The following is a 57186-nucleotide window of genomic DNA, read 5'->3' on the forward strand; positions in this document are numbered from 1 at the left end:
CCGTCCGGCACTGTTTTGCCCCTCTTTATCCCGCCGGGATCAATAAAACCGTCTCTTTTTCCTCTACCGTACTACCCTACAGACAGATATCAGTGCGCGTAAATACACATATCTTTCTGATACCCGTCATGTATGTACCCGTATTGCTGTACAGGGACAGTTACACTTGTTTTTATAGATCTCTACAGCTGCTTATCATGTTGTACGGTAACTGTATCGGCAAAATTTGCGCGTTAGTTGCGCTGGTTGAAGGGGGAAGCATGGCGTGTTGATGACGGATAAATATCAGGGATATGCTGAAAAGCAAAAACCCAGCCATAGGCTGGGTTCTTTAAATAGTGGTGCCCGGACTCGGAATCGAACCAAGGACACGGGGATTTTCAATCCCCTGCTCTACCGACTGAGCTATCCGGGCAACGGGGCGCATTAAACCGTATTCACGTCTGCCAGTCAATCAAATTTCAGGAAAAGCTGTTCAACCGCTTAATATTACGGCAATCTGTGCGTTTTTGCCTGAAGTTTGCACAAATCCACCGGTCTGATGCGATTTAAACCGTGTCTGCACTTTTTTCCCAATGCGCAATACCCGTTTATTTCATCGTGGACAGGAATGCACGCTTAAGTCAGCGCACCACCCTGGCGGCATTGGGCGAAGCGCAGGATATCTTCAGCCAGGCGGTGTGCCGTTTCCACGTCCGCATGGCTACGATTGACCAGCATGCGGCTGAGACAGCCTTCCAGCACCAGCTCCATCTGCCTGGCAACCATCGCCGGGTCGTCAACTTCCAGCATAGTCAGCAGTTCGTGGGTAAAGTCATGTGCCGCTTTTTTTTGCTGTCCAGCTAACTTATGGATAGGATGCTCTGGGTCGGGGTAAAACGTACAGGCAGCAATGAACAGGCAGCCTGGATAGCGATTGTTGCTCACGCATTCGGCAAGGGCGTTGTAGCGTGCCAGGAGTTTCTGCTCAGCACTCAGGGTATCATCCAGCAGAAGCTGACGTCGCCAGATATCCACTCGTTGACTGAGGTAACGTAGCGCGTCATACAAAATGGCTTCTTTATCGGGCCAAAAACGCTGTAGCTCATCAAGGGGATAATCAATGTGTTCAGCCACCATTTCCAGCGTGGTATTGGCTATACCTTGAACCTCAAGTAATTTCAGGGCTTCTCCCAGGACATCTTCACGTTGCACGGTATTCTCCTCCGTTTTCCTTTTGCAAGTGTTGCTCACGGTTGGTGATTGTGCAAATGCGCACTGAAGGTTGCGGCATCCATAAAGCCGGTAACGCGGGCGTCCGGATGTTCTTTACCCTGCGCATCAAAAAACAAGATCGTTGGCAATCCTAATACCTGTAGATGTTTTAGCAGAGCGATATCCTGCGCACTGTTTGCTGTGACATCTGCTTGCAACAGTACCGTATCGCCTAAGGCTTGTTGAACCTGCGGATTACTGAAGGTGTACTTCTCAAATTCTTTACAGGCAACGCACCAGTCTGCGTACAGATCCAACATGACCGGGCGACCTTTAGCTTGCTCCAGAGCCTGATTTAATTCTTCCACCGATGCTACTTTAGTGAAGTTCAAATGTGTCTGAGTTTGCGCATGTGGAGCACCAAACGTCCAGTCCTGTAACGGACGCACGCTCACCAGAGCGCCAGCTAACAGAATGATTTGGACGATACGCATCCACGTACGCTTCGCCTGTAGACTGGTGATAAATGCCCAGCCAAAGAATGCGACGCCCAGCAGTGACCACAAGCGTATTCCCCACTCGTCGCCGGTAATGCGTTCAAGCAGAAATATGGGGAGCGCAAGGATGACAAACCCAAAAGCTGTTTTAACATGTTCCATCCATGGGCCGCTTTTGGGCAGAAGTCGGTTACCAAATACGGTAATTAGCATTAGGGGTAACCCCATCCCTAGTGCATACAGGTACAACGTGCCGCCTCCCAGCCACATGTTTCCGCTCTGGGCGATGTAAAGCAAAATTGCGCTCAGTGGTGCGGTGGTGCAAGGAGAACAGATCAGCCCTGCAATCGCTCCCATCGCAAGCACGCTTCCGGGAGAGCCGCCTTGCTGGCGATTGCTCATCAGCGTGAGCCGCGTTTGCAGTGAAGAAGGTAGCTGCAGCGTGAACAGACCAAACATCGACAGAGCCAGCAGTGTAAAGATGACGGCAAGGCCAATCAGTACATAAGGATGCTGTAGTGCAGCCTGGAACTGTAGGCCTGCCGCTGCAACGACCAGACCCAGCGCGGTGTAGGTGAGCGCCATTCCCTGCACGTAGATGAAGGTCAGCAGCAGCGCTCTCCCGGTTGATAAGCGTTGCTTCCCACCCAGTACTATGCCGGATATCAGCGGATACATCGGTAGTACGCAAGGCGTAAAGGCGATGCCAATTCCGATCAACAATGCCCACAGGGCGGAAAAGGGAAGCTCGGTCTCTGGCTCTGGCTGTGATTTTTCTTCCGGCAATACCGTGACTGGTGTTGTATCTGTAAGAGCGACAACTTCGCTTAACGGTATGGTTTTGGTCTCCGGCGGATAGCAAAATCCGGCGTCGGCACAACCCTGATAAGTGACCGTGATTGTAGCGCCAGATGTGGCCTGATTTACCGTAACCGGAATGTTCAACTGCTGGCGGTAAATTTCACTCTTGCCGTAAAACTCATCTTCATGCCAAATACCTGGCGGTAGTTTTACTTCGGCAATACTGGCCTGAGATGGCGTAATGCTTACCTGTTTACGATAGAGATAGTAGCCGTCCTTGACCTGCCAGGAGAGGTTCAGGTCGTGTTGGTTTTGCTGGAAATCAAAAACAAATGCCCGATCGGCAGGGACGAACTGCGAGCGGCCAGGCGAGTCGAATAATCCGGCAAAGGTGGATGTGCTGCACAGCAGCAGGATCAGCGTAAGGATGCGTTGAGCCATGAGCGGTAATCAAAGTCTCCATGAGTGACGGGTAAAACCAGAAGCTCAGGGGTTTGGTACGGGTGATGAGACTTCAGGCAATCGAGAAGGGCTTGCTGATGCGTTACTGCGGTTTTTAAAATCATCTGGACTTCATATTCCTGCTCAAGCTTGCCTTCCCAATAATAGAGGGAGGTCGCGCCAGGCAGAAGTGTTACGCAGGCGGCCAGTTTTTCAGCCAGCACTTTAGCGGCCAGATCCTGGGCTGTTGCTTCGTCCGGGGCGGTGCAGAGCACCACAACGGTATCGGGGATGGGGATATCCTGACTCTTTACATCAAGCATAAACACCTTGAAAGAACAGAGTAACCAGCAAGAGAAGGGTCACTATACAACGGACGAGGGAAGGATGTTAGTTAAAGCGAGGTGAGGGGAAAGAACTGCAGGGCGCTTGCACGCCCTGCAGGTAAAACTTAAAGCATGAAGCTGCCCAGCAAGAAGCCGAAGCAAACCGCCAGAACCACACCCAGAGTACCAGGGATGAAGAACGGATGGTTAAAGACGAATTTACCGATGCGGGTTGTACCGGTGTCATCCATCTGAACCGCAGCAACCAGCGTTGGGTAAGTTGGCAGAATGAACAGGCCAGAAACGGCGGCGAAAGATGCTACAGCCGTCAGCGGAGAAACGTTCAGTGCCAGAGCCATCGGCATCAGTGCTTTAGCCGTTGCTGCCTGAGAGTACAGCAGTGCAGAAGCAAAGAAGAAGATGACGGCCAGCAGCCACGGATGACCCTGAATCACGCTACCTGCAGTATCTTTGATCCAGTCGATGTTGTGAGATACGAAGGTATCACCCAGCCATGCCACACCCAGGATACAAATACAGGCGCTCATACCGGCTTTGAAGGTACTGGAGTTCAGGATAGCGTCAGTTTCAACGCGGCAGATAATCGTGGTCAGCGTCGCGACGCTCAGCATGATGATCAGAATTGCGTTAGTGGTGTTCATCAGCGGTTTAGCGACCAGGCCGAGGCTTGGGCTGTTGACGATGGCATAAACGACTACACAAACTACACCCAGCAGGAACAACCATACGGAGGTCTTCGCACCTGCTTTGATTTCAACTTGTCTTTCGCCGCGCAGTTCGACCAAACCTTCTTCCAGACGTTTACGGTAAACCGGGTCGTCAGACAGTTTGGAGTTGAACAGTGCGGTGATCAGGAAAGACATCACCAGAACCGCCAGCAGGGTGGATGGAATGACCACAGACAGCAGGTGGATGTAGCTGATTCCATGACCTTCCATTACGGAAGACATATAAACCACGGCTGCGGAGATCGGTGATGCGGTAATCGCAATCTGTGCAGAAACCACCGCAGTAGACAGAGGACGGCAAGGTTTGATCCCTTGTTCCTTCGCCACTTCAGCGATAACCGGCAGCGTTGCCAGAGAGATGTTGCCTGTACCAGCAAAGATAGTCAGGAAATAGGTCACGATAGGAGCAAGGATCGTGATGTATTTCGGGTTTTTGCGCAGCAGTTTTTCAGTCTGATGAACCAGATAGTCCAGACCACCGGCAATCTGCATGGCTGAAATGGCTGCGATAACCGCCATGATAATGGAAATAACGTCGAACGGAATTGTACCCGGTTTTACGCCGATAGCGGCGAGAACCAGAACACCCAGCCCACCTGCGAATCCAATACCGATACCCCCAAGTCTGGCACCCAAAAAGATTGCCAGCAAAACGATGATAAGTTCTAAAACTATCATATTAGCCTTCCTTGTTGTTTAACAAGTTGATATTAAATTGTTGTTTTTAAGTAACTTCGAGTAAGAAAAAAGGCACGTCATCATGACGTGCCTTCTCTGGTACTACCCTACACGATTACTGTTCGCTTTCATCAGTATAACGTTTTGCTTTATAAGCAGGGTGCATCAGGTTTTGTGCAGAGAAGATATCGTCCAGTTCTGCTTCGGTCAACAGGCCGCGCTCCAGGACAACTTCACGTACGCTCTTACCTGTTTCGGCACAAATTTTACCGACGATGTCGCCGTTGTGGTGACCGATGAACGGGTTGAGGTAGGTGACGATACCGATGGAGTTGTATACGAATGCTTCACACACTTCTTTGTTAGCGGTGATGCCGCTAACGCATTTTTCCAGCAGGTTGTAGCAAGCGTTGCTCAGAATATGGATAGATTCGAACATTGCCTGGCCGATTACCGGTTCCATTACGTTCAGCTGCAGCTGACCTGCTTCAGACGCCATGGTGACGGTGACATCGTTACCGATGACTTTAAAGCATACCTGGTTTACGACTTCCGGAACAACCGGGTTCACTTTTGCCGGCATGATGGAAGAGCCAGCCTGCAATTCCGGCAGGTTGATCTCGTTCAGACCAGCACGTGGGCCAGAGGAGAGCAAACGCAGGTCGTTACAGATTTTGGACATCTTCACAGCCAGACGTTTCAGTGCACTATGCACCATAACGTATGCGCCGCAGTCGGAGGTTGCTTCAATCAGGTCTTCAGCCGGAACGCAGGCAAAACCAGTAACTTCAGCCAGTTTTTGCACTGCCAGCGGAGAGTACTCTTTCGGTGTGTTCAGACCAGTACCGATTGCTGTTGCGCCGAGGTTAACTTCCAGCAGCAGCTCTGCGGTACGACCAATGTTTTTCACTTCTTCTTTCAGCAGTACGCTGAAAGCACGGAATTCCTGACCGAGGGTCATCGGTACAGCATCCTGCAACTGGGTACGGCCCATTTTCAGGATGTCCTGGAATTCAACGGCTTTTTGTTCGAAGCCTTCGCGCAACTGGTTCAGAGCATCAATCAGTTTGATGATAGATGCGTAAACAGCGATACGGAAACCGGTCGGATAAGCGTCGTTGGTGGACTGACATTTGTTCACGTGGTCGTTCGGGTTCAGGTACTGATATTCACCTTTCTGGTGACCCATCAGTTCCAGACCGATATTGGCCAGCACTTCGTTGGTATTCATGTTGACGGAGGTACCCGCACCGCCCTGGTAAACGTCTACCGGGAACTGATCCATGCATTTTCCGTTATTCAGGACTTCATCACACGCCGCGATAATGGCATTTGCCACACTCTTAGGAATGGTTTGCAGCTCTTTGTTGGCCAGGGCCGCTGCCTTTTTAACCATTACCATACCGCGAACAAATTCAGGAATATCACTGATTTTGTTATTGCTAATGTAGAAGTTTTCAATCGCTCTCAGAGTATGAACACCGTAGTAGGCGTCCGCTGGAACTTCCCTGGTACCCAACAAATCTTCTTCGATACGAATGTTGTTTAACATGTGAACCTTCTTTTTCAAGCTGCCAATGATTTTACTAAACACACAGGATATATGTGATTTCGATTGTTTCTCGACCGACGATTATCCCCTGCATCGGTCTGATACCCGAGATCATATGCTGCTTCAGGATTTCTACCGTAATCTGGATCACTTAAAGTGTGGAATTTACCCCTTATTTATTATTATGTGAAATAGATCACCCCTTTAGGATTAATACCAAATATAAGTGTACAAACAGCTTGAAATTTTGCTAACGACCTCAACATCTGACTAATGCGAGTCGCACAACCATTCAGACAGGCGTTGCGAAAACGGCTGTTATTTACAGGAGAGTCCTTTGCGCTGGATACCATTACTTGCCATCTTTCTTTATGTTTACATTGAGATTTCTATCTTTATCCAGGTCGCCCATGTGTTAGGCGTTCTGATGACCCTGCTCCTGGTTATCTTCACTTCGGTCATCGGGATGTCGCTGGTACGCAACCAAGGGTTCAAGAATTTTCTGCTGATGCAGCAAAAGATGGCGGCAGGTGAAAGCCCCGCAGCAGAAATGATTAAAAGCGTGTCGCTGATTATTGCTGGCTTGCTGCTGGTGCTTCCTGGCTTCTTCACCGACTTCCTTGGTCTTCTTCTTTTATTACCCCCAGTACAGAAGCATCTGACCATGAAGCTCCTGCCGCACCTGCGTTTTTCTCGTATGCCTGGTGGCGGTTTTGGCGCCGGAACCGGCGGTGGTGAGACGTTTGACGGGGAATTTCAACGCAAAGACGACGATCGCAACCGCCTTGACCATAAAGACGATGATCGTCGGGATTAACTCTCTGAAATGATCGCCCGGTAGCGCTAAGCTTACCGGGCCTCAGCCTGCTTCCGCTTGGGTAAAAACAGCCACAGTGCTGCCAGCATAATCAACGCATACATACTCTTCCAACCGACCATAGCCAGCAACAGCAGGCACAGCAGACAACCAATAACCGCTAAAGCGCGATAGTGTCCTTTCAGTAATCGACATCCTGCCAGCATGCACAGTAGATAGATCATAATAAAGATGCCGTTAGCGTAGACGATTAATGCGTCGAGATTGATTTGCAGCACATAAATGCACAATGTACTGACCACGCAGCAGCCCAACACTGCGTTCAGCGCATTGCGCGGAAGATGACGAGGGGACAGGCGAGCCAGATAGTGGTCCGGTTTATATTGTGCTTGTGACCACACCAGTCTGGCGAAACTCTGAATATAAATATTCAGGCTGGCAAAACAGGCCAGATAACCAATGACACAGGCTACCCACAGCGCTTGCACGCCAAACAGCTGCACGACAATTTCGGGCAGTGAAGCCGCCGCAGCCATCTGCTCACCGTAAGCACCGAAATGGAGTACTACCACCGTACACGCCCAGTAAACGGTACCGGCCAGCAGCAGGCCTGTCATCAGCGCGCGCGGGAAATCTCTCTCGGGGTTTTTGAATTCGGACGCCAGGTGTGCAAACGCTTCAAGGCCGACAAAACACCAGAACATTACCGACAGCGCCGCGAACAATCCGGGAAGTTCAATATTACTGACAGAAGGGAAGGGGATTTCGCCCGGCCTTAGCTCTCCAGCCCACCAGATAGCGACAATAAGAGCAACAATCAGCCCGGCAATCACCGTTTGCAGGTTAGCGCTGGAGCTGGCACCGCGTGAACCGATGTACCACACCAGGACCAACGTACCGAGTTCTGCCAGCAACAGTTGCCAACCATGCCAGCCAAACATCGCCTGACCGAATCCGGCAGCAATATGGAGTGCAGCAGGGAGGCCAACGGGAATAACCGATAAAAATAGCCAGCCGGTGACGCGTTCCAGACGTGGGCCAAAAGCCATTCCGACGAAATGCGCCACACCACCCGCGCTGGGGAAATGGCGACCGAGTACGGCAAAGACAATGGCGATGGGAAAGACTAAAACGATGAGAACTGGCCATGCCCACAGGCTGTTATTGCCAGCGACTAACGCTGCCAGTGCGGGGACGGCAAATACGCCCGTACCGAGTAATGATGTCGATAACAAGCCGATACCCTGAGCCAGCCCCAGTTCTTGTTTCAGTCCACTCATAATTAGTTATTGTCCGGTTATGCCTGAAAGTCAGGCAACTACGCAGTTTTTCGATGTTATCACAATCGGATTTGCTTATGACGAGATGGCAGAAATCGTTATGAAATGTGAGGTGCGTCGGTGTTTTGACGGGATTTTATCCTGATATAAATTTTTTTTCGCTTGCCCCCTTGAAGGCACAAATTCTCATCCCCATCTCTCTGGGCACTAGCCGGGAAACCGTTTACGGGCCGGCGTCACCCATAACTGATAAAGACTTTCTCAAAGGAGAGCTATCAATGAGTATTCGTCCGTTACATGATCGTGTGATCGTCAAACGTAAAGAAGTTGAATCCAAATCTGCTGGCGGCATCGTACTGACCGGTTCTGCAGCGGGTAAATCAACTCGTGGCGAAATCATCGCTGTCGGTAAGGGTCGCATCCTGGACAACGGTACTGTACAGCCGCTGGACGTAAAAGTCGGCGATATCGTAATTTTCAACGATGGCTACGGTGTTAAATCTGAGAAGATCGACAATGAAGAAGTGTTGATCATGTCTGAAAGCGACATTCTGGCGATTGTTGAAGCTTAATCCGCGAACGACACTGAACATACGAATTTAAGGGAAAGAGAAAATGGCAGCTAAAGACGTAAAATTCGGTAACGACGCTCGTGTGAAAATGCTGCGCGGCGTAAACGTACTGGCAGACGCAGTGAAAGTTACCCTCGGCCCGAAAGGTCGTAACGTAGTTCTGGATAAATCTTTCGGTGCACCAACCATTACTAAAGATGGTGTTTCTGTAGCACGTGAAATCGAGCTGGAAGACAAGTTCGAAAACATGGGCGCACAGATGGTGAAAGAAGTTGCCTCTAAAGCGAACGACGCTGCAGGCGACGGTACCACCACCGCGACCGTTCTGGCTCAGTCTATCATCACTGAAGGCCTGAAAGCTGTTGCTGCGGGTATGAACCCGATGGATCTGAAACGTGGTATCGACAAAGCTGTTGCTGCTGCGGTTGAAGAGCTGAAAGCACTGTCCGTACCGTGCTCCGACTCTAAAGCTATTGCTCAGGTTGGTACTATTTCCGCTAACTCCGACGAAACCGTAGGTAAGCTGATCGCAGAAGCGATGGATAAAGTCGGTAAAGAAGGCGTGATCACCGTTGAAGACGGTACCGGTCTGCAGGACGAACTGGACGTGGTTGAAGGTATGCAGTTTGACCGCGGCTACCTGTCCCCTTACTTCATCAACAAGCCGGAAACAGGTGCTGTAGAGCTGGAAAGCCCGTTCATCCTGCTGGCTGATAAGAAAATCTCCAACATCCGCGAAATGCTGCCGGTTCTGGAAGCCGTTGCTAAAGCTGGCAAACCGCTGCTGATCATCGCTGAAGATGTTGAAGGCGAAGCACTGGCTACGCTGGTTGTGAACACCATGCGTGGTATCGTGAAAGTGGCTGCAGTTAAAGCTCCTGGCTTCGGCGATCGCCGTAAAGCGATGCTGCAGGATATCGCTACTCTGACTGGTGGTACCGTTATCTCTGAAGAGATCGGTATGGAACTGGAAAAAGCGACCCTGGAAGACCTGGGCCAGGCAAAACGCGTTGTGATCAACAAAGACACCACCACCATCATTGATGGCGTGGGTGAAGAAGCGGCAATCCAGGGGCGTGTGACTCAGATTCGCCAGCAGATCGAAGAAGCAACTTCCGACTACGACCGTGAAAAACTGCAGGAGCGCGTAGCGAAACTGGCAGGCGGTGTTGCAGTTATCAAAGTAGGTGCTGCTACCGAAGTTGAAATGAAAGAGAAGAAAGCACGCGTTGAAGATGCCCTGCACGCTACCCGTGCTGCGGTAGAAGAAGGTGTTGTTGCTGGTGGTGGTGTAGCGCTGATTCGCGTAGCGTCCAAACTGAGCGAACTGCGTGGCCAGAACGAAGACCAGAACGTGGGTATCAAAGTTGCGCTGCGCGCAATGGAAGCTCCGCTGCGTCAGATCGTTCTGAACTGCGGTGAAGAGCCGTCTGTTGTGGCTAACACTGTGAAAGCAGGCGACGGTAACTACGGTTACAACGCTGCAACTGAAGAATACGGCAACATGATCGACATGGGTATTCTGGATCCGACCAAAGTAACCCGTTCTGCTCTGCAGTACGCGGCTTCTGTTGCGGGTCTGATGATCACCACCGAGTGCATGGTTACCGACCTGCCGAAAGGCGATGCGCCTGACTTAGGTGCTGCTGGTGGAATGGGCGGCATGGGTGGAATGGGCGGCATGATGTAATTGCCCACACCCTGCATCCTTCAGGTTGCAGATGTGTTGGCTGCGTTTGCTAACCCCTGTTGCTTACTCTAGTAAGCTCCCGGGGATAAACAAACTTGCCGCCTTGCTGCAACCAGAATGATTTGGGTGTTCATCTCCCATAAATGAAAAACCCCCAGACAGAAATGTCCGGGGGTTTTTCTTTTGGTCATCTTTTTAGTATATGATTCAGCTACGGACAAAAGGTCCAGCTCATTGATTATGGGGAATAACATGCACGTGAAATATTTAGCAGGGATCGTTGGTGCCGCGCTACTGATGGCGGGTTGTAGCTCCAGCAACGAACTGAGTTCAGCCGGACAAAGCGTACGCTTTGTCGAAGAGAAGCCAGGCGCAGAGTGTCAACTGGTTGGTACTGCGACCGGTAAACAAAGCAACTGGCTTTCTGGTCAGCATGGCGAAGAAGGTGGCTCTATGCGCGGTGCGGCAAATGACCTGCGTAACCAGGCTGCGGCAATGGGCGGTAACGTGATTTATGGTGTCAGCAGCCCATCGCAAGGGATGCTATCCAGTTTTGTCCCGACTGCCAGTGAGATGATTGGTCAGGTTTATAAGTGCCCTAACTGATAAACGCTGGCGTTGCCGGATGGCGACGCTAAAGCGTCTTATCAGGCCTACAGGTGCAAGTGACCGTAGGCCTGATAAGCGTAGCCTCGACGGGTATTATCAGTTTTGTCTTAATTGCAAATCCAGCGGTGTCTTGCTTGGCTCCCCGCCAATTTCGCGTGCCAGTTTGGGCACCATATAACCTGACACCAGCGTCAACAGTTCGCGCATGATTTGCCGCGCTTCATCGTCACTGACTATAAAGTGGGCAGCTCCCTGTACCTTATCCAGTACGTGCAGGTAATAAGGCATCACTCCCGCATCAAACAGTGCATTGCTGAGATCGGCCAGCGTTTGCGCGTTATCATTTACACCACGCAACAATACGCTTTGGTTGAGCAGCGTGACGTTCGCTTTGCGCAATCGGGTCATCGCCTGACGAAATTCTTCATCGATTTCGTTAGCGTGGTTAATATGATTTACCAGCAGAACTTGCAGACGTGATTGTTCGAACCGGGTTGCCAGCTTTTCCGTGATACGTGCCGGGATAACAATCGGCAGACGGCTGTGAATACGCAGACGTTTTATATGCGAAATGGCTTCCAGTTGCGTTAGCAACCAGTCCAGTTCATGATCCTTGGCCATTAGCGGATCGCCACCAGAAAAGATAATTTCATCGAGTTCCGGGTGGGTGGCGATGTAATCTAATGCGACCTGCCAGTTACGCTTATTCCCTTGATTATCGGCATAAGGGAAATGGCGACGGAAACAGTAACGGCAGTTTACCGCGCAGCCGCCTTTTACCAGCAGTAACGCCCGATTGCGGTATTTATGCAGCAATCCTGGCACGACGCTGTGCTGTTCATCCAGCGGGTCAGTAGAGAATCCAGGTGCGGCGACGAATTCATCCTGTGAGGTGAGTACCTGACGCAGCAGGGGATCGTTGGGGTTACCTTTCTCCATACGAGCGATAAACGATCGCGGTACGCGTAGAGCAAAAAGACGTTTTGCCTCGCGACCTGCGAGCAAGTTTTCATCAGCGTCTATATTCAAAAGACGTAATAGTTCATCCGGATCGGTGAGAACATCGGCAAGTTGTACTAACCAATCTTCTCTGGATGGGGTGTTTAGGGTTACAATATGCGCCATTTTGTGGCTTAGCTACCAGTTAACAATTTTCAGAGGGCCTTATGGCGACTTACTATAGCAACGATTTTCGTGCCGGTCTTAAAATCATGATGGACGGCGAACCTTATGCGGTTGAAGCCAGTGAATTCGTTAAACCGGGTAAAGGCCAGGCTTTCGCGCGCGTTAAGCTGCGCCGTCTGCTGACCGGTACTCGTGTAGAGAAAACTTTCAAATCTACTGACTCCGCTGAAGGCGCAGACGTTGTAGATATGAACCTGACTTACCTGTACAACGATGGTGAATTCTACCATTTCATGAACAACTCTACTTTCGAACAGCTTGCAGCTGACGCGAAAGCGGTAGGTGACAGCGCTAAATGGTTGCTGGATCAGGCTGAGTGCATCGTGACCCTGTGGAATGGTCAGCCTATCTCTGTGACCCCGCCGAACTTCGTTGAGCTGGAAATCATCGAAACTGATCCAGGTCTGAAAGGCGACACCGCAGGTACTGGTGGCAAACCGGCTACTCTGTCCACTGGTGCTGTAGTTAAAGTTCCGCTGTTCGTACAGATCGGCGAAGTGATCAAAGTGGATACGCGTTCAGGCGAATACGTTTCCCGCGTTAAGTAATACATCCTATTTGATCTATGGCGCAGATTGCTGCGCCATACTTTTTCCAGGGCAGGAATGATGAAACGTCTTCTCGGTCTTGTAATGTTCATCCTTTTCACCAGCACTCTCCTGACGGGCTGTAACACTGCGCGTGGCTTCGGTGAAGATATCAAACACCTTGGTAATTCAATCTCTCACGCCGCTAGCTGATCTTCTCATATTGTCTTAAAAACGCCCGTTTATCCGTCAACCTTTCGGATCTTGTCTATCATTAAGTAGCTATACACAAACAATATTGGCTAGAAAAGGAAGACGTTATGGTTAAAAAGACAATTGCTGCGATCTTTTCTGTGTTGGTACTTTCTTCTGTATTAACCGCGTGTAATACCACGCGAGGCGTAGGGCAGGATATTTCTGAAGGTGGTAGTGCCATTTCTGGTGCAGCGACCAAAGCCCAGCAATAACCATGAACGGTACGACGTTGTGTCGTACCGTTAATTCATTTTCTCCGGCAGTGACAGAAACGGTGAGAAACGGTTTCCCAAATGCAGTTTCATTCGGATATTGCGTTTATAGGTGTAGACCGTCTTGCCATGAATACAAAGTGCTGCTGCTATCTCATTGTTACCCACGCCATCCATCCACATCGACAATACTTTTTCCTCCTGCGGCGTAAGCAATGGTGTAACGTTTTTTGCTGTCTCTAACGTGGGGCGAACATGTAATGCATCCTGAATGTTGTCTGACAATTCGGCCAGCGTGGCGCGTTTGGATAATACCGAGTGGACTGAATATTGAGGGTTGTGGGCGGGTATGTGCTCTCGATCTCCTGGTCGCAGCAGGATCAGGGGGATCATGCCACAACTCATAAAAAAAGGTGCTATCGGCGGACTGGAATGAGCATCGCTGAGAAAACTGTATAAATCGGCGATCACCAGATGTGGCTTCCACTGCAAAATATGCTCTTTTGCCAGCAGGAGATTATTAATTCCTGACACCAGAAATGAAGAGTTGAACATCCCAGAATGATTGAGCAAGGCCTCTAACCCTGTGCGGGTGTAGTGGCATCGGTCAATCACTAAAATTTTAAGCATAAACTTTTCGCATTCAGAAGAGGGGCACACGGCTTCCTGAATTCAGAAAGCCCTTCATCATAGATAAATCCAATGTGAGCCAAATGCGGGAACTACGCTGCTAATTGTGCTTAATTCTTGCTTTAAGTAGGCAGTTAATAAAAAGGTTGAAATTCATTTTCTCTCGGGCAAAAATGCCTTTTCATACTTCTGCTTTGCAGGACGGCCTGCAAACGCTTCTTTCACCGGGGACGGCCCCATTGTTCTGGAGCCTTATATGTCCTGGATCATTTTACTCATTGCTGGACTGCTCGAAGTTGTATGGGCGATTGGCTTGAAGTATACCCATAGTTTTACCCGCCTGACGCCGAGCATCATTACCGTGGTGGCAATGATCGTCAGTATCGCCATGCTTTCGTGGGCGATGAGAACACTGCCGGTTGGGACGGCCTATGCCGTCTGGACCGGTATTGGTGCGGTGGGGGCTGCTATTACCGGTATTCTGTTACTCGGTGAATCCGCCAGCCCGGCGCGTTTGTTGAGTCTTGGGTTGATTGTTGCCGGAATTGTTGGTCTGAAGCTCAGCACCCATTAAGCGCCAGGCTGTTTTACCCAAATCAGTTTATTCACATCGAACCCTTCTCGGGTTGCGATTGCCAGCATCTGCTGTTTCATCTCATCTGAAATAGTAGGGGTACGCGAAAGGATCCACAGGTAGTCGCGATCCGGACCACAGACCAGCGCATGCCGATACTCTCTGTCGAGAGCAATTACGTTATACCCTCCGTAAAACGGGCCGAAGAATGAGACTTTGAGTGCGGCACGTGAAGGTTCCCCGGTAAAATAAGCTTTACCTTCCGTTTTTTGCCACATACCCCGGTCTGCGTTGTAGCCTTTGTTGATCACGTTGATACCACCATCATCACGCAAACTGTAGGTCGCGGTGACTTTATCCAGCCCTCGCTCAAAACGATGGTCGAAGCGCGCGATTTCATACCAGGTTCCGAGATAACGTTTGGCATCAAAGTTGTTCACAACGGTAACGCCTTTTGGCGGAGTGGGGGTACTGCAAGCAACAACCAGAAATGCAGCCGCGACTGCAGCAACGACAGGCAGAATGCGCATGGGATTTTCCTTGCTGTATTTTTTGTTAAGTGTAGATGACGGCAGGAAAAGTAGAGGAAGAAAGGAGGCCCGAAGATTCGGACCTCAAACTCAGTTATTGCAGTTTTTCGAGGATGCGCCAGGCCGCATCTACGCGGGCAGGGTTAGGATAACTTTTGTTTGCCAGCATCACGATGCCAAGATTTTTTTCCGGGATGAAGGCAACATAGCTACCAAATCCGCCAGTCGAACCCGTTTTATGTACCCACGAGGCTTTTACTACAGGTGCGGGTGGGTTTACCTCAACGGCCGGAAGCGCAGCCAAAGCGATTTTGCTGTCGCTGCCGTTGATAACTATGTCGGCTTTCACTGGCCAGTTCAGCATCTCCCAGCCTAACCCCTGGTACATCTCGCCAATACGCCAGTAACGTGACTGCGCAAGCTCGATGCCCTGTTGGAGGGTTTTCTCCTGCACGTGGCTGGCGTCCATATTGACCTGAACCCAGCGAGCCATATCCATAATACTGGATTTTACACCATACGCTTCGGCATCAAGTTGACCCGGAGAAACATGCACGGGCTTGCCTTCGCGATAGCCCCATGCGTAATCCTTTTGCTCACTCTGAGGAACAGTAATCCAGGTATGCTTTAGTTTTAATGGTTGTAGGATGCGGTTGGTCATCGCCTCTTCATAACCCATTCCCGAAGGTTTTACAGCCAGTGCACCAAACAGGCCAATACTGGAGTTGGCGTAGAGACGCTTAGCTCCCGGAGCCCATTGTGGCTGCCAGTTTTGATAGAAGTGCAGCAATGCGGCTTTATCAGTCACTTCGTCGGGTATTTGAAGCGGCAGGCCACCTGCTGTGTAAGTGGCCAGGTGCAGCAAGCTGATACCCTGCCACTGTTTGCCTGTCAGTTCGGGCCAGTATCGGGTGACTGGATCGTTAAGTTTGATTTCACCGCGAGCGATAGCGTCGCCACCCAGCACACCATTGAAGGTTTTACTGACCGATCCGAGTTCAAACAGCGTTTGCTGTGTAACAGGGCGATTATTGGCAATATCAGCTTTACCCCAGGTAAAATAATACGGTTTTCCCTGGTAGATGATTGCCACGGCCATACCCGGAATCGCTTGTTCTTTCATCAGTGGTGTGATGGTGCGATTAACGATATCGGTAATCTGTTGTTCTGTTTTCGAGGCGGCAAGCGTTGAGAAAGATGCTGTCAGTAGCAGCACACAGCATAACGATTTTTTCATCATGAAATTATTTCCGTAATAAAAAGCGAAAGGGTGTCCGGGCCCATCAGACGCGCTCAGTTTGTTTGATTTGTACTGTGTTGACAAACGGTTAAATTTAGCAGCAGATATAAGTTTTTCTAACGGGAACAATGACCATGCGTAGCTATATCCCACTTAATTCGCTGCGGGCTTTTGAAGCGGCCGCCAGACATCTCAGTTTTACCCGCGCAGCGATTGAGCTGAATGTTACGCATTCCGCCATCAGCCAGCATGTGAAAGCGCTGGAGAAACAACTAAATTGTCAGCTTTTTGTTCGAGTTTCACGGGGGTTGATGCTGACAACAGAAGGTGAAAGTCTGTTACCTGTACTTAATGACTCTTTTGATCGTATTGCGGGGACGCTGGACCGTTTTGCCCGCAATCAGATCCAGGAAAAGCTTAAGATTGGTGTGGTGGGTACCTTTGCGGTTGGTTGCCTTTTTCCTTTACTGGCCGATTTTAAGCGGAGTTGCCCGCATATTGATTTGCATCTTTCCACCCACAATAATCGCGTGGATCCTGCCGCTGAGGGACTGGATTACACTATTCGCTACGGTGGTGGTGCCTGGCACGATACTGATGCGCAATACTTATGTAGTGCTCCGATGTCTCCGCTTTGCTCACCTGCATTGGCATCTCAGATTCAGGTCCCTACGGATGTCCTGAAATTTCCGCTATTACGATCTTACCGCCGTGATGAATGGGCCCTTTGGATGCAGGCTGCGGGGGAACTTCCCCCTTCACCAACGCATAACGTGATAGTGTTTGATTCGTCTGTCACGATGCTGGAAGCGGCGCAGGCAGGGATGGGCGTTGCTATTGCCCCCGTAAGAATGTTCACTCATTTGCTGAACAGTGAACGTATAGTACAGCCGTTTTCAACGCAGATTGATCTGGGGAGTTACTGGATAACGCGTTTACAATCCCGCCCGGAGACGCCTGCCATGTGCGAGTTTTCCCGTTGGTTAACCGGTGTTGTGCACAAATAAAAAGGCCCGCCAGTGGCGGGCCTGATAAGTCACGCATGTGATTAGATAGTCAGAATACCGATCGCTGTTACTACCGTCAGGATTGCAGCCAGACCGTAGAATACCCACTTGCCAGCTGGCACGTGGATTTTCAGGTCATGCATGGCATGGTGCATACGGTGTAAACCGCACCACAGCGGCAGAACGATCATCAGGAACAGAAATGCCCGTCCGATGAAGCTCTGGGCAAATGCCAGCACGCGCTCATAGCTCAGCGCATCGCCCGGGAAAAGCCCCAGCGGCAGCATAATGCCAACCAGCAGAACCACTACCGGCGCAATGATTGCGCCCCACATACCACCTGCACCGAACAGGCCCCAAAATACGGGTTCGTCAGAGCGTTTTGGATTTGGATTAATCATCCCGGACTCCTTACCAGTACAGGGCAACATACAGAATGACTACGGTCGCAACCGCAGTAACTACCCAGAGACCTTTGATGATCGGCTCTGGCCCCATTTTTTCGTCTTTTACGATGATGTTGGCAGCTTTCGGTGCCAGTTCAAACCAGGTTTTGGTATGCAACAGCGCTGCTGCCAGAACAACCAGATTGAGGATCACCACTACCGGGTTTTGCAAAAAGCCGACAAAGCCCATCCAGGATTCAGCACCATGCTTGAGAGCAAACAGACCGAAAATCAGTTCAATACTGAACCAGACTGCCGGAACCGCTGTACCTTCGCGCAGCATGTAAAAGCGATAAAATGGCAGCTTTTTCCACCAGGTGGACGTCATTGGCCGCACATAGGGTTTGCGTTTAGTCGTCATCTTGCACTCCTTAGCGTGGTTTCAGGGTTGCGATAAGAAAGTCTTTTGAACTTTCTACTTTACCCTGCTGAATGGCCGCAGCCGGATCGACGTGTTTCGGGCAGACTTCGGAGCAATAGCCCACGAAAGTACAGGTCCAAACACCGTTCGGGCTGTTCAACTGAGCCATACGCTCCTTCTTACCATGGTCGCGGCTATCTTCGTTATAACGATGTGCCAGCGTAATCGCGGCCGGTCCAATGAACTCAGGGTTCAGGCCGAACTGCGGGCACGCTGCGTAGCACAGACCACAGTTGATGCAACCGGAGAACTGATGATACTTCGCCATCTGCGCCGGAGTCTGGGTGTTTGGACCCTGATCCGGTGTACGCGGGTTACCAATGATGTACGGCTTGATAGCTTCCAGACTTTCGATAAAGTGCGTCATATCGACGACCAGATCGCGTTCAATCGGGAAGTTAGCCAGCGCTTCAATCTTCATGCCGTTGGTGTATTCACGCAGGAAGGTTTTGCACGCCAGTTTAGGCACGTTGTTGACCATCATGCCGCAGGAGCCGCAGATAGCCATACGGCAAGACCAGCGATAGCTCAGGTCCGGTGCCAGGTTATCTTTGATGTAGTTCAACGCATCCAGCAGTGACGTTGTTTCATCATAAGGAACTTCATAGAAAGCACTGTGCGGTGCGGTGTCCACTTCCGGGTTATAGCGCACCACCTCAACTTTCAGGTTTTTCATCTCAGCCATTCGCCTTCTCCTTCTTATCGGCTGCTTCCGCTTCGCCACCGTACATACGTTTAGCTGGCGGCAGAGTGGTGATTTTCACGTCGCTGTATTCCAGGCGAGTTGTGCCATCAGCATCGCGGAAGGCGAGGGTATGTTTAAGGAAGTTGACGTCGTCACGCTCGGTGCAGCCTTCATCCAGACGCTGATGCGCGCCGCGTGATTCTTTACGCGCCAGAGCAGAGTGCGCCATACATTCAGCAACGTTCAGACCGTGACCCAGTTCGATGGTGTACAGCAGGTCAGTGTTGAAGACGCTGGAAGTGTCGGTGATACGTACGCGTTTGAAGCGTTCCTGCAGTTCAGCCAGCTTATCAACGGTTTTCTGCATGAGTTCTGGTGTACGGTAGATACCGCAACCTTCTTCCATGGAGATGCCCATTTCGTCGCGGATCTTCGACCAGTTCTCGTTACCTTCCTGGTTAACCAGATCTTTCAGACGTTGTTCAACGGAGGCAACCTGCGCATTTAGTGCTGCATCGTTAGCGGTGCTCGCTGTAGACGCACGTTCCATCGCTTGTTCACCGGCCAGACGACCAAAGACCACCAGTTCAGCCAGGGAGTTAGAGCCCAGACGGTTAGCACCATGCAGACCTACAGATGAACATTCACCGACAGCGAACAGACCTTTAATGCGAGTTTCGCAGTTCTGATCGGTTTCGATACCGCCCATGGTGTAGTGTGCGGTCGGACGTACCGGGATCGGTTCTTTAACCGGATCGACACCCACGTAGGCTTTCGCCAGTTCGCAGATAAACGGTAAGCGTTCGAGCAGTTTTTTCTCGCCGAGGTGACGCAGGTCGAGGTGAACGACATCGCCACGCGGAGTGGAGATGGTGTTGCCTTTGCGCCATTCATGCCAGAAAGCCTGAGAAACTTTGTCGCGCGGACCCAGTTCCATATATTTGTTCTTCGGCTCACCCAGCGGAGTTTCCGGGCCCATGCCGTAGTCCTGCAGATAACGGTAGCCATCTTTGTTGACCAGAATACCGCCTTCACCACGGCAGCCTTCGGTCATCAGGATACCGGATCCTGGCAGACCAGTCGGGTGATACTGAACGAACTCCATATCGCGCAGCGGAACGCCGTGGTTCAGCGCCATACCCATACCGTCACCAGTTACGATGCCGCCGTTGGTGTTGTAACGGTATACACGGCCTGCGCCGCCCGTTGCCATCACCACTGCGTTAGCACGGATTTGTACCAGAGTGCCTTCCATCATGTTCATGGCAACCAGGCCGCGAACATGACCGTCATCAACCAGGATATCCAGAACGAAATGTTCGTCAAAACGCTGAATTTGAGGGAACTGCAAAGAAGTTTGGAACAGAGTATGCAGCATATGGAAGCCGGTTTTATCCGCGGCAAACCAGGTACGCTCAATTTTCATGCCGCCGAAGCGACGTACGTTGACGCTACCGTCTTCACGGCGGCTCCATGGGCAACCCCATTGTTCCAGTTGCGTCATTTCAGTTGGGCAGTGGTGGACAAAGTAATCCACGACATCCTGCTCACACAGCCAGTCTCCGCCTGCTACCGTATCGTGAAAATGGTAGTCAAAGCTGTCATGATCCTGCGCGACAGCAGCAGAGCCGCCTTCGGCAGCAACGGTATGGCTGCGCATTGGGTACACTTTTGAGATCAGTGCGATTTTAGCGTTGGGATTTGCTTGCGCAGCAGCAATTGCAGCACGTAATCCCGCGCCACCGGCGCCTATAATGGCAAGATCGGCTTGAAAGGTTTGCACGACATTCCTCCAGATTGTTGTTATTTCATCCCTGTCTGAATCAGATGCTTAATCTGATTCAGACAGGTTATGAACGCGTTTCCACTGCTCCTTTATAGGTACAATAGTATAGTCTTAGGGATGTGAGGGAAATTTGACGTGTTCGATTTTTTTAGCGTATCAGAGGGCTGAATTATCATTGAATTTGATTAATTTAATTACTAAACCACCCAATGTTGCTTTTTTTACCCGCCAGCCAGTGTTTATTATTCCCGCGTGAAATTTGTCTCGCTAACGCGATACGAGTAGACTTCGTGCCCTTGTCTTAAATCGGAGAAATAACCATGAGCGAAACGGCAACCTGGCAGCCGAGCGCGTCCATCCCCAATCTGTTAAAACGAGCTGCAATTATAGCGGAGATTCGTCGCTTTTTTGCCGATCGTGGCGTGCTTGAGGTTGAGACACCTTGTATGAGTCAGGCGACGGTTACGGACATTCACCTGTTCCCGTTCGAAACGCGTTTCGTTGGCCCTGGACATTCTCAGGGGATGAACCTCTATTTAATGACCAGCCCGGAATACCATATGAAGCGCCTGCTGGTGGCAGGATGCGGCCCGGTATATCAACTGTGCAGAAGCTTTCGTAATGAAGAGATGGGACGTCATCACAACCCTGAATTCACCATGCTCGAGTGGTATCGTCCCCATTACGACATGTATCGCCTGATGAATGAAGTGGATGATTTACTCCAGCAAGTGCTGGATTGTTCCCCTGCGGAAAGCCTCTCATACCAGCAAGCCTTCCAGCGTCATCTGGAAATCGATCCACTGTCAGCGGATAAGACCCAATTGCGTGAAGTGGCGGCTAAATTGGATCTCAGCAACATCGCTGATACTGAAGAAGACCGGGATACCCTGTTACAGTTGCTGTTTACGATGGGGGTTGAGCCACATATTGGGAAAGACAAACCGGCGTTTGTGTATCACTTCCCGGCCAGCCAGGCATCGCTGGCACAAATTAGTACCGAAGATCACCGCGTTGCTGAACGTTTTGAGGTTTACTACAAGGGTATTGAACTGGCGAATGGTTTCCATGAGCTGACCGATGCGCGTGAGCAGCAGCAACGCTTCGAGCAGGATAATCGCAAACGTGCCGCTCGTGGCTTGCCGCAGCAGCCAATCGACAACAACCTGCTTGAAGCGCTCAAGGTCGGTATGCCGGATTGTTCCGGTGTGGCGCTTGGGGTTGATCGTCTGGTGATGCTGGCGCTGGGTGCTGATAGCCTGGCCGATGTTATCGCCTTTACCGTCGATAGGGCGTGAATCTGAAAATCTCCCCGCAGTAAAATAAATGGCGCGTAATGCGCCATTTTGTAGCTTTTTTTTTCAATTTCATCTTTATAGACACAGTTTAAATCTGGATATTTGCCGTTATTCAGGTATCAATTCTGGTTTGATTTTTTGATGGCTGACCTCCGCCTGGAGGACAGTGTAAACATGTGGACGCGGTTTAACCTGCGCGTTCCAGAGTAAGGGATAGTTTAATGACCCAAACAATAAAGAAGATGAGCCTGTCAGGCCTCATCCTTATGATATTCACGTCAGTTTTCGGATTTGCAAATAGCCCTTCAGCTTTTTATTTAATGGGTTATAGCGCCATTCCATGGTATGTATTTTCTGCATTATTATTCTTTATTCCATTTGCCTTAATGATGGCGGAAATGGGATCTGCCTATCGTAAAGAAGAAGGGGGGATCTATTCGTGGATGAATAATAGCGTTGGACCGCGCTATGCGTTTATCGGTACGTTTATGTGGTTCTCCTCTTATGTGATTTGGATGGTGAGCACCGCGGCAAAAGTCTGGGTGCCTTTTTCCACCTTTTTATTCGGCGCAGATATGACGCAGCAATGGCGTATCGCGGGACTTGAGCCAACGCAGGTTGTTGGGTTGCTCGCCGTAGGCTGGATGATTTTGGTGACGGGTGTCGCTTCCAAAGGTATTAATAAAATTGCCCGTATTACGGCTGTAGGCGGAATTGCCGTAATGTGTCTTAATTTAGTTTTGTTGTTAGCGAGTATCGCTATTTTGTTATTAACAGGTGGTCACTTTGCGCAGGATATTAATTTTGTCTCCTCACCCAATCCGGGATATCAGTCCGGTCTGGCCATGTTGTCATTTGTTGTATTTGCTATTTTTGCTTATGGTGGAATTGAAGCTGTGGGTGGGCTGGTTGATAAAACGGATAAACCAGAAAAGAACTTTGCAAAAGGAATTGTTTTTGCCGCAATAGTGATTTCAATTGGTTATTCGCTGGCCATATTTTTATGGGGCGTTAGCACCAACTGGCAGCAGGTATTAAGTAATAGCTCGGTTAACCTTGGCAATATTACTTATATCCTGATGAAAAGTCTGGGGGTGACATTGGGTAATGCATTGCATTTGTCTCCTGAATCTGCGATGACCATGGGCATTTGGTTTGCGCGTATCACTGGGCTTTCCATGTTCCTCGCTTATACCGGTGCTTTCTTTACGCTCAGCTACTCGCCATTGAAAGCAATTATTCAGGGAACGCCAAAAGCATTGTGGCCTGCGCCAATGACGAAGCTGAATACCATGGGTATGCCGACGATGGCAATGTGGATGCAGTGTCTGCTGGTGAGCCTGTTTATTCTGTTGGTTTCATTTGGTGGCGATACTGCTTCCGCGTTTTATAACAAACTGACGCTGATGGCGAACGTATCAATGACGTTGCCGTATCTGTTCCTTGCACTGGCTTTCCCTTTCTTTAAATCCCGTGAGGGGCTGGAAAGGCCGTTTGTGATTTTTAAAACCCGGGCCGCAACGTTGCTGGCAACGAGCGTGGTGGTGCTGGTGGTAACGTTTGCCAACGTATTTACCATCATCCAGCCAGTGATTGAAGCCGGAGACTGGAACAGTGCGCTGTGGATGATAGGTGGCCCGATATTCTTCTCACTGCTGGCCATGGCGATTTATCAGAACTACAGTCGTCGCATGGCCTGTGAGCCAGAGTGGGCGGCTGAGTAATCATCTTGCCGGATAGACGCGTTAGCGCTGCCATCCGGCAAGACACCCATTACAAGCTTCCAGCCGGACGACTGCCTCTGCCCGCAGAACTTAACGTTCTCCCTGTTTGCTTACCATTCAGGCTTTCCAGACGCATCTGGAATGGTGGGAATGGCATATCAATGCCATGCTCACGGAAGCCCGCCAGAATCAACTGATGGATCTCATGGCGCAATGGCATGCGGTGTCCCATTTCTGCGGCATAGATACGCAATTCGAAGATCTGAATCCCTTGCTGAAGATCAACCAGGAAGACTTCCGGTGCCGGGGTGTCGATAACCAGCGAACAGCGATGCGCAGCGGTAAGCAGGATTTGCGTGACCTCCTCGCTGTTGGCCTCCGACGGTGCCGGAATAGTTAACACCACACGAGTGACCGAGTCGGATAGCGACCAGTTGATGAACTGTTCGGTGATGAACGCTTTGTTGGGCACGATGATTTCTTTACGGTCCCAGTCGCTGATTGTGGTGGCGCGGGTGTTAATTTTCGTCACGCTACCGGTAAGATCGCGAATTGTCACCGTATCGCCAATGCGGATGGGTTTTTCAAACAGGATGATCAGGCCGGAAATAAAGTTGGCGAAGATCTCCTGCAAACCGAAACCCAACCCCACACCGAGCGCGGCAACCAGCCATTGCAGTTTGGACCACTCAATACCAATCATTGAGAAGCCAACCAGGCCACCAATCAGCATCAGCAGGTATTTGGTAATGGTGGTGATGGCATAACCCGTGCCGGGTGTTAAATCCAGATGCTGTAACAGTGCCAGCTCCAGCAGCGCGGGCAAGTTACGTACTAACTGAGTGGTGATGATAAACACCAGAATCGCAATTAATACCGCGCCCAGCGTTATCGGCTCTAAGCTTTCTACGCCTTGTACCGTGGAGGTGACATCCCATAATGAGATGTTCTCCAGGAAGCCGAAGGCAGAGTGAATTTCTGACCACAGCACGATAACCGAAAGCAGGGCGATCAGCATCAGGATAGAACGTACCAGGCGCAGTGATTGTGCGCTGATAGCGTCAAGGTCCACTTCGCTTTCATCGACATCAATCGCCCCTTCAAGGCTGGTGGAATGCGGCGGTTCTTCTTCACCACGTGCGCGTTGTGCCAGCATTTCTGCCCGTCGATGTTTGGCGCGATCGAATGCCAGACGGCGGCGCTGAATCAGCATCCAGCGGCGAATGACGTGATAAATCACCAACAATAAGAACCAGATAGCTACGGATGTTTCCAGACGAGCCAGCAGTGCTTGCGCCGTTGCCAGGTAGCCTACGGCAGCCGCGAGAATCGCAATGAGTGGTGCGCCCATCAGCATATTCCACAGCATACTGTTGACCATGTTGTCACCGTTGCCCTCTTTATCGAGATATAACGGTATTCCGGCGCGTTTCAGACTCAGGGTCACGAGCGCCAGTGCCCCACAAATCAAAATAAAGCACAGGCGCCCCAGAGAGGCAGAGAATTCCCGGTCATTGAGATTATCAAACATGATCACCGCCATGATGAGCGGGACAATCAGTCCGATACTCATCAGGTAATAGTGCATTGCCTTAGCGACACGGTTACGCGGCCAGCCAAAGTGGGCAATGAACAAACCGTTAGGGCGTGCGAAGGTAGCGCAAATCATCACTACCCACAGCATTGGTACCGTTGCTGTAACGCCATCGCCTATCGCGACGGCCAGAGGATAGGGCCAGGCTTCCTGCAAACCATAACCCAGAGTTGCCCACAGTACCGGCAATGGGGAAGCGACGAGTATCGACCAAAACACCGTGCGCAACGTCAGCCAAAAATGATCCTGGGTTACTTTTCCCACCCGCGCTGACGATCGTTCGAGAAAGCGAGTGAAGTGCTTGCGCGAATAGAGGCTAAACCCAACCAACACCAGCGCTGCGAAAAGCGGCAGCAGCGTTTCCTTGCTGGTCAACATCATAATGCTGGCTTTGCCAAGCTGATTAAACGTGTCTAATGAGATAAGACGACGCAGATCCTGGACTAAGTCGACAGGCCAGGAAAGTGATATTGGGCTGACGTCAGACGTCCAGAACAGATAGCGGTGAGTTGCCTCATTGACCTCTTTCAGCGCATCTTCCAGTTGGCTTTTGGAGACTTTCAGCTTGGTCAATTCGAGGATCAGCGTATCGCCGCCCTGTAACAGGGAGTTCAGTAGTTCACGCTGAGTACGCAGTTGGGCGTTGAGGATACGCTCTTGCTCTGCGGTAAGTGGTTGTCCATCGGCCTGATGGATCTGGCGCAACTGCGGCTGTTTATTAAGGAGATCTTCATAGCGCATTCGGTGTACGCGAAGTTGCGCCATTTCTGTATCTAGCTGTTGAGGCTTAGGCATTTCTGGCAGGCGGGAGACTTGCGCGCGCAGGGCTTCTCCCAGCATATTCGAGGCACCAAGCCACTGTGACTGCTCCCGCAACGTATTTAATGCCTGTCGCACCTGCAGCGTTTGGCTGGTGGCCTGCCGCTGTTGAGAGGCGACCAGGTCCATACGCTGCGCCTGCTGGTTTAAGGCCTGAGACAGCTCACGGTTAACCTTGAACTGGTCAACAATGCCTTCTGGCAGCCCCGCACTGTTCTCTGCCAGTAGTTCGGTGCTTTCCAGCGCCCGCTCGGCTTCACGCTGACGCTGACTATTGAGTTGATTACGTAATGCCTGCAGGTACGCGTCGAGTTGTTGGCTCTGTTTTTCTGCCAGTTCGGAGCGCATGCGCGCCAGTTCCTGGCGGTTGTTCGCGGAAAGCTGTGCCAGTTCCAGCTCATCGACCTGGGCTTTGAGTTTGGCCGATTCAGCCTGCATCGCCTGATTCAGTGGAGAGTTGCTGCTGGCTGCCCCCAGACGTCGCTCAATATCATTTAACTGGCGGCGCGCATCGGTTTGCTGTTGCGGAAGCTGGCTTAATGAGTCGGCGATTTCGCGTGCGCGATCTTGTTCCTGCTGGGCCTGGCGGCTTTTTTCCAACAACTGGCTGCTGACCTGGAGGATCTCCTGGTTTAACGCATCAGTAGTCAGGCCAGTCGGCACGCTGCGCGGTTCGTCACGCAGATTGCTAAGCTGCGCGCGTAACGTTGCGGACAGTTTGGGGAAGTTATCAATAACCTGCTGATACTGTTCGGCACGCTCAAGGGAGCCTTTACGCTCCTCAAGGGCATTCAGCGCGGACTGGAGCGCCTCAACGGCTTCTGGCTGAGCGGGCTTAGCCGCTTTGGCCTGCTCCAGTTCCTGAGTGATTTGTTTGGCATCGGGGGCCGTCGCAGCGTGCGCCCCCAGGCTGAGGCACCAGGCCATCAGTAAAGTGATAATCAGGCGCACAGCAGCGATTCCTATGTTTAACCTTCGTCTTTTTTGTCATCAACCAGCGGGCTGACGTCGTGTTCTGCTTCGATTTCTTCCTTCGGCAGTGGGTTAGGTTCAGCTTCTGGCGTTACGAAAGACTCGGTAGAAATTGCCATCGGTTGACCGATTTTAGTGACCGAAAGATCCTGCAACTGCTCAACCAGGTTAACTTTGCCTGGTGCAAACAGGTTAATAACGGTTGAACCGAGCTTAAAGCGGCCCATTTCCTGACCTTTTAGCAGCGCCACGGAACCTTCGCTTTCACCGGCAGGCCATGTCCAGCGTTTAATGACTCCTTCACGCGGCGGAGTAATGGTGCCGGCCCAAACCGTTTCAATACTACCGACGATGGTTGCGCCAACCAGAATCTGTACCATCGGGCCGAATTCAGTATCAAACAGACAAATAACGCGCTCGTTACGGGCAAACAGGTTCGGTACGTTTTGCGCGGTCAGGATATTTACTGAGAAAAGGTCGCCAGGCACATACAGCATTTCCCGCAGGATACCGTTACACGGCATATGTACGCGGTGGTAATCACGCGGCGAGAGGTAAGTGGTTACAAACGTACCATTGCGGAATTTGTCCGCCATCTGGTAGTTGCCTGCCAGCAGCGCTTCAAGGCTATAGCTATGCCCTTTGGCCTGCAGAAGTTTATCTTCTTCGATGTTTCCCAGTTGATTAATCACGCCATCAGCCGGCATGACCAGAACATTTGGATCGGTATTAATAGGGCGTACATCGTCACGTAATGGGCGGACAAAGAAGTCATTGAAGGTGCGATAGCTGGCGGTGTCCGGCTTTTGCGCCTCTGTCATATCGACCTTGTAATATTTCACGAACAGATCGATAACCAGCTTAGTTAGCCATCCTGCTCGTTTGCTCGCACCCCAACCCGCCAGGCGAGTGAGCCATAGTTTTGGCAGAATGTATTGTAGCGAAAGCTTAAATGAGTTTAACAAGGTAGCCTCCAGGCCATAATTTGTTCCTGATCCAGCGTGTGGGCCGGATCCTGAAAAAAAGGGGACGATTCTAGCGATGCTTAGCTTAGTTGTCAGTTGTCTGTATCAGAAAAGTTTTTACGCGTTTTTACCTGAGCCATGCTTTCGAGGATACGGTGATAATTCTCAAAGCGAACTTCGGCTATCGCTCCTTTCTCTACAGCTTCACGGATAGCGCAGCCTGGATCTGCATCATGTTTGCAGTCGCGGTATTTGCAATGGCCCAGGTAATCATGGAATTCGACAAAGCCGTGCGTGATTTGTTCCGGTTCAAGGTGCCACAGCCCGAACTCACGTACGCCGGGGGAGTCGATGACGTCACCGCCGTGCGGGAAGTGGTACAGGCGAGAAGCGGTAGTCGTGTGTTGTCCAAGGCCGGAGTTGTCGGAGACATCATTGGTCAGGATTTCTTCCTGCAGGCCAAGCAGGTTGTTGAGTAGGCTGGATTTACCTACGCCAGACTGACCGGCGAAAATGCTGATACGATCGGTCAATGCCTCTTCAAGCGGTTTCAGACCGTCTTTTGTGCGGCTTGATACCATCAATACGCGATAGCCAATATTGCGATAGATATCCATCTGCTCATTTACGAAAGCCATGCTTTCGTCGTCCAGCAGATCGATTTTGTTGAGTACGATAATTGGCTCAACCTGTAACGTTTCGCAGGCCACCAGATACCTGTCGATAATATTTAATGACAGTTCAGGTAAGATGGCTGAGACAATAACGATTTGGTCAATGTTGGCAGCAATGGGCTTCACGCCGTCATAAAAATCCGGGCGTGTGAGAACGGAAGTGCGCTCATGTACCGCTTCAACGATCCCTTTAACATTGACACCTTCGGCTGCCGTTTTACCCGGACGCCAGACCACGCGATCGCCGGTAACCAGCGAACGAATTGTACGGCGGATGTTGCAGCGGTGAATTTCACCATCAGCAGATTCCACGTCGGCATGCATACCAAAACGGCTGATAACAATGCCTTCAGCGGTTTCGCCAAACAAGTTGTCGTCGTAGTCGGGTTTCTCCGTGGACGTTTTAAGACGACGCTGGTGATTTGCGTTCACGCGGCGCTGTTGGCCTTTGGAGAGTTTATTTTTACTCAATCGTACTGGCTCCTGATCGCCCATTATGGGCAAAACATCTATGATACACGCAATTTTAGATGAATATATACGCTTCATCCTTCACGCTGCCCCAGCACTGGCTATGCTCAGAAACCCAGGCCACATAGTTTTCTATGCCCTCAGGGTTTCTTTCCTTGCCGCCTTGATGCAGCATGAATGGTTTCGCGTATCGTCACGTAAGAAGGGTGGAAAATAGCATGAGTGCCAATGAAAACAACCTGATTTGGATCGATCTGGAGATGACCGGTCTGGATCCCGAGCGCGATCGCATCATTGAGATCGCTACCCTGGTGACTGACGCCAATCTGAATATTCTGGCTGAAGGACCAACAATTGCGGTACATCAGTCTGATGAACAGCTGGCATTAATGGATGACTGGAACGTCAGAACGCATACAGGTAGTGGGTTGGTGGAGCGCGTAAAGGCGAGCACGATGGGTGATCGTGAAGCTGAGCTTGCGACGTTAGCATTTTTAAAAGAGTGGGTTCCGGAAGGGAAATCACCTATTTGCGGCAACAGTATCGGTCAGGATCGCCGCTTCCTGTTTAAATACATGCCGGAACTGGAAGCGTATTTCCATTATCGTTATCTGGACGTTAGTACTCTGAAAGAGCTGGCCCGTCGCTGGAAGCCAGAGATCCTCGATGGTTTCACAAAACAGGGAACGCATCAGGCGATGGACGATATCCGCGAGTCGGTTGCTGAGCTTGCTTACTATCGCGAGCATTTTATTAAGCTTTGATTTCTATGCCCGGTGCGCTTGCGTAACCGGGTATTTGACGTTAAATTGTTCAGCTTGATTGCAAAGTAATCACTTGAACGAGTTTTTAAAAAAAACGTATTCAGGGGGGTTGCAGCTAAACGGATTTCTCGTATAATGCGCCTCCCGTAACGACGCAGAAATGCGAATTACGACAGCAACAAATTTCATCGAAGATTGTGCGGGAATAGCTCAGTTGGTAGAGCACGACCTTGCCAAGGTCGGGGTCGCGAGTTCGAGTCTCGTTTCCCGCTCCAAAATTTGAAAGTGCTTATCAGGCACAGACACACCCAAGCGGGAATAGCTCAGTTGGTAGAGCACGACCTTGCCAAGGTCGGGGTCGCGAGTTCGAGTCTCGTTTCCCGCTCCAAAATTTGAAAGTGCTTATCAAGCACAGACACACCCAAGCGGGAATAGCTCAGTTGGTAGAGCACGACCTTGCCAAGGTCGGGGTCGCGAGTTCGAGTCTCGTTTCCCGCTCCAAATTCTTATCTCAATAAACATATCCACAACGAATTATCGCGTTGGGGCTGTTTTCTTTTGTCTTTGACATACTCTTGTAAACAGACTTATCCACAGGTTCGGATATTATTCCTGGAATGCAAAAAACTTAGCCGGGTGAATAGTATCTTTGTAATTAATTGAATACGTTGAATTAATTATCATTTCAAACTGTTAATGCGATCACTTGACGATTTTTTCCCTCTTGAATATCAATGTGTTTTTATTTTTATACACAAGCTGTGGATGACTTAAGCGTCACGTGGCAAGCCTTTTTCAATGACCCTGACCAGGCGCTGCTTCTTCGGCAGTTGCACTTCAACCACGCAGGCATTTCGCTTCTCAATTTGCTGCGCAATCGCCCATTCTATGTGCTCATCGAGAAGTGGGTGCTCACCTCGGCGATTTTCCAGCGCATTGATAACAGCCCCATCCCAGGGGGCATTACCCAGCGCGACGGCGATATTTCGTAGCCAGCGCAAGTGACCAATACGACGAATGGCAGAACCTTCTGTGACTTTTAAAAACCACGCTTCGCTCCAGCTAAACAGTTCAATTAACTCTGGGGCGTGGAGTTGTTTGCGTGGGCTAAAGTCGTCTTCTACGGTTAACTGCGAATAGCGATTCCAGGGACAAATGAGCTGGCAGTCATCGCAGCCATAGATCCTATTTCCCAGCAGTGGGCGAAATTCTTGCGGAATTGCACCCTCCAGCTCAATGGTGAGATAAGAAATGCAGCGACGGGCATCTACGGTGTACGGCTCAACGATCGCACCAGTCGGGCAGATGGTCATGCAGGCGACACACTTCCCACATCCTTCTTCTGCTGGCAGATCCACTGGCAAAGGTAAATCAACCAGTAACTCACCCAGAAAGAAAAATGAACCGGCTTCACGGTTAAGGATAAGTGAGTGCTTACCTGTCCATCCAAGCCCGGCTTTTTCCGCCAGTGGACGCTCAAGAATAGGCGCAGAATCAACAAAAGGTCTAAAATTCAGCGAAACACAGTGTTGCTGAATCATCTCTCCCAGTTTTTTTAAGCGGTTACGCAGTAGTTTATGGTAGTCACGCCCCAGTGCGTATCGACTGACGTAGCCCAGGGTCGGATTCTTTAAGGTGCTGGCAAAGGCCGCGTTGGCAGGGAGATAGTTCATTCGTACGCTAATGACGCGTAAAGTCCCGGGCAATAACTCCTGGGGACGAGCACGCATCATGCCGTGACGGGCCATCCAGTCCATCTCGCCGTGATAGTGTTTATCCAGCCATGCCTGCAGTTTGGGTTCGGCTTCGCTAAGGTTGGTATCGGCAATACCGACCTGCTGAAAGCCAAGTTCCAGCCCCCACTGCTTAATATTTTGCGCTAACTGATTGAGATCGAGGGGCTCTGACATGACGGACCATACAATGAAGAAAAACCTCGCAAGTATACCACACTCCATCTGGCACGCCGATGACATCAAGAGAGCGGAACGTGAGGCTGCAGACAGTCTTGGGCTGACTCTTTATGAACTGATGCTACGAGCGGGAGAGGCAACATTTAAGGTTACCTGCGACGCGTACCCGGACTCCCGGCACTGGCTGGTGCTCTGTGGCCACGGAAATAATGGTGGGGATGGCTATGTGGTCGCAAGGCTTGCCAAAGCGGTGGGTATTAACGTCACATTACTGGCGCAGGAGAGTGACAAGCCTCTCCCTGAAGAGGCGCAGCAGGCGCGTGACGCCTGGCTGAATGCAGGGGGCGTTATCCATGCTCCAGATATTATCTGGCCGGAAAAGGTGGATGTCATTATTGATGGGCTGCTCGGTACCGGCTTACAACATGCACCGCGCGCCCCTCTGGCTGCATTGATCGAATTGGCTAATTCGCACCCTGCTCCCGTGGTGGCGATAGATATTCCGTCCGGTCTGCTGGCGCAGACAGGAGCGACGCCAGGTGCGGTGATGCGTGCCGCGCATACCGTCACTTTTATTGCGTTAAAACCGGGACTGTTAACCGGTAAAGCGCGTGATGTCACTGGGCATCTTCATTTTAATGCTCTTGGGCTGGAGACCTGGCTTGCAGGGCAGGAAGTGCCAGTTCAGCGTTTTGATGCTTCGCAACTTGCCCACTGGTTAACGCCGCGCCGACCGACATCGCATAAAGGCTCCCACGGGCGACTGGTGATTATTGGTGGCGACCATGGCACTGCTGGTGCAATACGTATGGCCGGTGAAGCCGCACTTCGCGCAGGTGCCGGGCTGGTTAAAGTTCTGACCCGCAGCGAAAACATTGCGCCAATCCTGACTGCCCGTCCGGAGTTGATGGTGGATACGCTAACGCCGCATGCGCTGGAGGAAAATCTGGAATGGGCGGATGTGGTGGTCATTGGTCCTGGGCTTGGGCAGCAGGAGTGGGGCAAAAAAGCGCTGCAAAAAGTGGAGAATTTTCGTAAACCAATGCTCTGGGACGCTGATGCGCTTAACCTGCTGGCAATCAACCCCGATAAACGTCACAATCGCGTGATCACGCCGCATCCAGGTGAGGCCGCGCGACTACTGGGCTGTTCCATAGCAGAAATTGAAAACGATCGCTTACTTTCTGCACAACGTCTGGTAAAACGGTACGGAGGTGTAGTGGTGCTGAAAGGTGCGGGTACGGTTGTGGCCTCCGAACAAAATGCGTTGGGTATTATTGATGCCGGCAATGCAGGAATGGCCAGCGGCGGTATGGGCGATGTGCTCTCCGGTATTATTGGTGCATTGCTCGGACAGAAGCTTACCCCGTATGATGCAGCGTGTGCAGGATGTGTCGCGCACGGTGCGGCGGCGGATGTGCTGGCAGCGCGTTTTGGAACTCGCGGCATGCTGGCGACAGATCTCTTTACCACGCTACAGCGTATTGTTAACCCTGATGTGATTGACGTTTATCATGATGAATCGAGTAATTCCGCTACCTGATGAACAGGCGACTTTAGACCTGGGACTGCGGGTAGCCAACGCCTGTGACGGCGCAACTGTTATTTATTTGTACGGCGATCTGGGTGCGGGTAAAACCACCTTTAGCCGGGGATTCCTGCAGGCGTTGGGTCACAAAGGCAATGTAAAAAGCCCCACCTACACACTGGTTGAACCCTATTCACTCGATAACCTGATGGTGTATCACTTCGATCTGTATCGACTTGCGGACCCGGAAGAATTGGAGTTTATGGGGATCCGAGATTATTTTGCCAATGATGCAATTTGCCTGGTGGAATGGCCGCAACAAGGTAAAGGTGTGCTTCCTGACCCGGACGTCGAAATACATATTGAGTACCAGGCGCAAGGTCGGGAGGCGCGCGTAAGTGCAGTCTCCTCATCGGGTGATTTATTGCTGGCGCGTTTAGCCGATTAATCTTAAGGGTGGCGGGATGATTTATCGCATCAGAAACTGGCTGATGGCAACCCTGGTCCTGCTGTGCGCGCAGGCAGGAGCCGCCAGCCTCTCGGATCTTCAGGTTTCCAACGGTGACCAACAGGCGCGGATCACGTTAAGTTTTATTGGCGATCCTGAATACAGCGTATCGCAGGACGGGAAACGAACTGTCGCGCTGGATATCAAACAATCCGGTGTGATTCAGGGATTACCGCTGCTGTTTAGTGGCAATAATCTAGTGAAGGCGATCCGCTCCGGCACGCCGAATGACGCGCAGTCTCTGCGGCTGGTCGTCGATTTAACCGAAAACGGGAAAGCTGAAGCCGTGAAACGGCAAAACGGTGGTAACTATACTGTCGTGTTTACGATCAAAGCCGATGCTCCACCGCCTCCACCTCCACCAGTGGTCGTGAAGCGTGTTGAAGCGCCGGTTCTTGCCCCGCGTTCGGTTGAGCCTGCACGCAATCCGTTTAAAACGGAAAGCAATCGTACAACTGCCGTGACCAACAGCAATACGGTCACGCGACCTGCCGCCCGGGCGACCAACAACAATGGCGATAAAGTCGTTATCGCTATCGATGCAGGACACGGTGGGCAAGATCCCGGCGCTATCGGGCCTGGCGGTACGCGGGAGAAAAACGTCACTATCGCGGTTGCGCGTAAGCTGCGTAGCTTGCTGAATGACGACCCGATGTTTAAAGGCGTGCTTACCCGTGATGGCGATTACTTCATTTCGGTGATGGGGCGTTCTGACGTCGCTCGTAAACAAAATGCCAATTTCCTGGTCTCTATTCATGCGGATGCTGCACCAAACCGGGATGCCACCGGCGCTTCCGTGTGGGTACTGTCAAACCGTCGTGCCAACAGTGAAATGGCCGGCTGGCTGGAACAGCATGAGAAGCAATCTGAGCTGTTGGGTGGTGCGGGGGATGTGCTGGCAAACAGTCAGTCCGATCCGTACTTAAGCCAGGCGGTGCTGGACCTGCAGTTCGGTCATTCACAGCGTGTAGGGTATGATGTGGCGACCAGTATGATCGGCCAGTTAGAGCGTATTGGTTCGATGCACAAACGTCGACCAGAGCACGCCAGCCTTGGCGTATTACGCTCGCCTGATATCCCGTCAGTACTGGTTGAAACCGGTTTTATCAGTAACAACAGTGAAGAGCGCCTGCTGGCGAGCGATGATTATCAGCAGCAACTGGCAGAGGCGATTTATAAAGGGTTGCGTAACTACTTCCTGGCGCACCCTATGCAAACGGGGCCGCAGGGCGCACCGTCACAAACAGCCAGCGCTGTATCACCGGGTGATACGTTAACAAATTAAGGATTAGCCATGCCGATTCAGGTTCTACCGCCACAGCTGGCGAACCAGATTGCCGCAGGTGAGGTGGTAGAACGGCCTGCGTCGGTAGTAAAAGAACTGGTGGAAAACAGCCTTGATGCGGGTGCTACACGTATTGATATTGATATTGAACGCGGTGGTGCAAAGCTTATCCGTATTCGTGACAATGGCTGTGGTATCAAAAAAGACGAGCTGGCGCTGGCGCTGGCTCGCCATGCCACCAGTAAAATAGCCTCACTTGACGATCTCGAGGCTATCGTTAGTCTCGGGTTTCGCGGGGAGGCGCTGGCAAGTATCAGCTCTGTCTCACGTTTAACCCTGACGTCCCGTACACAAGAACAACCCGAAGCCTGGCAGGCGTATGCTGAAGGGCGCGATATGGATGTGACGGTTAAACCTGCTGCGCATCCGGTGGGTACTACGCTGGAAGTGCTGGATTTATTCTACAACACGCCAGCGCGGCGCAAGTTCATGCGCACCGAGAAAACCGAGTTTAATCATATTGACGAAATCATCCGACGCATTGCGCTGGCGCGTTTTGACGTGACGATAAATTTGTCGCACAACGGTAAAATAATGCGCCAGTACCGCGCGGTGACAGCCGATGGGCAAAAAGAGCGTCGACTGGGTGCTATTTGTGGCACGCCATTTCTGGAGCAGGCGCTGGCTATTGAGTGGCAGCATGGCGATTTGACGTTGCGGGGCTGGGTAGCTGACCCGAATCACACCACTGCGGCATTGGCAGAAATTCAGTACTGCTACGTGAATGGTCGTATGATGCGTGACCGGCTGATTAACCACGCTATCCGCCAGGCCTGCGAAGACAAGTTAGGGGCCGATCAACAACCCGCATTTGTCTTGTATCTGGAAATTGACCCGCATCAGGTGGATGTAAATGTGCATCCTGCCAAACATGAAGTCCGCTTCCATCAGTCCCGCCTGGTGCATGATTTTATCTATCAGGGGGTGCTGAGCGTACTGCAACAACAGCTTGAAACATCGCTTCCGTTGGAGGGTGATGAAGATCCTCTACCAAGGCATATCCCGGAAAACCGGGTTGCGGCGGGACGTAATCACTTTGCAGAACCTGCGCCAGCACGTGAACCCACTACGCCGCGTTATTCCGTATCGGCAGGGAGTGGTGGCGGTCGCCAGGCATCTGCCAGTTGGCCGCATGCTCAGCCTGGGTATCAAAAGCAACAGGGTGAAGTTTACCAACAACTACTTCAGACACTTGCTCCGGTTCCAACGCACAAATCCGCTGTACCCAACGTGGCAGAGTCTTCTCTTGCCGGACACAGCCAAAGTTTTGGCCGAGTCTTGACAATCGTCGGTGCAGACTGCGCGTTACTCGAATGTGACGGACATATCCGGCTGTTGGCGCTACCGGTAGCTGAACGTTGGTTGCGTCAGGCGCAGTTGACGCCGGGACAGGGACCTGTTTGTGCTCAGCCATTGCTGATCCCGTTGCGTTTGAAAGTGACCGCAGATGAAAAGGCGGCTTTGCAAAAAGCGCAAAGCCAGTTGGCGGATTTGGGCATTGAATTTCAGTTGGATGCGCAGCATGTGACCATCCGAGCAGTGCCTTTACCCTTACGCCAACAAAATTTACAAATCTTGATTCCTGAACTGATAGGCTACCTGGCGCAGAAGTCCGTATTCGAACATGGCAACATTGCACAGTGGATTGCGCGTAACCTGATGAGTGAACATCCGCAGTGGAGCATGGCTCAGGCTATTACGCTGTTGGCGGATGTTGAGCGGCTCTGTCCGCAGCTTGTGAAGGCGCCGCCGGGTGGTCTGTTACAACCTGTTGATTTACATTCGGTAATGAACGCCCTGAAACATGAGTGATATCAGTAAGGCGAGCCTGCCAAAGGCAATTTTTTTAATGGGGCCAACGGCCTCTGGTAAAACGGCATTAGCAATTGAATTGCGTAAAGTTTTGCCTGTAGAGTTGATAAGCGTTGATTCCGCCCTTATTTACAAGGGGATGGATATCGGTACCGCCAAGCCCGATGCTGAAGAGCTAAAGGCTGCACCGCACCGATTGCTGGATATTCGCGATCCGGCACAGGCGTATTCTGCTGCGGATTTTCGTCGCGATGCGCTAGCCGAGATGGCTGATATTACTGCAGCGGGGCGCATCCCGCTGTTAGTAGGCGGCACAATGTTATATTTCAAAGCCTTGCTTGAGGGGTTGTCGCCGTTACCGTCGGCGGATCCGGAGGTCAGGGCCAGAATTGAACAGCAGGCGGCAGAGCTTGGGTGGGACGCGTTACATCGGCAGCTTCAGGAGGTTGATCCTGTTGCCGCAGCGCGGATTCATCCAAATGATCCGCAAAGACTTTCCCGGGCACTGGAAGTTTTTTTCATTTCGGGTAAAACTTTAACGGAGCTGACGCAAACGTCAGGAGATGCTTTGCCGTATCAGGTGCATCAGTTTGCTATCGCCCCGGCGAGCCGTGAACTGCTCCATCAGCGAATTGAGCAGCGTTTTCATCAGATGTTAGCTTCAGGTTTTGAAGCAGAAGTCCGGGCGCTTTTTGCCCGAGGAGATTTGCATACGGATTTGCCTTCCATTCGTTGTGTTGGGTATCGCCAGATGTGGTCATACATTGAAGGTGAAATCTCATATGATGAAATGGTTTATAGAGGTGTTTGCGCCACGAGGCAGTTGGCGAAGCGGCAGGTAACCTGGTTGCGTGGTTGGGATGGGGTGCACTGGCTTGACAGTGAAAAGCCTGACCAGGCGCGAAACGAAGTATTACAGGTTGTTGGTGCTATCGCGAACTGAATGTGTACAATTGAAACGTATCGTGCGCAATTTTTCAGAATCGAAAGGTTCAAAGTACAAATAAGCATATAAGGAAAAGAGAGAATGGCTAAGGGGCAATCTTTACAAGATCCGTTCCTGAACGCACTGCGTCGGGAACGTGTTCCAGTTTCTATTTATTTGGTGAATGGTATTAAGCTGCAAGGTCAAATCGAGTCTTTTGATCAGTTCGTGATCCTGTTGAAAAACACGGTCAGCCAGATGGTTTATAAGCACGCGATTTCTACTGTTGTCCCGTCTCGCCCGGTTTCTCATCACAGCAATAACGCCACCGGCGGCACCAGCAGTAACTACCATCACGGTAGCAACGCGCAGGGTTCATCTGCGCAACAGGACAGCGAAGAAACCGAATAAGGTTTTGGCTGTTTTACACACGGGGAGCCAGAGATCCTGCGTTCCCCGTTGATATATATTAAGGGGTTGACGCTTGTTTGACCGTTATGATGCCGGTGAGCAGGCGGTACTGGTACACATCTATTTTTCGCAAGACAAAGATATGGAAGACCTCCAGGAGTTTGAATCTCTGGTTTCTTCCGCCGGTGTCGAAGCAATGCAGGTGATTACCGGGAGCCGTAAAGCACCGCACCCGAAGTTTTTTGTTGGTGAAGGTAAGGCAATCGAAATTGCGGAAGCCGTGAAAGCGACAGGCGCTGCGGTGGTGATTTTTGATCATGCTCTAAGCCCTGCCCAGGAACGTAACCTGGAACAGTTATGCCAGTGTCTTGTCATCGACAGGACTGGCCTCATTTTAGATATTTTTGCCCAGCGTGCACGTACCCATGAGGGTAAGTTGCAGGTTGAACTGGCGCAGTTGCGTCATATGGCTACACGCCTGGTCCGTGGCTGGACTCACCTTGAAAGGCAAAAGGGCGGTATTGGTTTGCGTGGTCCGGGTGAAACCCAGCTCGAAACCGACCGTCGTTTGCTGCGTAATCGCATTTTGCAGATACAGTCGCGCCTGGAAAAAGTTGAAAAGCAACGTGAGCAGGGGCGGCAATCGCGCAAGAAAGCGGATGTCCCAACCGTCTCACTGGTGGGATATACCAACGCCGGAAAATCCACCTTGTTCAACCAGATAACCGAAGCCCGGGTCTACGCAGCAGATCAACTGTTTGCGACCCTGGATCCTACACTACGTCGTATAGACGTAGCGGATGTCGGTGAAACTGTGCTGGCGGATACCGTCGGGTTTATCCGTCATTTGCCGCACGACCTGGTGGCGGCGTTTAAAGCCACCTTGCAGGAGACGCGTCAGGCGACATTGCTGCTGCACGTTATTGATGCGGCAGATTTCCGTGTGCAGGAAAATATTCAGGCTGTGGATACGGTTCTCGAAGAGATCGACGCGCACGAGATCCCGACCCTGCTTGTGATGAATAAAATCGATATGCTGGATGATTTTGAACCGCGTATCGACAGAGATGAAGAGAATAAACCAATCCGCGTTTGGGTTTCTGCGCAAACTGGCATTGGTATACCACAACTTTTTCAGGCTTTGACAGAGCGGCTTTCCGGTGAGGTTGCGCAGCATACGTTGCGTTTACCGCCGCAGGAAGGGCGTCTGAGAAGCCGGTTTTACCAACTTCAGGCAATAGAAAAAGAGTGGATGGAGGAGGATGGCAGCGTAGGTCTGCAAGTTCGTATGCCGATCGTTGACTGGCGTCGCCTCTGTAAACAAGAACCGACCCTGGCAGATTACATCGTCTGACCGGGAGGAAATGCCTGGGGATTTTTTGCCCAATACTCATCGAATTTTGGGTTGCAGGAAGGCGGTAACGCTCCTGTAGTGCAAAAAACGGGGTATATCACCGCATAACAAATATGGAGCACAAACATGGCGTGGAATCAGCCCGGTAATAACGGACAAGACCGCGACCCCTGGGGAAGCAGCAAACCTGGCGGCAACCCTGAGGGAAATGGAAACAAAGGTGGTCGTGAGCAGGGACCTCCCGATCTTGATGATATCTTCCGCAAACTGAGTAAAAAACTCGGTGGTCTGGGTGGCGGTAAAGGTACAGGTTCTGGTGGCGGTAGTTCATCGCAAAGCCCGCGTCCACAACTGGGAGGACGGGTCTTTACTATCGCAGCAGCGGCAATTGTCATTATCTGGGCAGCCAGCGGTTTCTATACCATTAAAGAAGCGGAGCGCGGCGTGGTGACACGCTTCGGTAAATTCAGCCATCTGGTTGAGCCGGGTCTGAACTGGAAACCGACATTTATCGACGAAGTTACTCCGGTAAACGTCGAAGCTGTGCGTGAGCTTGCTGCATCCGGCGTGATGCTGACATCTGACGAAAACGTCGTGCGCGTTGAAATGAACGTGCAGTACCGTGTTACCGATCCGCAGCGTTACCTGTTTAGCGTAACCAGTGCTGATGACAGTCTGCGCCAGGCTACCGACAGCGCCTTGCGTGGGGTTATCGGCAAATACACCATGGATCGTATTCTGACCGAAGGGCGTACTGTTATTCGTAGCGACACCCAGCGTGAACTGGAAGAGACCATTCGTCCATACAACATGGGTATTACTCTGCTGGACGTCAACTTCCAGGCTGCACGTCCGCCGGAAGAGGTGAAAGCCGCGTTTGACGATGCCATCGCAGCACGTGAAAACGAGCAGCAATACATCCGTGAAGCTGAAGCGTACACCAACGAAGTTCAGCCACGCGCAAATGGTCAGGCGCAGCGTATTCTTGAAGAAGCGCGTGCATATAAAACGCGAACCATCCTGGAAGCACAGGGTGAAGTGGCTCGCTTTGCAAAAATTCTGCCGGAATATAAAGCCGCACCGCAAATTACTCGCGAGCGTCTGTATATTGAAACCATGGAAAAAGTGCTGAGCCATACCCGCAAAGTTCTGGTTAACGATAAGGGCGGCAATCTGATGGTTCTGCCGTTAGATCAGATGCTTAAAGGCGGAAATGCGCCAGCAGCAAAATCTGACAGCAGCTCAAACCTGTTGCGTCTGCCACCGGCATCAACCTCCAGTACTGGAGCAAGCAGCACTTCGTCCACCAGTCAGGGTGATATTATGGACCAACGCCGCGCGAACGCGCAGCGTAACGACTACCAGCGTCAGGGGGAATAACGATGCGTAAGTCAGTTATTGCGATTATTATCATCGTTCTGGTAGTTCTGTTCATGTCTGTCTTTGTCGTCAAAGAAGGCGAGCGCGGTATTACGCTGCGCTTTGGTAAAGTTCTGCGCGACGATGACAACAAGCCGCTGGTTTTTGCACCGGGTTTGCACTTTAAGATCCCGTTTATTGAATCAGTGAAAATGCTTGATGCGCGTATTCAGACCATGGACAACCAGGCCGATCGCTTTGTTACCAAAGAGAAGAAAGACCTGATCGTTGACTCCTACATTAAATGGCGTATCAGCGATTTTAGCCGTTACTACCTGGCAACGGGCGGTGGTGATGTTTCTCAGGCAGAAGTTCTGTTGAAACGTAAGTTCTCTGACCGTCTGCGTTCTGAAATCGGTCGTCTGGATGTAAAAGACATCGTTACCGATTCTCGTGGTCGTCTGACCCTGGAAGTCCGTGACGCGCTGAACTCCGGATCTGCTGGCACGGAAGATGAAGTAGCGACCCCTGCGGCGGATAGTGCAATTGCCGAAGCAGCTGAACGTGTTCAGGCTGAAACGAACGGTAAAGTACCGGTCATCAACCCGAACAGTATGGCGGCGTTGGGTATCGAAGTGGTCGACGTGCGTATCAAGCAAATCAACCTGCCGGCCGAAGTGTCCGAGGCTATCTACAACCGTATGCGCGCTGAGCGTGAAGCGGTAGCGCGTCGCCATCGTTCACAAGGTCAGGAAGAAGCGGAAAAACTGCGCGCAACAGCGGACTATGAAGTTACTAAAACGCTGGCAGAATCTGAGCGCCAGGGCCGTATTATGCGTGGTGAAGGTGATGCGGAGGCCGCTAAACTGTTTGCCGACGCATTTAGTCAGGATCCTGACTTCTACGCCTTCATCCGTAGCCTGCGTGCTTACGAGAAGAGCTTCGAAGGTAATCAGGACGTGATGATTATGAGTCCGGACAGCGATTTCTTCCGTTACATGAAGACACCGAATTCCGCGACACGCTAAAATAGCCCAGCGGTTTTAGACCAGTAAAACCACCGGCGTCCTCAGGGATGCGGTGGTTTTCTTTTTATATAAGGACAGCGGATGAACTCAACAATTTTGCTGGCGCTCGCGCTGGTTTTGGTGCTGGAAGGTCTTGGTCCGATGCTGTATCCCAGTGCCTGGAAGAAAATGATCTCTGCGATGGCACAACTGCCGGAAAATATTTTACGTCGTTTTGGCGGCGGTCTTGTGGTTGCGGGCGTTGTGGTCTACTACATGTTGAGGAAAACGATTGGCTGATTAATAAGTAGACTAATTTACGAATTTTTGGATGCAAAAAGTGCTGTATATCTGAAAAAGCGGTGGTAGAATCCATTTTTAAGCAAACGGTGATTTTGAAAAATGGGTAACAACGTCGTCGTACTGGGCACCCAATGGGGTGACGAAGGTAAAGGGAAGATCGTCGATCTTCTGACTGAACGGGCTAAATATGTTGTGCGCTACCAGGGTGGTCACAACGCAGGCCATACTCTCGTAATCAACGGTGAAAAAACCGTCCTCCATCTTATTCCATCAGGTATTCTTCGCGAGAATGTCATCAGCATCATCGGTAACGGTGTTGTGCTGTCTCCGTCCGCGCTGATGAAAGAGATGAAAGGACTGGAAGATCGTGGTATCCCTGTCCGTGAGCGCCTGCTGCTGTCTGAAGCTTGTCCTCTGATCCTTGATTATCATGTCGCGTTGGATAACGCACGTGAGAAAGCGCGTGGCGCGAAAGCGATCGGCACCACCGGTCGTGGCATCGGTCCGGCTTATGAAGACAAAGTAGCTCGTCGCGGTCTGCGCGTTGGCGATCTGTTTGATAAAGCAACCTTCGCTGAAAAACTGAAAGAAGTGATGGAATATCACAACTTCCAGCTGGTGAATTTCTATAAAGTTGAAGCAGTTGACTACCAAAAAGTGCTGGATGATGTGATGGCGATTGCCGACATCCTGACCTCTATGGTTGTTGATGTTTCCGATCTGCTGGACCAGGCGCGTAAACGTGGCGATTTTGTCATGTTCGAAGGTGCGCAGGGTACACTGCTGGATATCGACCATGGTACCTATCCGTACGTAACCTCCTCCAACACCACTGCTGGTGGCGTGGCAACTGGCTCCGGCCTGGGCCCACGTTATGTGGACTACGTGCTGGGTATCATTAAAGCCTACTCTACCCGTGTAGGTGCAGGTCCGTTCCCGACTGAACTGTTTGATGATGTCGGCGAGTTCCTGTGCAAGCAGGGTAACGAATATGGCGCGACCACGGGTCGTCGTCGTCGTACCGGCTGGCTGGACTCCGTTGCTGTGCGTCGCGCAGTACAGATTAACTCCCTGTCTGGCTTCTGCCTGACCAAACTGGACGTACTGGACGGTTTGAAAGAGGTGAAAATCTGTGTGGCGTACCGTATGCCGGATGGACGTGAAGTCACGACTACCCCGCTGGCAGCAGACGACTGGAAAGGTATCGAGCCGATTTACGAAACCATGCCTGGCTGGTCTGAATCTACCTTTGGTGTGAAAGAACGTAGTGGTCTGCCGCAGGCTGCTCTGAACTACATCAAGCGTATTGAAGAACTGACCGGTGTACCAATTGATATTATCTCAACTGGTCCAGACCGTACTGAAACTATGATCCTGCGCGACCCGTTCGACGCATAATTATGGTTGTTGCATAGCGCCTGTGGCGCTATGCTTGTCGGGCCTACAGTGAGTGGGCATTTGTAGGCCGGATAAGGCGTTTTACGCTGGTATCCGGCTTAAAATCTTGTAAGTTCCTCGCTTTTTTCCTTCCCGAACTGAAATAAATTAGCGACCTGGCTGGTGGCTGGTTTATCATCAATATAATTAATACTACCAGGCTTATCCGTTTTCCCTTTTTCCTGAGGTTGATGTGCAGTTAACAAGTTTCACCGATTACGGATTACGTGCGCTAATCTACATGGCGTCGCTTCCCGAAGGACGTATGACCAGTATTTCTGAGGTGACAGAAGTCTACGGCGTGTCCCGTAATCATATGGTCAAAATAATCAATCAACTTAGCCGGGCGGGCTTCGTTACTGCTATTCGAGGAAAAAACGGCGGTATCCGCTTGGGCAAACCAGCTAAGGCTATTGGTATTGGCGATGTGGTTCGCGAGCTGGAACCTTTATCGCTGGTCAACTGTAGCAGCGAGTTTTGCCACATAACCCCTGCCTGTCGACTCAAACAGGCGCTTTCTAAAGCAGTGCAAAGTTTTCTGACGGAACTGGACAACTACACACTTGCCGATTTGGTTGAAAATAATCAACCACTTTATAAATTATTGCTGGTGGAGTGACGAAAATCTTCATCAGAGATGACAACGGAGGAACCGAGATGTCACATGATCCTTTCCAGGAACGCGAAGCTGAAAAATACGCGAACCCTATCCCGAGCCGGGAATTTATCCTCGAACATTTAACCAAACGTGAAAAACCGGCCAACCGCGATGAGCTGGCTGTTGAACTCAACATTGAAGGTGAAGAGCAGTTAGAAGCGCTACGTCGCCGTCTGCGCGCTATGGAGCGTGATGGGCAACTGGTCTTCACTCGCCGTCAGTGCTATGCGCTGCCGGAACGTCTTGACCTGCTGAAAGGTACCGTTATTGGCCACCGTGATGGCTACGGCTTTCTGCGCGTTGAAGGACGTAAAGACGACCTGTACCTCTCCAGCGAACAGATGAAAACCTGCATCCATGGCGATCAGGTTCTGGCACAGCCGCTGGGCGCGGATCGTAAAGGCCGTCGCGAGGCACGTATTGTGCGCATACTGGTGCCAAAAACCAGCCAGATTGTCGGTCGCTACTTCACCGACGCCGGCGTAGGGTTTGTGGTACCAGATGATAGCCGCCTGAGCTTCGATATCCTTATCCCACCTGAAGAGGTAATGGGCGCCCGCATGGGATTTGTGGTAGTGGTTGAACTTACCCAGCGCCCAACCCGACGCACCAAAGCGGTAGGTAAAATTGTTGAAGTGTTGGGCGATAACATGGGCACTAGCATGGCCGTTGATATGGCTTTGCGTACTCATGAAATCCCTTATATCTGGCCGCAGGCGGTAGAGAAGCAGGTCGCCGGGCTTAAAGAGGAAGTACCGGAAGAGGCCAAAATTGGCCGCGTTGACCTGCGTGATTTACCGCTGGTGACAATTGACGGTGAAGATGCGCGTGACTTCGATGATGCCGTTTATTGTGAGAAGAAACGCGGTGGCGGCTGGCGTTTATGGGTGGCTATCGCTGACGTAAGCTATTATGTTCGACCACCAACACCGCTGGACCAGGAAGCTCGCAATCGTGGTACGTCCGTCTACTTCCCGTCGCAGGTCGTACCGATGCTGCCGGAAGTGCTTTCCAATGGCTTGTGTTCGCTGAACCCGCAGGTGGATCGTCTGTGCATGGTGTGCGAAATGACCATTTCGTCGAAAGGTCGTTTAACCGGCTTTAAATTCTACGAAGCGGTAATGAGCTCCCATGCTCGTTTGACCTACACCAAAGTCTGGCACATGCTGCAGGGCGATCAGGAGCTGCGTGAGCAATACGCGCCGCTGGTTAAACACATTGAAGAGCTGCACAATCTGTACAAAGTGCTGGATAAAGCCCGTGAAGAACGTGGCGGTATCTCGTTTGAAAGTGAAGAAGCCAAATTTATCTTCAACGCTGAACGCCGCATTGAACGTATTGAACAGACCCAGCGTAATGACGCGCACAAACTGATTGAAGAGTGCATGATTATGGCTAACATCTCAGCGGCACGATTCGTTGAGAAAGCCAAAGAGCCTGCACTGTTCCGTATCCACGACAAGCCGACCACTGAAGCAATCACCTCCTTCCGTTCCGTACTGGCAGAGCTGGGACTGGAACTGCCTGGTGGTAACAAACCAGAGCCACGCGATTATGCCGAGTTGCTGGAATCAATTGCCGACAGACCTGACGCGGAAATGCTGCAAACTATGCTGCTGCGTTCAATGAAGCAGGCGATTTACGATCCAGAAAACCGCGGACACTTTGGTCTGGCGCTGCAGTCTTATGCACACTTTACCTCACCGATTCGTCGCTATCCGGATCTGTCTTTGCACCGTGCAATTAAGTATTTGCTGGCACAGGAGCAGGGCCACAAAGGTAACACCACGGAAACGGGGGGCTACCATTATTCGATGGAAGAGATGTTGCAACTGGGCCAGCACTGTTCCATGGCGGAGCGCCGTGCTGACGAAGCTACGCGGGACGTTTCTGACTGGCTGAAGTGCGACTTTATGCTGGATCAGGTCGGTAATGTCTTTAAAGGCGTGATTGCCAGCGTGACCGGTTTTGGTTTCTTTGTTCGTCTTGATGAGCTGTTTATTGACGGTCTGGTGCATGTCTCCTCACTGGATAATGACTATTACCGCTTTGATCAGGTTGGACAACGCCTGACGGGGGAATCCAGCGGTCAGATGTATCGCCTGGGCGATCGTGTGGAAGTTCGTGTGGAAGCCGTCAACATGGACGAGCGTAAAATCGACTTTAGCCTGATCTCCAGTGAACGCGCACCGCGTAATGAGGGTAAAACCGCGCGCGAAAAAGCGAAAAAAGGTGATGCAGGTAAAAACACCGGCAGACGTCGTCAGATGGGCAAAAAGGTGAATTTCGAGCCGGATAGTGCTTTCCGTGGCGAGAAGAAAGGCAGAGCTAAACCTCAGGCGGATAAAAAAGCGACTGAGAAAAAAGGCGACAAAAAAGCGAAAAAGCCATCGGCGAAAACGCTTAAAATCGCTGCTGCCACCAAAGCTAAACGCGCGGCGAAAAAGAAAGTCGCGGAATAACGGCCATAAACAGTAAGCCGGGTGAGCTAAGTACTGCCCGGCATTACACATAAACTATTAACGAGTACATTCATGAGTGAAATGATTTACGGCATCCATGCGGTGCAGGCTCTGCTGGAGCGTGCGCCTGAGCGCTTTCAGGACGTCTTTATTCTCAAAGGTCGTGAAGATAAACGCCTGCTGCCGCTGATCCATGCTCTGGAAGCGCAGGGCGTTGTCATCCAGTTGGCTAACCGCCAGTTTCTGGATGAGAAAAGTGAGGGTGCGGTACATCAGGGTATTATTGCCCGCGTGAAGCCGGGCCGCCAGTATCAGGAAAACGATCTGCCGGATCTGATCGCCTCACTCGATCAGCCGTTTTTTTTGATCCTGGATGGCGTTACCGATCCGCATAACCTGGGCGCTTGCTTGCGAAGCGCAGACGCGGCTGGTGTGCATGCTGTTATCGTCCCGAAAGATCGTTCTGCGCAGTTGAATGCGACGGCGAAAAAAGTCGCCTGTGGCGCGGCAGAAAGCGTGCCACTGATCCGTGTGACCAACCTGGCGCGCACGATGCGTATGCTGCAGGAAGAGAACATCTGGATTGTTGGGACGGCAGGTGAAGCTGACCACACTCTGTATCAGAGCAAAATGACTGGCCGCCTGGCGCTGGTCATGGGAGCTGAAGGTGAAGGTATGCGTCGTCTGACTCGTGAACACTGTGATGAGCTGATCAGTATTCCGATGGCTGGTAGCGTCTCATCGTTGAACGTCTCCGTTGCAACGGGGATCTGCCTGTTTGAGGCCGTTCGTCAGCGCGGGTAACTGAGCTCTCCATTTCCATCAAGCCATCCTCCGGGATGGCTTTTTTGTGACCGCTATCCCAGGCACCCTCTTCTGTGAGTGACCATACTTATGGTCACTGCCATTGACGGAGGGAAACACAATGCACTGGCAAACGCATACCGTTTTTAACCAACCTGTACCGCTCAATAACAGCAATTTATACCTGTCCGATGGTGCACTGTGTGAAGCGGTGAATCGTGAGGGGGCTGGCTGGGACAGCGATCTTCTTGCCAGTATTGGCCAGCAATTAGGAACGGCGGAATCGCTCGAACTGGGACGGTTGGCCAACGCTTATCCGCCAGAACTATTGCGATACGATCCGCAGGGGCAGCGACTGGATGACGTGCGTTTTCATCCCGCTTGGCATTTACTGATGCAGGGGCTGTGTGCCAACCGGGTACATAATCTTGCCTGGGAAGAAGATGCAAGACAGGGGGCATTTGTTGCCCGGGCCGCACGTTTTATGTTGCATGCGCAGGTGGAGGCAGGCACGTTATGCCCTGTTACCATGACGTTTGCCGCCACGCCGCTGTTACTTGATATGTTACCTCCACAATTTCATGACTGGTTCACACCGCTATGCAGCGATCGTTATGATTCACATCTGCTGCCCGGCGGGAAAAAGCGCGGTCTGCTGATTGGCATGGGAATGACGGAGAAACAGGGGGGATCAGATGTGCTGAGCAATACCACTCAGGCAGACCGCCTTGAGGATGGCACGTATCGGCTAATTGGGCATAAATGGTTTTTCTCCGTACCGCAAAGCGATGCTCATCTGGTGCTGGCACAGGCTAAAGGAGGGTTGTCCTGCTTCTTTGTCCCGCGATTTTTACCTGATGGGCGGCGTAACGCTATCCGTCTTGAACGGCTGAAGGATAAGTTAGGCAACCGCTCTAACGCCAGCTGCGAAGTTGAATTTCAGGATGCGATTGGCTGGCTACTGGGTGAGGAGGGAGAAGGTGTTCGTCATATCCTGAAAATGGGCGGTATGACACGTTTTGACTGTGCGCTTGGTAGCCACAGTATGATGCGGCGCGCTTTTTCCGTGGCAATTTATCATGCGCATCAGCGGCAGGTATTTGGCAAACCACTGATTGAGCAGCCGATGATGCGACAGGTATTGAGCCGGATGGCTCTCCAGTTGGAAGGCCAAACAGCGTTGCTGTTTCGGCTGGCGCGAGCCTGGGATCGTCGCAACGATGTGAAAGAAGCTCTGTGGGCCAGATTATTTACGCCAGCGGCAAAGTTCGCCATCTGTAAAAGCGGTATGCCATTCGTTGCAGAGGCCATGGAAGTGCTTGGTGGCACGGGGTATTGTGAGGAGAGTGAACTGCCGCGTTTGTACCGCGAGATGCCGGTAAACAGTATCTGGGAAGGATCCGGGAACATTATGTGCCTCGATGTATTGCGAGTGTTAACGAAACAACCGGGTATGTACGATATGCTCAGTGAAGCTTTTGCTGAAGTAAAAGGGCAAGACCGACATTACGACAGAATGGTACGTCAGCTACAACAGCACTTACGTAAACCCAGTGAGGAGCTGGGACGGGAGATTACGCAGCAGCTTTTCCTGCTCGGCTGTGGGGCGCAGATGTTGCGCTATGCATCTCCGCCAGTGGCGCAGGCCTGGTGTCAGATGATGTTGGATACGCGTGGTGGTCGGCGTTTGTCTGAACAGGTGCAGAATGACTTGTTATTACGGGCTACGGGTGGCTTGTGTTAATGACTTGCCTGGCGGCTGTGCAGGAGGATCTTATCAGGCCTACACTCTTACTTTCGATGTAGGCCAGATAAGTGAGCGACACCTGGCAGTATGCTATGCATAGAGTATGGCCTGTACACGCCAGTTATCAGGCTGTTGTTCTTCATACATTTGAATGATCCGATACCATGAGGCACCTTGTTCATCCGCTTTTAACGCCACAACGCGTTCCACATCCTGTGGATTTCCTGCAATGTTGCTGACAGAGATCAGTCCTATTTCGTTCAGACCCGTAACACAGTCAGCACTGGCGAACTCGGCAGGCTGTGCCGTGGTATCCACCAGTCCGGCAGAAAGCAGCAGTGAGGATAAGGCAAGTGATTGTTTCATCGTCAGCTCCATTATTCGTACCCCTACACGTGGCAGGGCATTCCATCGCGATAATAAACCTCAAGCTCCCTGCTGTTGGTTTATTGTGCACAGGTAAACGCATAGGGGCGCAAAGCAATGTAAAGCTGACTAAATTTCAATCCCGTGTTATTTACGATATAAAATGGCTTGTGAATACCATTGGCCCGTTACCACGGTTTCATCAACCAGTAATACAACGTAATAATCAGCTTTAGCCGCGGCAGCTTTGGCACGAATTTCTGCCAGCGCATCATCTGGAGAGCCTCTCACCAGAGCATTGACTGTCCCCATTCGCTGTAACCCCTGGCTCTGGTCACGGCGGATTTCTTGCGGATGGTCTGCGACAGGTGGCGCGGGTTGTGGCGTCCCCTGTAGCACGCTACAGGCGCTTAAAAACATAACCAGCATCAAAGAGGCAAACCGACGCATAACTCTATCTCGTTTCCTGATAGCCATAGTGTAGTGCCTTATTAATTTCCCTTTAGGGGAATGTTCCCGAAATGTTATCTCTCGCGCGATTTTCGAATGAAAATGTTGCGAAAGCGTAACCTAGTTCTCAACATTATGAATCATTGCCGAACACATTCACTTGCGTTAAGTATTTCTCCATGGCATACCGGAAAGAAAGAGGCGACAAATGATAGAAATTGAAACACGGCAACTGGCTGGTATTCCTGTCCTGCACGCATTTCCTGCTGGTCAACACGACCTTTCACTTCCCAGCATTATCTTTTATCACGGGTTCACTTCTTCCAGCCTGGTTTACAGCTATTTTGCCGTCGCTCTGGCACAGGCCGGGTTCCGGGTTGTTATGCCCGAAGCACCCGATCATGGTGCGCGGTTCAGTGGTGATACGCAGGGTAGAATGTACCGCTTCTGGCAGATTTTGCAGCAAAACATGCAGGAATTTACGGCGTTACGTGCGGCGCTGGTGGCAGAGAATTGGATATCAGATGAACGTCTTGCTATCGCGGGCGCGTCAATGGGTGGTATGACGGCACTGGGTATTATGGCGCGATATCCCGAGGTTAAATGTGCAGCCAGCCTGATGGGTTCGGGCTATTTTACCCACCTTGCCCATACGCTTTTTCCACCTTTATTCGTGCAGACGCCAGAGCAGCAGACGGAGTTCGATACGATAATAGCTCCGCTCGCTGAGTGGGATGTGACGCATCAGTTGGACCGACTGGCCGACAGACCGCTTTTATTGTGGCATGGACAGGATGACGATGTGGTCCCGGCCGTTGAAACCTTCCGCTTACAACAGGCGTTGATTCAGGCAGGTCTGGATAAAAATCTGACCTGCCTGTGGGAAGCTGGCGTGCGCCACCGTATCACGCCAGAAGCGCTGGCAGCGACGGTATCATTTTTCCGCCAACATCTCTAAACGCGCAAAATGTTTACACCCTGCGCTTCGAGCTGTTGCAAGATCTCAGGGTTCGCATTTTTACCGGTAATCAGCATATCGATTTGATCGGCACGGCTGAATAACATACCTGCACGTTCACCCACTTTACTGCTATCGACCAGTACTACCAGTTTGCCGACTACGCTAAGCATCTTCTGTTCTGCCATCGCGGTCAGCATGTCAGTTTTATACAGCCCGTCAGCGGTAAGTCCTTTGCCGCTGGTAAACATCCAGTGCCCGGCGTACAGGCTATTCTCGCTGCCCTGCGGGCTAAGTGTGATGGACTGGCTCTTGTTATATTGCCCGCCCATGATGATTACGCTCTCATGCTCCTGGTCGATCAGATAATTTGCCAGCGGCAGATAATTAGTAATGATCTGCACCGGCTTGCCACACATTTCCCGCCCAAGCAGGAATGCAGTGGATCCACAGTTGATCACCACGCTTTCGCCTGGATTGATCAGTTGTGACGCTGCCTTGGCTATGCGTACCTTCTCGTCATGATTCTGTGCCTGGTGCAGATTCATCGGCGTCCAGCGTGGCCGCTGTTGAGTAATGGCTTCTGCGCCGTTACGAACTTTTTTAAGCTTGCCGTTTTCGTCAAGTTTGTTGATATCCCGACGTGCCGTAGCGGGTGAGATTCCTAAGCGTTCTACGACATTTTCAACGGTCACAAAGCCCAGCTGTGCCAGCATATCGAGTAGAATTTGATGTCTTTGTGCTTCAGTCATGAGCTATTCCGATACAAAATGATTTTTTAAGATGATATTTGAAATAGCCTGAAAATACTAAAGTAAATATTGAAAAATGCCGGGAAAAACCCGGCATCATAGCGATTAGAGGAAGGATTTAAACGGCAGATCCGGCTCGATTGTAAAACAGTCGTCAAAACCGCGTGGATAGTGATATTCAAAGTTATCTTTATCCAGCGGCCAGGTGAACTTGCCGCCAACCTGCCAGATAAACGGCTTGAAGCCATACTTCAACCGATCTTTTTTCATCTCCCACAGAACACGGATCTCTTGCGGATCGGCCTGGAAGTTTGACCAGATATCATGGTGGAACGGGATCACCACTTTGGTATTTAACGCTTCCGCCATACGCAGCATGTCGGAGCTGGTCATCTTGTCGGTAATGCCGCGCGGGTTTTCGCCATAGGAACCCAGTGCCACATCTATCTGATGTTCATTGCCGTGTTTTGCGTAGTAGTTGGAGTAGTGGGAGTCTCCGCTGTGATACAGCGTACCGCCCGGCGTTTTGAACAGGTAGTTAACGGCACGCATATCCATGCCGTCTGGAAGGACACCGGCCGCTTTTTGCTCGACTGGCAGTGTGATCAGCGCTGTGCGGTCAAATGCATCAAGAGCATGAATTTCAATGTCTTTTATTTTAACAACGTCACCCGGTTTCACTACGATGCAGCGTTCTTTTGGCACACCCCAGCCGATCCACAGATCCACGCAGGTTTGCGGCCCGATGAATGGTACATCGTCGGCACAGTTCTGCATGACGGCCGCAGCAACGTTAACGTCAATGTGATCGTTATGATCGTGAGTGGCCAGTACAGCGTCGATCTGGCGAATAGCGAAAGGATCGAGCACAAATGGCGTGGTGCGCAGGTTTGGCTGCAATTTCTTTACTCCGGCCATACGCTGCATCTGATGCCCGGTTTTCATCAGCGGATTACCGTGGCTCTGCTTACCTGTCCCGCACCAAAAATCGACACAGACGTTAGCCCCACCTTCTGATTTCAGCCAGATCCCGGTACAACCTAGCCACCACATGGCAAAGGTGCCTGGTGCAACCTGCTCCTGTTCGATCTCTTCATTCAGCCAGCTTCCCCACTCCGGGAATGTACTCAGGATCCATGATTCACGCGTGATGCTTTTTACTTTACTCATCGCATTTACCTTCATGTTTGTTCAAGTTGAATCAAAGTGTGATTTGTTTTGATTAATCCTGACACTATTTTTTCACGTTGGCAATGACTTGTTTTTCGCGACCAGCATCTCGGACAGAGTGTAATTACGAGGGAATTACGCGAGGTTTTATTTGGGGTATTTTATTATTTATTTGATTTTATTGCACTTAATCGTGATTTGAGTTGATGGTGATTAATCCTTTCCTGATCTATAGGAATTATTTGCGTGGTTCGTCACATTTAATCAAATTCAATCTTGTTGTGATTACTTTTGAAAATTAGAGTGAGGGTACAACATTCGGGTATCAACAAAACCCGGCAACTTCGTTTACTGGAGATCGTTATGGAGATCCTCTACAACATCTTTACCGTCTTTTTTAATCAGGTAATGACCAATGCTCCGCTGCTGTTGGGTATTGTGACCTGTCTTGGCTACATCCTGCTGCGTAAGAGCGTCAGCGTGATTATCAAAGGCACGATCAAAACAATCATCGGTTTTATGTTGTTGCAGGCGGGATCCGGCATCCTGACCAGCACCTTTAAACCAGTGGTGGCGAAGATGTCTGAGGTTTATGGCATCAACGGCGCGATTTCAGATACCTACGCCTCAATGATGGCGACCATTGAACGTATGGGCGATGCCTATAGTTGGGTAGGCTACGCCGTGTTATTGGCGCTGGCGCTGAACATTTGTTACGTCCTGCTGCGGCGTATTACCGGTATCCGCACTATCATGTTGACCGGCCACATCATGTTCCAGCAAGCGGGGCTGATTGCGGTCTCTTTCTACATCTTCGGTTACCCGATGTGGACCACCATTATCTGTACCGCGGTGCTGGTGTCGCTCTACTGGGGCATTACCTCCAACATGATGTACAAGCCGACCCAGGAAGTCACAGACGGTTGCGGCTTCTCCATTGGTCACCAGCAGCAATTCGCTTCGTGGATGGCTTACAAACTCGCACCATATCTGGGTAAAAAAGAAGAGAGCGTCGAAGATCTTAAGTTGCCTGGCTGGCTGAATATCTTCCATGACAACATCGTTTCTACAGCCATTGTGATGACCATTTTCTTTGGAGCGATCCTGCTTTCCTTCGGTATTGATGTTGTCCAGGCGATGGCGGGTAAAACCCACTGGACTATCTATATCCTGCAAACTGGTTTCTCGTTCGCGGTCGCGATCTTCATCATCACCCAGGGCGTACGTATGTTCGTTGCTGAACTTTCAGAAGCGTTCAATGGTATTTCTCAACGCCTTATTCCCGGCGCAGTACTGGCGATTGACTGTGCGGCGATTTATAGCTTTGCACCAAATGCGGTGGTCTGGGGTTTTATGTGGGGCACCATCGGCCAGTTGATCGCCGTCGGTATCCTGGTGGGTTTCGGCTCATCCATTCTGATAATCCCTGGCTTTATCCCAATGTTCTTCTCTAACGCCACTATTGGTGTGTTTGCTAACCACTTTGGCGGCTGGCGTGCGGCGCTCAAAATTTGTCTGGTGATGGGGATGATCGAAATCTTTGGCTGCGTCTGGGCGGTGAAACTCACCGGCATGAGCGCCTGGATGGGGATGGCGGATTGGTCGATTCTGGCTCCACCGATGATGCAGGGCTTTGCCTCACTCGGACTGATTTTTATGGCCGTCATGATTCTGATTTCACTGGCTTATATGTTTTTCGCAGGGCGCACATTGCGCGCTGAGGAAGATGCAGAAAAACAACTGGCAGGACAATCTGCCTAATAAGGAGTTCCGATTATGACCGTACGTATTCTGGCTGTGTGTGGCAATGGGCAAGGCAGTTCCATGATCATGAAAATGAAAGTGGATCAGTTTTTAACCCAGTCAAATATTGACCATACGGTGAACAGTTGCGCGGTGGGCGAATACAAAAGCGAGCTGAGCGGCGCAGATATCATCATCGCCTCTACCCATATCGCCGGTGAAATCACTGTTTCCGGCAACAAATATGTCGTTGGCGTACGCAATATGCTATCGCCAGCCGATTTTGGTCCAAAGCTGCTGGAAGTGATCAAAGAACATTTTCCGCAGGATGTGAAGTAAGGACGCCATATGAAATTACGTGATTCATTAGCGGACAATAACGCCATCCTTTTGCAGGCTGATGCCAGCACCTGGCAGGAAGCCGTAAAGCTGGGCGTCGATCTGCTGGTTAAGGCCGATGTTGTCGAACCGCGTTACTACCAGGCGATTCTCGACGGCGTAGAGCAGTTTGGCCCGTATTTTGTGATAGCACCTGGTCTGGCTATGCCTCATGGCCGCCCGGAGGAAGGTGTGAAGAAAACCGGGTTTGCCCTGGTTACGCTGAAAACACCGCTGGTGTTTAACCATGAAGATAACGACCCGGTTGATATTCTGATCACCATGGCGGCAGTGGATGCCAACACGCATCAGGAGGTTGGCATCATGCAGATTGTTAATCTGTTTGAAGATGAAGCTAATTTTGATCGTTTACGTGCCTGCCGCACCGCGCAGGAAGTACTGGATTTAATTGATAACGCCACTGCGGCGGCTGCTTAAAAGGAACACTAAAATGTCATTACCTATGTTGCAGGTAGCGCTGGATAATCAAACGATGGCTTCCGCGTATGAAACAACACGCCTGATTGCAGATGAAGTGGACATCATTGAAGTTGGTACGATTCTCTGTGTCGCTGAAGGCGTGCGTGCGGTTCGCGATCTTAAAGCGCTGTATCCGCATAAAATCGTACTGGCGGATGCCAAAATTGCCGATGCAGGCAAAATTCTTTCTCGTATGTGCTTTGAAGCCAACGCTGACTGGGTGACTGTGATCTGCTGTGCGGATATCAACACCACCAAAGGTGCGCTGGATGTGGCGAAAGAATTCAATGGCGATGTACAGATTGAACTGACCGGTTACTGGACCTGGGAACAGGCGCAGGAATGGCGTGACGCGGGCATTGGACAGGTTGTGTATCACCGTAGTCGCGATGCACAAGCCGCAGGTGTGGCGTGGGGGGACGCAGATATCAGCGCCATCAAACGTCTGGCCGATATGGGCTTCAAAGTCACCGTTACCGGCGGTCTGGCGCTGGAGGATCTACCGTTGTTCAAAGGCATTCCAATCCATGTTTTTATCGCCGGTCGCAGCATTCGTGATGCAGCCTCACCGGTAGAAGCTGCTCGTCAGTTCAAACGTTCCATCGCCCAACTTTGGGGCTAAGGAGCGGTTATGTTGTCGAAACAGATCCCGCTCGGTATCTATGAAAAAGCGCTTCCCGTCGGGGAGTGCTGGCAAACGCGGCTGAAGCTTGCCAGAGAACTGGGTTTTGATTTTGTTGAGATGTCTGTTGATGAAACAGACGACCGCCTGGCGCGCCTGGACTGGAGCCGTGAGCAGCGTCTGGCGCTGGTAAGTGCGATTGCCGAAACCGGTGTGCGTGTCCCTTCCATGTGCCTGAGTGCGCATCGTCGTTTTCCGCTCGGTAGTGAAGATGACGCGGTGCGTGACCAGGGACTGGAGATCATGCGTAAAGCGATCCGATTTGCTCAGGATATTGGCATTCGCGTGATCCAACTGGCGGGTTACGACGTTTACTACCAGAAGGCAAATAACGAAACGCGTCGTCGTTTTCGCGATGGGCTGAAAGAGAGCGTGGAAATGGCGAGTCGTGCTCAGGTGACGCTGGCGATGGAGATTATGGATTATCCCCTGATGAACTCGATCAGCAAGGCGCTGGGTTATGCGCACTACCTGAACAATCCTTGGTTCCAGCTTTATCCTGATATTGGCAATCTGTCGGCGTGGGATAACGACGTGCAGATGGAATTACAGGCCGGGATAGGACATATCGTGGCGGTACACGTTAAAGACACCAAACCCGGTGTGTTCAAAAACGTGCCGTTTGGCGAGGGCGTGGTGGATTTCGAAC

The 57186-nt window shown here is 51.2% G+C and carries 55 protein-coding genes and 4 tRNA genes (1 of these 59 running past the window's edge); 36 read left to right on the plus strand and 23 right to left on the minus strand.

Annotated features, from left to right (window positions below):
• Nucleotides 1–339 precede the first annotated feature (339 nt).
• The 6 genes from AACS05_RS01610 to aspA all read right to left on the minus strand — a co-directional run bounded on the left by AACS05_RS01610 (nt 340) and on the right by aspA (nt 6238).
• A tRNA-Phe gene (locus tag AACS05_RS01610) sits at nt 340–415 on the minus strand.
• Nucleotides 416–618: 203 nt separating this feature from the next.
• On the minus strand, nt 619–1194 hold the full coding sequence (locus AACS05_RS01615; protein WP_045438826.1) for a transcriptional regulator: 576 nt from the start codon (nt 1192–1194) through the stop codon (nt 619–621).
• A gap of 35 nt (nt 1195–1229) precedes the next feature.
• Nucleotides 1230–2933, minus strand: coding sequence for a protein-disulfide reductase DsbD (locus AACS05_RS01620; RefSeq protein ID WP_045438829.1), 1704 nt, complete (start codon nt 2931–2933; stop codon nt 1230–1232).
• The gene (gene cutA, locus AACS05_RS01625) at nt 2909–3256 is read right to left on the minus strand and encodes a divalent cation tolerance protein CutA (protein WP_045438833.1); all 348 of its coding nucleotides are present in this window, start codon (nt 3254–3256) and stop codon (nt 2909–2911) included. The genes AACS05_RS01620 and cutA overlap by 25 nt, the downstream gene beginning before the upstream one ends.
• A gap of 128 nt (nt 3257–3384) precedes the next feature.
• A complete protein-coding gene (locus tag AACS05_RS01630) occupies nt 3385–4686 on the minus strand; it encodes an anaerobic C4-dicarboxylate transporter (RefSeq protein ID WP_045438837.1) in 1302 nt (433 codons plus the stop codon).
• A 115-nt stretch (nt 4687–4801) separates the two neighbouring features.
• The gene (gene aspA / locus AACS05_RS01635) at nt 4802–6238 is read right to left on the minus strand and encodes an aspartate ammonia-lyase (protein ID WP_040232935.1); all 1437 of its coding nucleotides are present in this window, start codon (nt 6236–6238) and stop codon (nt 4802–4804) included.
• Between the two features lie 337 nt (nt 6239–6575).
• Between aspA and AACS05_RS01640 the strand changes: the two genes are divergently transcribed.
• The gene (locus tag AACS05_RS01640; RefSeq protein WP_045438843.1) at nt 6576–7055 is read left to right on the plus strand and encodes an FxsA family protein; all 480 of its coding nucleotides are present in this window, start codon (nt 6576–6578) and stop codon (nt 7053–7055) included.
• A 32-nt stretch (nt 7056–7087) separates the two neighbouring features.
• On the opposite strand, the gene yjeH is transcribed toward AACS05_RS01640, so the two are convergent.
• Nucleotides 7088–8335, minus strand: a complete 1248-nt coding sequence (yjeH, locus tag AACS05_RS01645; RefSeq protein WP_045438850.1) for an L-methionine/branched-chain amino acid transporter — start codon at nt 8333–8335, stop codon at nt 7088–7090.
• Between the two features lie 278 nt (nt 8336–8613).
• Between yjeH and AACS05_RS01650 the strand changes: the two genes are divergently transcribed.
• The 3 genes from AACS05_RS01650 to AACS05_RS01660 all read left to right on the plus strand — a co-directional run bounded on the left by AACS05_RS01650 (nt 8614) and on the right by AACS05_RS01660 (nt 11203).
• A complete protein-coding gene (locus tag AACS05_RS01650; protein WP_000027827.1) occupies nt 8614–8907 on the plus strand; it encodes a co-chaperone GroES in 294 nt (97 codons plus the stop codon).
• A gap of 43 nt (nt 8908–8950) precedes the next feature.
• Complete coding sequence (gene groL / locus AACS05_RS01655; RefSeq protein WP_045438854.1) at nt 8951–10597, plus strand: chaperonin GroEL; 1647 nt, start codon at nt 8951–8953, stop codon at nt 10595–10597.
• A gap of 252 nt (nt 10598–10849) precedes the next feature.
• Nucleotides 10850–11203, plus strand: coding sequence for a DUF4156 domain-containing protein (locus AACS05_RS01660; protein ID WP_045438856.1), 354 nt, complete (start codon nt 10850–10852; stop codon nt 11201–11203).
• A 99-nt stretch (nt 11204–11302) separates the two neighbouring features.
• Here AACS05_RS01660 and epmB read toward each other — a convergent pair whose 3' ends face one another.
• The gene (gene epmB / locus AACS05_RS01665; RefSeq protein ID WP_045438859.1) at nt 11303–12331 is read right to left on the minus strand and encodes an EF-P beta-lysylation protein EpmB; all 1029 of its coding nucleotides are present in this window, start codon (nt 12329–12331) and stop codon (nt 11303–11305) included.
• Nucleotides 12332–12372: 41 nt separating this feature from the next.
• Between epmB and efp the strand changes: the two genes are divergently transcribed.
• The 3 genes from efp to ecnB all read left to right on the plus strand — a co-directional run bounded on the left by efp (nt 12373) and on the right by ecnB (nt 13385).
• Complete coding sequence (gene efp / locus AACS05_RS01670) at nt 12373–12939, plus strand: elongation factor P (protein WP_005120972.1); 567 nt, start codon at nt 12373–12375, stop codon at nt 12937–12939.
• Between the two features lie 57 nt (nt 12940–12996).
• Nucleotides 12997–13131, plus strand: a complete 135-nt coding sequence (ecnA, locus tag AACS05_RS01675; RefSeq protein WP_045438864.1) for a lipoprotein antitoxin entericidin A — start codon at nt 12997–12999, stop codon at nt 13129–13131.
• A gap of 107 nt (nt 13132–13238) precedes the next feature.
• A complete protein-coding gene (gene ecnB / locus AACS05_RS01680) occupies nt 13239–13385 on the plus strand; it encodes a lipoprotein toxin entericidin B (RefSeq protein ID WP_003025482.1) in 147 nt (48 codons plus the stop codon).
• A 30-nt stretch (nt 13386–13415) separates the two neighbouring features.
• Here ecnB and AACS05_RS01685 read toward each other — a convergent pair whose 3' ends face one another.
• Nucleotides 13416–14015, minus strand: coding sequence for a helix-turn-helix transcriptional regulator (locus AACS05_RS01685; RefSeq protein WP_045438869.1), 600 nt, complete (start codon nt 14013–14015; stop codon nt 13416–13418).
• Between the two features lie 256 nt (nt 14016–14271).
• On the opposite strand from AACS05_RS01685, the gene sugE reads away from it, so the two are divergent.
• Nucleotides 14272–14589: a quaternary ammonium compound efflux SMR transporter SugE gene (sugE, locus tag AACS05_RS01690; RefSeq protein ID WP_045438872.1), complete on the plus strand. Its 318-nt coding sequence runs from the start codon at nt 14272–14274 to the stop codon at nt 14587–14589.
• On the opposite strand, the gene AACS05_RS01695 is transcribed toward sugE, so the two are convergent.
• Together AACS05_RS01695 and blaCMY are read right to left on the minus strand one after the other, a co-directional pair.
• On the minus strand, nt 14586–15119 hold the full coding sequence (locus AACS05_RS01695; protein WP_045438873.1) for a lipocalin family protein: 534 nt from the start codon (nt 15117–15119) through the stop codon (nt 14586–14588). The genes sugE and AACS05_RS01695 overlap by 4 nt on opposite strands.
• A gap of 94 nt (nt 15120–15213) precedes the next feature.
• A complete protein-coding gene (gene blaCMY, locus AACS05_RS01700; protein WP_045438880.1) occupies nt 15214–16359 on the minus strand; it encodes a CMY-2 family class C beta-lactamase in 1146 nt (381 codons plus the stop codon).
• Between the two features lie 134 nt (nt 16360–16493).
• Between blaCMY and ampR the strand changes: the two genes are divergently transcribed.
• Nucleotides 16494–17366, plus strand: coding sequence for a LysR family transcriptional regulator AmpR (gene ampR / locus AACS05_RS01705; RefSeq protein ID WP_404842350.1), 873 nt, complete (start codon nt 16494–16496; stop codon nt 17364–17366).
• 41 nt (nt 17367–17407) lie between these two features.
• Here ampR and frdD read toward each other — a convergent pair whose 3' ends face one another.
• Genes frdD through frdA form a run of 4 tightly spaced genes read right to left on the minus strand, consistent with a single transcriptional unit; the run spans nt 17408 to nt 20701 of the window.
• Nucleotides 17408–17767: a fumarate reductase subunit FrdD gene (gene frdD, locus AACS05_RS01710; RefSeq protein WP_045438887.1), complete on the minus strand. Its 360-nt coding sequence runs from the start codon at nt 17765–17767 to the stop codon at nt 17408–17410.
• Between the two features lie 10 nt (nt 17768–17777).
• On the minus strand, nt 17778–18173 hold the full coding sequence (gene frdC / locus AACS05_RS01715) for a fumarate reductase subunit FrdC (RefSeq protein ID WP_045438890.1): 396 nt from the start codon (nt 18171–18173) through the stop codon (nt 17778–17780).
• A gap of 10 nt (nt 18174–18183) precedes the next feature.
• A complete protein-coding gene (gene frdB, locus AACS05_RS01720) occupies nt 18184–18918 on the minus strand; it encodes a fumarate reductase iron-sulfur protein (RefSeq protein ID WP_045438893.1) in 735 nt (244 codons plus the stop codon).
• Nucleotides 18911–20701, minus strand: coding sequence for a fumarate reductase (quinol) flavoprotein subunit (gene frdA / locus AACS05_RS01725; protein WP_045438896.1), 1791 nt, complete (start codon nt 20699–20701; stop codon nt 18911–18913). The genes frdB and frdA overlap by 8 nt, the downstream gene beginning before the upstream one ends.
• A gap of 323 nt (nt 20702–21024) precedes the next feature.
• On the opposite strand from frdA, the gene epmA reads away from it, so the two are divergent.
• Both epmA and yjeM read left to right on the plus strand, forming a co-directional pair.
• The gene (gene epmA, locus AACS05_RS01730) at nt 21025–22002 is read left to right on the plus strand and encodes an elongation factor P--(R)-beta-lysine ligase (protein WP_045438899.1); all 978 of its coding nucleotides are present in this window, start codon (nt 21025–21027) and stop codon (nt 22000–22002) included.
• Between the two features lie 221 nt (nt 22003–22223).
• Complete coding sequence (yjeM, locus tag AACS05_RS01735) at nt 22224–23726, plus strand: glutamate/gamma-aminobutyrate family transporter YjeM (protein ID WP_045438901.1); 1503 nt, start codon at nt 22224–22226, stop codon at nt 23724–23726.
• A gap of 49 nt (nt 23727–23775) precedes the next feature.
• Here the strand turns inward: yjeM and mscM are convergent, their stop codons facing one another.
• The 3 genes from mscM to rsgA form a co-directional block, all read right to left on the minus strand.
• Complete coding sequence (gene mscM, locus AACS05_RS01740) at nt 23776–27090, minus strand: miniconductance mechanosensitive channel MscM (RefSeq protein WP_045438904.1); 3315 nt, start codon at nt 27088–27090, stop codon at nt 23776–23778.
• A gap of 17 nt (nt 27091–27107) precedes the next feature.
• Nucleotides 27108–28076 (minus strand): archaetidylserine decarboxylase, encoded by a 969-nt coding sequence (asd, locus tag AACS05_RS01745; RefSeq protein WP_045438907.1) that lies wholly within the window; start codon nt 28074–28076, stop codon nt 27108–27110.
• Nucleotides 28077–28168: 92 nt separating this feature from the next.
• Complete coding sequence (gene rsgA, locus AACS05_RS01750; RefSeq protein ID WP_190284551.1) at nt 28169–29221, minus strand: small ribosomal subunit biogenesis GTPase RsgA; 1053 nt, start codon at nt 29219–29221, stop codon at nt 28169–28171.
• Between the two features lie 218 nt (nt 29222–29439).
• Here rsgA and orn point away from each other — a divergent pair, with 218 nt between their 5' ends.
• The 4 genes from orn to AACS05_RS01770 all read left to right on the plus strand — a co-directional run bounded on the left by orn (nt 29440) and on the right by AACS05_RS01770 (nt 30486).
• On the plus strand, nt 29440–29985 hold the full coding sequence (orn, locus tag AACS05_RS01755; RefSeq protein WP_045438928.1) for an oligoribonuclease: 546 nt from the start codon (nt 29440–29442) through the stop codon (nt 29983–29985).
• Between the two features lie 199 nt (nt 29986–30184).
• A tRNA-Gly gene (locus AACS05_RS01760) sits at nt 30185–30260 on the plus strand.
• Nucleotides 30261–30297: 37 nt separating this feature from the next.
• Nucleotides 30298–30373, plus strand: a tRNA-Gly gene (locus tag AACS05_RS01765).
• A 37-nt stretch (nt 30374–30410) separates the two neighbouring features.
• Nucleotides 30411–30486: transfer RNA gene (locus AACS05_RS01770), tRNA-Gly, on the plus strand.
• Between the two features lie 269 nt (nt 30487–30755).
• Here the strand turns inward: AACS05_RS01770 and queG are convergent.
• Nucleotides 30756–31895: a tRNA epoxyqueuosine(34) reductase QueG gene (gene queG, locus AACS05_RS01775; protein ID WP_045438931.1), complete on the minus strand. Its 1140-nt coding sequence runs from the start codon at nt 31893–31895 to the stop codon at nt 30756–30758.
• Here queG and nnr point away from each other — a divergent pair.
• From nnr to AACS05_RS01850, 15 genes are all read left to right on the plus strand, one after another.
• Nucleotides 31894–33441, plus strand: a complete 1548-nt coding sequence (gene nnr, locus AACS05_RS01780; RefSeq protein ID WP_045438933.1) for a bifunctional ADP-dependent NAD(P)H-hydrate dehydratase/NAD(P)H-hydrate epimerase — start codon at nt 31894–31896, stop codon at nt 33439–33441. The two genes, queG and nnr, sit on opposite strands and share 2 nt — an antisense overlap.
• Complete coding sequence (tsaE, locus tag AACS05_RS01785; RefSeq protein WP_045438937.1) at nt 33413–33874, plus strand: tRNA (adenosine(37)-N6)-threonylcarbamoyltransferase complex ATPase subunit type 1 TsaE; 462 nt, start codon at nt 33413–33415, stop codon at nt 33872–33874. Before nnr ends, tsaE begins: the two co-directional genes overlap by 29 nt.
• 16 nt (nt 33875–33890) lie before the next feature.
• Nucleotides 33891–35219 carry an N-acetylmuramoyl-L-alanine amidase AmiB gene (gene amiB, locus AACS05_RS01790; protein WP_045438940.1) on the plus strand — a complete coding sequence of 443 codons (1329 nt, stop codon included), beginning with the start codon at nt 33891–33893 and terminating at the stop codon, nt 35217–35219.
• 9 nt (nt 35220–35228) lie between these two features.
• Complete coding sequence (gene mutL / locus AACS05_RS01795) at nt 35229–37091, plus strand: DNA mismatch repair endonuclease MutL (protein WP_045438943.1); 1863 nt, start codon at nt 35229–35231, stop codon at nt 37089–37091.
• Complete coding sequence (gene miaA / locus AACS05_RS01800; RefSeq protein WP_045438946.1) at nt 37084–38034, plus strand: tRNA (adenosine(37)-N6)-dimethylallyltransferase MiaA; 951 nt, start codon at nt 37084–37086, stop codon at nt 38032–38034. The genes mutL and miaA overlap by 8 nt, the downstream gene beginning before the upstream one ends.
• Nucleotides 38035–38118: 84 nt before the next feature.
• Entirely contained in the window at nt 38119–38427 is a 309-nt protein-coding gene (gene hfq, locus AACS05_RS01805) for an RNA chaperone Hfq (RefSeq protein WP_045438949.1), read from the plus strand.
• Between the two features lie 73 nt (nt 38428–38500).
• Entirely contained in the window at nt 38501–39781 is a 1281-nt protein-coding gene (hflX, locus tag AACS05_RS01810) for a ribosome rescue GTPase HflX (protein WP_045438953.1), read from the plus strand.
• A gap of 126 nt (nt 39782–39907) precedes the next feature.
• On the plus strand, nt 39908–41161 hold the full coding sequence (gene hflK, locus AACS05_RS01815) for an FtsH protease activity modulator HflK (protein WP_045438955.1): 1254 nt from the start codon (nt 39908–39910) through the stop codon (nt 41159–41161).
• A 2-nt stretch (nt 41162–41163) separates the two neighbouring features.
• Nucleotides 41164–42168, plus strand: coding sequence for a protease modulator HflC (hflC, locus tag AACS05_RS01820; protein WP_045438957.1), 1005 nt, complete (start codon nt 41164–41166; stop codon nt 42166–42168).
• 81 nt (nt 42169–42249) lie between these two features.
• Nucleotides 42250–42447: a DUF2065 domain-containing protein gene (locus AACS05_RS01825; RefSeq protein ID WP_003025602.1), complete on the plus strand. Its 198-nt coding sequence runs from the start codon at nt 42250–42252 to the stop codon at nt 42445–42447.
• Nucleotides 42448–42549: 102 nt separating this feature from the next.
• Nucleotides 42550–43848: an adenylosuccinate synthase gene (purA, locus tag AACS05_RS01830; protein ID WP_045438961.1), complete on the plus strand. Its 1299-nt coding sequence runs from the start codon at nt 42550–42552 to the stop codon at nt 43846–43848.
• 232 nt (nt 43849–44080) lie between these two features.
• Nucleotides 44081–44506 (plus strand): nitric oxide-sensing transcriptional repressor NsrR, encoded by a 426-nt coding sequence (gene nsrR / locus AACS05_RS01835; protein WP_045438964.1) that lies wholly within the window; start codon nt 44081–44083, stop codon nt 44504–44506.
• A gap of 38 nt (nt 44507–44544) precedes the next feature.
• Nucleotides 44545–47007, plus strand: a complete 2463-nt coding sequence (rnr, locus tag AACS05_RS01840) for a ribonuclease R (protein ID WP_045438967.1) — start codon at nt 44545–44547, stop codon at nt 47005–47007.
• A 72-nt stretch (nt 47008–47079) separates the two neighbouring features.
• Complete coding sequence (rlmB, locus tag AACS05_RS01845) at nt 47080–47811, plus strand: 23S rRNA (guanosine(2251)-2'-O)-methyltransferase RlmB (RefSeq protein ID WP_045438969.1); 732 nt, start codon at nt 47080–47082, stop codon at nt 47809–47811.
• A gap of 121 nt (nt 47812–47932) precedes the next feature.
• Nucleotides 47933–49555, plus strand: a complete 1623-nt coding sequence (locus AACS05_RS01850) for an isovaleryl-CoA dehydrogenase (RefSeq protein WP_045438971.1) — start codon at nt 47933–47935, stop codon at nt 49553–49555.
• Nucleotides 49556–49648: 93 nt separating this feature from the next.
• Here AACS05_RS01850 and yjfN read toward each other — a convergent pair whose 3' ends face one another.
• On the minus strand, nt 49649–49924 hold the full coding sequence (gene yjfN / locus AACS05_RS01855) for a DUF1471 family protease activator YjfN (RefSeq protein ID WP_136345327.1): 276 nt from the start codon (nt 49922–49924) through the stop codon (nt 49649–49651).
• A gap of 147 nt (nt 49925–50071) precedes the next feature.
• Nucleotides 50072–50401 carry a biofilm peroxide resistance protein BsmA gene (bsmA, locus tag AACS05_RS01860; RefSeq protein ID WP_071828881.1) on the minus strand — a complete coding sequence of 110 codons (330 nt, stop codon included), beginning with the start codon at nt 50399–50401 and terminating at the stop codon, nt 50072–50074.
• Nucleotides 50402–50582: 181 nt separating this feature from the next.
• Between bsmA and yjfP the strand changes: the two genes are divergently transcribed.
• Entirely contained in the window at nt 50583–51332 is a 750-nt protein-coding gene (gene yjfP, locus AACS05_RS01865; protein ID WP_045438988.1) for an esterase, read from the plus strand.
• On the opposite strand, the gene ulaR is transcribed toward yjfP, so the two are convergent.
• Together ulaR and ulaG are read right to left on the minus strand one after the other, a co-directional pair.
• Nucleotides 51329–52084, minus strand: coding sequence for an HTH-type transcriptional regulator UlaR (ulaR, locus tag AACS05_RS01870; protein ID WP_045438991.1), 756 nt, complete (start codon nt 52082–52084; stop codon nt 51329–51331). The genes yjfP and ulaR overlap by 4 nt on opposite strands.
• A 105-nt stretch (nt 52085–52189) precedes the next feature.
• Complete coding sequence (gene ulaG / locus AACS05_RS01875; protein WP_045438994.1) at nt 52190–53254, minus strand: L-ascorbate 6-phosphate lactonase; 1065 nt, start codon at nt 53252–53254, stop codon at nt 52190–52192.
• A 363-nt stretch (nt 53255–53617) separates the two neighbouring features.
• Here ulaG and ulaA point away from each other — a divergent pair, with 363 nt between their 5' ends.
• The 5 genes in view from ulaA to AACS05_RS01900 are tightly spaced (at most 15 nt apart) and all read left to right on the plus strand, a layout consistent with a single transcriptional unit that may run on beyond the window.
• A complete protein-coding gene (gene ulaA, locus AACS05_RS01880) occupies nt 53618–55015 on the plus strand; it encodes a PTS ascorbate transporter subunit IIC (RefSeq protein ID WP_045438997.1) in 1398 nt (465 codons plus the stop codon).
• A 15-nt stretch (nt 55016–55030) separates the two neighbouring features.
• Nucleotides 55031–55336 (plus strand): PTS ascorbate transporter subunit IIB, encoded by a 306-nt coding sequence (gene ulaB / locus AACS05_RS01885; protein WP_045439008.1) that lies wholly within the window; start codon nt 55031–55033, stop codon nt 55334–55336.
• A 9-nt stretch (nt 55337–55345) separates the two neighbouring features.
• Nucleotides 55346–55813, plus strand: a complete 468-nt coding sequence (ulaC, locus tag AACS05_RS01890) for a PTS ascorbate transporter subunit IIA (RefSeq protein ID WP_045439010.1) — start codon at nt 55346–55348, stop codon at nt 55811–55813.
• A 13-nt stretch (nt 55814–55826) separates the two neighbouring features.
• Nucleotides 55827–56477: a 3-keto-L-gulonate-6-phosphate decarboxylase UlaD gene (gene ulaD / locus AACS05_RS01895; RefSeq protein ID WP_045439012.1), complete on the plus strand. Its 651-nt coding sequence runs from the start codon at nt 55827–55829 to the stop codon at nt 56475–56477.
• 9 nt (nt 56478–56486) lie between these two features.
• On the plus strand, nt 56487–57186 hold the 5' portion of the coding sequence (locus tag AACS05_RS01900) for an L-ribulose-5-phosphate 3-epimerase (RefSeq protein WP_045439014.1). It continues 155 nt past the right edge of the window; 700 of the gene's 855 nt are visible here — the first part of the coding sequence; its start codon is at nt 56487–56489; the stop codon falls past the right edge of the window.

Source organism: Citrobacter sp. S-77 (genome assembly GCF_963864895.1).
Taxonomy (GTDB): domain Bacteria; phylum Pseudomonadota; class Gammaproteobacteria; order Enterobacterales; family Enterobacteriaceae; genus Citrobacter; species Citrobacter murliniae.

What these genes read in the sequence shown, in the direction of transcription:
- AACS05_RS01620 (WP_045438829.1), bottom strand. Translation starts at nt 2,933, where the DNA reads ATGGCTCAACGCATCCTTACGCTGATCCTGCTGCTGTGCAGCACATCC.
- cutA (WP_045438833.1), bottom strand. Translation starts at nt 3,256, where the DNA reads ATGCTTGATGTAAAGAGTCAGGATATCCCCATCCCCGATACCGTTGTG.
- AACS05_RS01630 (WP_045438837.1), bottom strand. Translation starts at nt 4,686, where the DNA reads ATGATAGTTTTAGAACTTATCATCGTTTTGCTGGCAATCTTTTTGGGT.
- aspA (WP_040232935.1), bottom strand. Translation starts at nt 6,238, where the DNA reads ATGTTAAACAACATTCGTATCGAAGAAGATTTGTTGGGTACCAGGGAA.
- yjeH (WP_045438850.1), bottom strand. Translation starts at nt 8,335, where the DNA reads ATGAGTGGACTGAAACAAGAACTGGGGCTGGCTCAGGGTATCGGCTTG.
- AACS05_RS01650 (WP_000027827.1), top strand. Translation starts at nt 8,614, where the DNA reads ATGAGTATTCGTCCGTTACATGATCGTGTGATCGTCAAACGTAAAGAA.
- groL (WP_045438854.1), top strand. Translation starts at nt 8,951, where the DNA reads ATGGCAGCTAAAGACGTAAAATTCGGTAACGACGCTCGTGTGAAAATG.
- AACS05_RS01660 (WP_045438856.1), top strand. Translation starts at nt 10,850, where the DNA reads ATGCACGTGAAATATTTAGCAGGGATCGTTGGTGCCGCGCTACTGATG.
- epmB (WP_045438859.1), bottom strand. Translation starts at nt 12,331, where the DNA reads ATGGCGCATATTGTAACCCTAAACACCCCATCCAGAGAAGATTGGTTA.
- efp (WP_005120972.1), top strand. Translation starts at nt 12,373, where the DNA reads ATGGCGACTTACTATAGCAACGATTTTCGTGCCGGTCTTAAAATCATG.
- ecnA (WP_045438864.1), top strand. Translation starts at nt 12,997, where the DNA reads ATGATGAAACGTCTTCTCGGTCTTGTAATGTTCATCCTTTTCACCAGC.
- ecnB (WP_003025482.1), top strand. Translation starts at nt 13,239, where the DNA reads ATGGTTAAAAAGACAATTGCTGCGATCTTTTCTGTGTTGGTACTTTCT.
- AACS05_RS01685 (WP_045438869.1), bottom strand. Translation starts at nt 14,015, where the DNA reads ATGCTTAAAATTTTAGTGATTGACCGATGCCACTACACCCGCACAGGG.
- sugE (WP_045438872.1), top strand. Translation starts at nt 14,272, where the DNA reads ATGTCCTGGATCATTTTACTCATTGCTGGACTGCTCGAAGTTGTATGG.
- AACS05_RS01695 (WP_045438873.1), bottom strand. Translation starts at nt 15,119, where the DNA reads ATGCGCATTCTGCCTGTCGTTGCTGCAGTCGCGGCTGCATTTCTGGTT.
- blaCMY (WP_045438880.1), bottom strand. Translation starts at nt 16,359, where the DNA reads ATGATGAAAAAATCGTTATGCTGTGTGCTGCTACTGACAGCATCTTTC.
- ampR (WP_404842350.1), top strand. Translation starts at nt 16,494, where the DNA reads ATGCGTAGCTATATCCCACTTAATTCGCTGCGGGCTTTTGAAGCGGCC.
- frdD (WP_045438887.1), bottom strand. Translation starts at nt 17,767, where the DNA reads ATGATTAATCCAAATCCAAAACGCTCTGACGAACCCGTATTTTGGGGC.
- frdC (WP_045438890.1), bottom strand. Translation starts at nt 18,173, where the DNA reads ATGACGACTAAACGCAAACCCTATGTGCGGCCAATGACGTCCACCTGG.
- frdB (WP_045438893.1), bottom strand. Translation starts at nt 18,918, where the DNA reads ATGGCTGAGATGAAAAACCTGAAAGTTGAGGTGGTGCGCTATAACCCG.
- epmA (WP_045438899.1), top strand. Translation starts at nt 21,025, where the DNA reads ATGAGCGAAACGGCAACCTGGCAGCCGAGCGCGTCCATCCCCAATCTG.
- yjeM (WP_045438901.1), top strand. Translation starts at nt 22,224, where the DNA reads ATGACCCAAACAATAAAGAAGATGAGCCTGTCAGGCCTCATCCTTATG.
- orn (WP_045438928.1), top strand. Translation starts at nt 29,440, where the DNA reads ATGAGTGCCAATGAAAACAACCTGATTTGGATCGATCTGGAGATGACC.
- nnr (WP_045438933.1), top strand. Translation starts at nt 31,894, where the DNA reads ATGACGGACCATACAATGAAGAAAAACCTCGCAAGTATACCACACTCC.
- queG (WP_045438931.1), bottom strand. Translation starts at nt 31,895, where the DNA reads ATGTCAGAGCCCCTCGATCTCAATCAGTTAGCGCAAAATATTAAGCAG.
- tsaE (WP_045438937.1), top strand. Translation starts at nt 33,413, where the DNA reads ATGATGAATCGAGTAATTCCGCTACCTGATGAACAGGCGACTTTAGAC.
- amiB (WP_045438940.1), top strand. Translation starts at nt 33,891, where the DNA reads ATGATTTATCGCATCAGAAACTGGCTGATGGCAACCCTGGTCCTGCTG.
- mutL (WP_045438943.1), top strand. Translation starts at nt 35,229, where the DNA reads ATGCCGATTCAGGTTCTACCGCCACAGCTGGCGAACCAGATTGCCGCA.
- miaA (WP_045438946.1), top strand. Translation starts at nt 37,084, where the DNA reads ATGAGTGATATCAGTAAGGCGAGCCTGCCAAAGGCAATTTTTTTAATG.
- hfq (WP_045438949.1), top strand. Translation starts at nt 38,119, where the DNA reads ATGGCTAAGGGGCAATCTTTACAAGATCCGTTCCTGAACGCACTGCGT.
- hflK (WP_045438955.1), top strand. Translation starts at nt 39,908, where the DNA reads ATGGCGTGGAATCAGCCCGGTAATAACGGACAAGACCGCGACCCCTGG.
- hflC (WP_045438957.1), top strand. Translation starts at nt 41,164, where the DNA reads ATGCGTAAGTCAGTTATTGCGATTATTATCATCGTTCTGGTAGTTCTG.
- AACS05_RS01825 (WP_003025602.1), top strand. Translation starts at nt 42,250, where the DNA reads ATGAACTCAACAATTTTGCTGGCGCTCGCGCTGGTTTTGGTGCTGGAA.
- purA (WP_045438961.1), top strand. Translation starts at nt 42,550, where the DNA reads ATGGGTAACAACGTCGTCGTACTGGGCACCCAATGGGGTGACGAAGGT.
- rnr (WP_045438967.1), top strand. Translation starts at nt 44,545, where the DNA reads ATGTCACATGATCCTTTCCAGGAACGCGAAGCTGAAAAATACGCGAAC.
- rlmB (WP_045438969.1), top strand. Translation starts at nt 47,080, where the DNA reads ATGAGTGAAATGATTTACGGCATCCATGCGGTGCAGGCTCTGCTGGAG.
- AACS05_RS01850 (WP_045438971.1), top strand. Translation starts at nt 47,933, where the DNA reads ATGCACTGGCAAACGCATACCGTTTTTAACCAACCTGTACCGCTCAAT.
- yjfN (WP_136345327.1), bottom strand. Translation starts at nt 49,924, where the DNA reads ATGAAACAATCACTTGCCTTATCCTCACTGCTGCTTTCTGCCGGACTG.
- bsmA (WP_071828881.1), bottom strand. Translation starts at nt 50,401, where the DNA reads ATGGCTATCAGGAAACGAGATAGAGTTATGCGTCGGTTTGCCTCTTTG.
- yjfP (WP_045438988.1), top strand. Translation starts at nt 50,583, where the DNA reads ATGATAGAAATTGAAACACGGCAACTGGCTGGTATTCCTGTCCTGCAC.
- ulaR (WP_045438991.1), bottom strand. Translation starts at nt 52,084, where the DNA reads ATGACTGAAGCACAAAGACATCAAATTCTACTCGATATGCTGGCACAG.
- ulaG (WP_045438994.1), bottom strand. Translation starts at nt 53,254, where the DNA reads ATGAGTAAAGTAAAAAGCATCACGCGTGAATCATGGATCCTGAGTACA.
- ulaA (WP_045438997.1), top strand. Translation starts at nt 53,618, where the DNA reads ATGGAGATCCTCTACAACATCTTTACCGTCTTTTTTAATCAGGTAATG.
- ulaB (WP_045439008.1), top strand. Translation starts at nt 55,031, where the DNA reads ATGACCGTACGTATTCTGGCTGTGTGTGGCAATGGGCAAGGCAGTTCC.
- ulaC (WP_045439010.1), top strand. Translation starts at nt 55,346, where the DNA reads ATGAAATTACGTGATTCATTAGCGGACAATAACGCCATCCTTTTGCAG.
- ulaD (WP_045439012.1), top strand. Translation starts at nt 55,827, where the DNA reads ATGTCATTACCTATGTTGCAGGTAGCGCTGGATAATCAAACGATGGCT.